General features: G+C 71.9%; 45 protein-coding genes and 1 pseudogene. 23 read left to right on the top strand and 23 right to left on the bottom strand.

From position 1 onward, the window contains the following. The first annotated feature begins 99 nt into the window (after window positions 1–99). Window positions 100–1,509 (top strand): type I glutamate--ammonia ligase, encoded by a 1,410-nt coding sequence (glnA, locus tag ABD329_RS37980; RefSeq protein WP_198277671.1) that lies wholly within the window; start codon window positions 100–102, stop codon window positions 1,507–1,509. 93 nt (window positions 1,510–1,602) lie between these two features. Here the strand turns inward: glnA and ABD329_RS37975 are convergent, their stop codons facing one another. The 4 genes from ABD329_RS37975 to ABD329_RS37960 all read right to left on the bottom strand — a co-directional run bounded on the left by ABD329_RS37975 (window position 1,603) and on the right by ABD329_RS37960 (window position 6,461). Beyond that, window positions 1,603–2,193: an Ig-like domain-containing protein gene (locus ABD329_RS37975; protein ID WP_198277672.1), complete on the bottom strand. Its 591-nt coding sequence runs from the start codon at window positions 2,191–2,193 to the stop codon at window positions 1,603–1,605. A gap of 366 nt (window positions 2,194–2,559) precedes the next feature. Continuing rightward, on the bottom strand, window positions 2,560–3,945 hold the full coding sequence (locus ABD329_RS37970; RefSeq protein WP_198277673.1) for a hypothetical protein: 1,386 nt from the start codon (window positions 3,943–3,945) through the stop codon (window positions 2,560–2,562). A 114-nt stretch (window positions 3,946–4,059) separates the two neighbouring features. After that, window positions 4,060–5,271, bottom strand: coding sequence for an Ig-like domain-containing protein (locus ABD329_RS37965; protein WP_198277674.1), 1,212 nt, complete (start codon window positions 5,269–5,271; stop codon window positions 4,060–4,062). 551 nt (window positions 5,272–5,822) lie between these two features. Then, entirely contained in the window at window positions 5,823–6,461 is a 639-nt protein-coding gene (locus ABD329_RS37960; protein WP_198277675.1) for a LysE family translocator, read from the bottom strand. Window positions 6,462–6,726: 265 nt separating this feature from the next. Between ABD329_RS37960 and ABD329_RS37955 the strand changes: the two genes are divergently transcribed. After that, entirely contained in the window at window positions 6,727–8,577 is a 1,851-nt protein-coding gene (locus ABD329_RS37955; protein ID WP_246618526.1) for an ABC transporter ATP-binding protein, read from the top strand. Between the two features lie 37 nt (window positions 8,578–8,614). Here ABD329_RS37955 and ABD329_RS37950 read toward each other — a convergent pair whose 3' ends face one another. Together ABD329_RS37950 and ABD329_RS37945 are read right to left on the bottom strand one after the other, a co-directional pair. Continuing rightward, window positions 8,615–9,124 carry an inorganic diphosphatase gene (locus ABD329_RS37950; RefSeq protein ID WP_198277677.1) on the bottom strand — a complete coding sequence of 170 codons (510 nt, stop codon included), beginning with the start codon at window positions 9,122–9,124 and terminating at the stop codon, window positions 8,615–8,617. Window positions 9,125–9,207: 83 nt separating this feature from the next. Beyond that, window positions 9,208–9,930, bottom strand: a complete 723-nt coding sequence (locus ABD329_RS37945; RefSeq protein WP_198277678.1) for a TetR/AcrR family transcriptional regulator — start codon at window positions 9,928–9,930, stop codon at window positions 9,208–9,210. Window positions 9,931–10,049: 119 nt separating this feature from the next. On the opposite strand from ABD329_RS37945, the gene ABD329_RS37940 reads away from it, so the two are divergent. Both ABD329_RS37940 and ABD329_RS37935 read left to right on the top strand, forming a co-directional pair. Further along, on the top strand, window positions 10,050–11,105 hold the full coding sequence (locus ABD329_RS37940) for a medium chain dehydrogenase/reductase family protein (protein ID WP_198277679.1): 1,056 nt from the start codon (window positions 10,050–10,052) through the stop codon (window positions 11,103–11,105). A gap of 60 nt (window positions 11,106–11,165) precedes the next feature. Continuing rightward, a complete protein-coding gene (locus tag ABD329_RS37935) occupies window positions 11,166–11,798 on the top strand; it encodes a GntR family transcriptional regulator (protein WP_198277680.1) in 633 nt (210 codons plus the stop codon). Between the two features lie 84 nt (window positions 11,799–11,882). Here ABD329_RS37935 and ABD329_RS37930 read toward each other — a convergent pair whose 3' ends face one another. The 3 genes from ABD329_RS37930 to ABD329_RS37920 form a co-directional block, all read right to left on the bottom strand. After that, window positions 11,883–12,278: a cupin domain-containing protein gene (locus ABD329_RS37930; protein WP_246618525.1), complete on the bottom strand. Its 396-nt coding sequence runs from the start codon at window positions 12,276–12,278 to the stop codon at window positions 11,883–11,885. Next, window positions 12,275–13,084: a carbon-nitrogen hydrolase family protein gene (locus ABD329_RS37925; protein WP_198277681.1), complete on the bottom strand. Its 810-nt coding sequence runs from the start codon at window positions 13,082–13,084 to the stop codon at window positions 12,275–12,277. The genes ABD329_RS37930 and ABD329_RS37925 overlap by 4 nt, the downstream gene beginning before the upstream one ends. A gap of 247 nt (window positions 13,085–13,331) precedes the next feature. Beyond that, window positions 13,332–14,687, bottom strand: coding sequence for an MFS transporter (locus tag ABD329_RS37920; protein WP_198278575.1), 1,356 nt, complete (start codon window positions 14,685–14,687; stop codon window positions 13,332–13,334). Window positions 14,688–14,982: 295 nt separating this feature from the next. Between ABD329_RS37920 and ABD329_RS37915 the strand changes: the two genes are divergently transcribed. Beyond that, window positions 14,983–15,720, top strand: a complete 738-nt coding sequence (locus tag ABD329_RS37915) for a DUF2848 domain-containing protein (RefSeq protein WP_198278576.1) — start codon at window positions 14,983–14,985, stop codon at window positions 15,718–15,720. A 108-nt stretch (window positions 15,721–15,828) separates the two neighbouring features. On the opposite strand, the gene ABD329_RS37910 is transcribed toward ABD329_RS37915, so the two are convergent. Continuing rightward, window positions 15,829–16,272: an SPW repeat protein gene (locus tag ABD329_RS37910; protein ID WP_138911020.1), complete on the bottom strand. Its 444-nt coding sequence runs from the start codon at window positions 16,270–16,272 to the stop codon at window positions 15,829–15,831. Window positions 16,273–16,405: 133 nt separating this feature from the next. Next, window positions 16,406–16,777 carry a 5-carboxymethyl-2-hydroxymuconate Delta-isomerase gene (locus ABD329_RS37905; protein WP_198278577.1) on the bottom strand — a complete coding sequence of 124 codons (372 nt, stop codon included), beginning with the start codon at window positions 16,775–16,777 and terminating at the stop codon, window positions 16,406–16,408. Window positions 16,778–16,910: 133 nt separating this feature from the next. Between ABD329_RS37905 and ABD329_RS37900 the strand changes: the two genes are divergently transcribed. After that, a complete protein-coding gene (locus tag ABD329_RS37900) occupies window positions 16,911–17,042 on the top strand; it encodes a hypothetical protein (RefSeq protein WP_256649896.1) in 132 nt (43 codons plus the stop codon). Window positions 17,043–17,114: 72 nt separating this feature from the next. Beyond that, window positions 17,115–17,687 (top strand): winged helix-turn-helix domain-containing protein, encoded by a 573-nt coding sequence (locus ABD329_RS37895; protein ID WP_198278578.1) that lies wholly within the window; start codon window positions 17,115–17,117, stop codon window positions 17,685–17,687. Between the two features lie 91 nt (window positions 17,688–17,778). Here the strand turns inward: ABD329_RS37895 and ABD329_RS37890 are convergent, their stop codons facing one another. Next, on the bottom strand, window positions 17,779–19,986 hold the full coding sequence (locus ABD329_RS37890; protein WP_198278579.1) for an MMPL family transporter: 2,208 nt from the start codon (window positions 19,984–19,986) through the stop codon (window positions 17,779–17,781). Between the two features lie 261 nt (window positions 19,987–20,247). On the opposite strand from ABD329_RS37890, the gene ABD329_RS37885 reads away from it, so the two are divergent. After that, window positions 20,248–21,522, top strand: coding sequence for a sensor histidine kinase (locus ABD329_RS37885; protein ID WP_198278580.1), 1,275 nt, complete (start codon window positions 20,248–20,250; stop codon window positions 21,520–21,522). 54 nt (window positions 21,523–21,576) lie between these two features. Here ABD329_RS37885 and ABD329_RS37880 read toward each other — a convergent pair whose 3' ends face one another. Further along, a complete protein-coding gene (locus ABD329_RS37880) occupies window positions 21,577–22,980 on the bottom strand; it encodes a PT domain-containing protein (RefSeq protein ID WP_309142788.1) in 1,404 nt (467 codons plus the stop codon). Window positions 22,981–23,181: 201 nt separating this feature from the next. Between ABD329_RS37880 and ABD329_RS37875 the strand changes: the two genes are divergently transcribed. From ABD329_RS37875 to ABD329_RS37865, 3 genes are all read left to right on the top strand, one after another. Further along, window positions 23,182–23,829 carry a LuxR C-terminal-related transcriptional regulator gene (locus ABD329_RS37875; RefSeq protein ID WP_086880440.1) on the top strand — a complete coding sequence of 216 codons (648 nt, stop codon included), beginning with the start codon at window positions 23,182–23,184 and terminating at the stop codon, window positions 23,827–23,829. Window positions 23,830–23,947: 118 nt separating this feature from the next. Next, window positions 23,948–27,082 (top strand): alpha-N-acetylglucosaminidase, encoded by a 3,135-nt coding sequence (locus ABD329_RS37870; protein WP_198278581.1) that lies wholly within the window; start codon window positions 23,948–23,950, stop codon window positions 27,080–27,082. Between the two features lie 889 nt (window positions 27,083–27,971). Beyond that, window positions 27,972–29,912, top strand: coding sequence for a hypothetical protein (locus tag ABD329_RS37865; protein ID WP_198282254.1), 1,941 nt, complete (start codon window positions 27,972–27,974; stop codon window positions 29,910–29,912). Window positions 29,913–30,637: 725 nt separating this feature from the next. Here ABD329_RS37865 and pulA read toward each other — a convergent pair. From pulA to ABD329_RS37845, 4 genes and pseudogenes are all read right to left on the bottom strand, one after another. After that, a pseudogene (gene pulA, locus ABD329_RS37860) lies at window positions 30,638–33,178 on the bottom strand (pullulanase-type alpha-1,6-glucosidase); the annotation flags it as partial. A 491-nt stretch (window positions 33,179–33,669) separates the two neighbouring features. Next, window positions 33,670–35,058, bottom strand: coding sequence for an alpha-amylase (locus tag ABD329_RS37855; protein ID WP_344317572.1), 1,389 nt, complete (start codon window positions 35,056–35,058; stop codon window positions 33,670–33,672). Between the two features lie 268 nt (window positions 35,059–35,326). Next, on the bottom strand, window positions 35,327–35,659 hold the full coding sequence (locus ABD329_RS37850) for a putative quinol monooxygenase (protein ID WP_198280993.1): 333 nt from the start codon (window positions 35,657–35,659) through the stop codon (window positions 35,327–35,329). Window positions 35,660–35,730: 71 nt separating this feature from the next. Further along, on the bottom strand, window positions 35,731–36,756 hold the full coding sequence (locus ABD329_RS37845; protein WP_198280992.1) for an NAD(P)-dependent alcohol dehydrogenase: 1,026 nt from the start codon (window positions 36,754–36,756) through the stop codon (window positions 35,731–35,733). Window positions 36,757–36,992: 236 nt separating this feature from the next. On the opposite strand from ABD329_RS37845, the gene ABD329_RS37840 reads away from it, so the two are divergent. Next, window positions 36,993–38,456 (top strand): AAA-type ATPase lid domain-containing protein, encoded by a 1,464-nt coding sequence (locus tag ABD329_RS37840; RefSeq protein WP_309142906.1) that lies wholly within the window; start codon window positions 36,993–36,995, stop codon window positions 38,454–38,456. On the opposite strand, the gene ABD329_RS37835 is transcribed toward ABD329_RS37840, so the two are convergent. The 4 genes from ABD329_RS37835 to ABD329_RS37820 form a co-directional block, all read right to left on the bottom strand. Then, window positions 38,432–39,526 (bottom strand): LacI family DNA-binding transcriptional regulator, encoded by a 1,095-nt coding sequence (locus ABD329_RS37835; RefSeq protein ID WP_198280991.1) that lies wholly within the window; start codon window positions 39,524–39,526, stop codon window positions 38,432–38,434. The genes ABD329_RS37840 and ABD329_RS37835 overlap by 25 nt on opposite strands. A gap of 116 nt (window positions 39,527–39,642) precedes the next feature. Continuing rightward, window positions 39,643–40,473 carry a sugar ABC transporter permease gene (locus tag ABD329_RS37830; RefSeq protein WP_198280847.1) on the bottom strand — a complete coding sequence of 277 codons (831 nt, stop codon included), beginning with the start codon at window positions 40,471–40,473 and terminating at the stop codon, window positions 39,643–39,645. A gap of 2 nt (window positions 40,474–40,475) precedes the next feature. Next, the gene (locus tag ABD329_RS37825; RefSeq protein WP_198280848.1) at window positions 40,476–41,498 is read right to left on the bottom strand and encodes a carbohydrate ABC transporter permease; all 1,023 of its coding nucleotides are present in this window, start codon (window positions 41,496–41,498) and stop codon (window positions 40,476–40,478) included. Between the two features lie 11 nt (window positions 41,499–41,509). Then, window positions 41,510–42,787: an extracellular solute-binding protein gene (locus ABD329_RS37820; protein ID WP_198280849.1), complete on the bottom strand. Its 1,278-nt coding sequence runs from the start codon at window positions 42,785–42,787 to the stop codon at window positions 41,510–41,512. A gap of 263 nt (window positions 42,788–43,050) precedes the next feature. Between ABD329_RS37820 and ABD329_RS37815 the strand changes: the two genes are divergently transcribed. From ABD329_RS37815 to ABD329_RS37780, 8 genes are all read left to right on the top strand, one after another. Next, window positions 43,051–44,721 (top strand): glycoside hydrolase family 13 protein, encoded by a 1,671-nt coding sequence (locus tag ABD329_RS37815; protein ID WP_198280850.1) that lies wholly within the window; start codon window positions 43,051–43,053, stop codon window positions 44,719–44,721. Window positions 44,722–44,746: 25 nt separating this feature from the next. Continuing rightward, complete coding sequence (locus ABD329_RS37810) at window positions 44,747–45,799, top strand: LacI family DNA-binding transcriptional regulator (protein WP_198280851.1); 1,053 nt, start codon at window positions 44,747–44,749, stop codon at window positions 45,797–45,799. Window positions 45,800–46,260: 461 nt separating this feature from the next. After that, the gene (locus tag ABD329_RS37805) at window positions 46,261–47,109 is read left to right on the top strand and encodes a phosphatase PAP2 family protein (protein ID WP_198282004.1); all 849 of its coding nucleotides are present in this window, start codon (window positions 46,261–46,263) and stop codon (window positions 47,107–47,109) included. Between the two features lie 141 nt (window positions 47,110–47,250). Continuing rightward, window positions 47,251–48,165, top strand: a complete 915-nt coding sequence (locus tag ABD329_RS37800; RefSeq protein ID WP_198282005.1) for an HAD family hydrolase — start codon at window positions 47,251–47,253, stop codon at window positions 48,163–48,165. 85 nt (window positions 48,166–48,250) lie between these two features. Further along, window positions 48,251–49,393: a threonine synthase gene (locus tag ABD329_RS37795; protein WP_344317571.1), complete on the top strand. Its 1,143-nt coding sequence runs from the start codon at window positions 48,251–48,253 to the stop codon at window positions 49,391–49,393. Further along, window positions 49,390–50,067: a helix-turn-helix transcriptional regulator gene (locus ABD329_RS37790; RefSeq protein ID WP_198281790.1), complete on the top strand. Its 678-nt coding sequence runs from the start codon at window positions 49,390–49,392 to the stop codon at window positions 50,065–50,067. The genes ABD329_RS37795 and ABD329_RS37790 overlap by 4 nt, the downstream gene beginning before the upstream one ends. Further along, window positions 50,067–50,993 carry an aminoglycoside phosphotransferase family protein gene (locus ABD329_RS37785; protein WP_198281791.1) on the top strand — a complete coding sequence of 309 codons (927 nt, stop codon included), beginning with the start codon at window positions 50,067–50,069 and terminating at the stop codon, window positions 50,991–50,993. Before ABD329_RS37790 ends, ABD329_RS37785 begins: the two co-directional genes overlap by 1 nt. Before the next feature lie 67 nt (window positions 50,994–51,060). Continuing rightward, a complete protein-coding gene (locus ABD329_RS37780; protein ID WP_198281792.1) occupies window positions 51,061–51,765 on the top strand; it encodes an MBL fold metallo-hydrolase in 705 nt (234 codons plus the stop codon). A 22-nt stretch (window positions 51,766–51,787) separates the two neighbouring features. Here ABD329_RS37780 and ABD329_RS37775 read toward each other — a convergent pair whose 3' ends face one another. Continuing rightward, the gene (locus tag ABD329_RS37775) at window positions 51,788–52,333 is read right to left on the bottom strand and encodes a DinB family protein (protein ID WP_198281793.1); all 546 of its coding nucleotides are present in this window, start codon (window positions 52,331–52,333) and stop codon (window positions 51,788–51,790) included. A 964-nt stretch (window positions 52,334–53,297) separates the two neighbouring features. Between ABD329_RS37775 and ABD329_RS37770 the strand changes: the two genes are divergently transcribed. From ABD329_RS37770 to ABD329_RS37760, 3 genes are all read left to right on the top strand, one after another. After that, window positions 53,298–53,618: a PNPOx family protein gene (locus tag ABD329_RS37770; protein ID WP_214665728.1), complete on the top strand. Its 321-nt coding sequence runs from the start codon at window positions 53,298–53,300 to the stop codon at window positions 53,616–53,618. Window positions 53,619–53,701: 83 nt separating this feature from the next. Continuing rightward, the gene (locus ABD329_RS37765; RefSeq protein WP_198281755.1) at window positions 53,702–54,808 is read left to right on the top strand and encodes a hypothetical protein; all 1,107 of its coding nucleotides are present in this window, start codon (window positions 53,702–53,704) and stop codon (window positions 54,806–54,808) included. After that, entirely contained in the window at window positions 54,805–56,022 is a 1,218-nt protein-coding gene (locus ABD329_RS37760; RefSeq protein WP_198281756.1) for a hypothetical protein, read from the top strand. The genes ABD329_RS37765 and ABD329_RS37760 overlap by 4 nt, the downstream gene beginning before the upstream one ends. A 36-nt stretch (window positions 56,023–56,058) precedes the next feature. Here the strand turns inward: ABD329_RS37760 and ABD329_RS37755 are convergent. Further along, window positions 56,059–57,459: [protein-PII] uridylyltransferase family protein (locus tag ABD329_RS37755; RefSeq protein ID WP_486388707.1), on the bottom strand; the 1,401-nt coding region annotated here is incomplete at its 5' end.

Genomic DNA, 57,459 nt, shown 5'->3' with positions numbered 1-57,459 from the left:
GCCTATGGTCGGCGGAAGCGCGCCACCGCAGATGGAGCAGATGGAATCGCGCCACCGGACATATCCCCGTCCCACCGCGGCCGGGCTAGGAGGAGTTGGATGTTCCAGAACGCCGACGACGCTCGGAAGTACATCTCGGACGAGGACGTGAAGTTCGTCGACGTCCGTTTCTGTGACCTTCCCGGCGTCATGCAGCACTTCACCGTACCGGCGGAGGCGTTCGACCCGAACGAGGAGCTGGCCTTCGACGGCTCGTCGATCCGCGGCTTCCAGGCGATCCACGAGTCGGACATGGCCCTGCGTGCCGATCTCTCCACGGCGCGTGTCGACCCGTTCCGCCGGGACAAGACCCTCAACATCAACTTCTTCATCCACGACCCGATCACGGGCGAGCAGTACAGCCGTGACCCGCGGAACATCGCCCGTAAGGCCGAGGCGTACCTCGCCTCCACCGGCATCGCGGACACCGCGTACTTCGGTCCGGAGGCGGAGTTCTACGTCTTCGACAGCGTCCGCTTCGAGACCAAGGCGAACGAGGCCTTCTACCACATCGACTCCGAGGCCGGCGCCTGGAACACCGGTGCGCTCCAGGACAACCGCGGCTACAAGGTCCGCTACAAGGGCGGCTACTTCCCGACCCCGCCGGTCGACCACTTCGCCGACCTGCGCGCCGAGATCAGCCTCGAGCTGAACAAGGCCGGTCTCCAGGTCGAGCGCCAGCACCACGAGGTGGGCACCGCCGGCCAGGCCGAGATCAACTACAAGTTCAACACGCTGCTGGCCGCGGCCGACGATCTGATGCTGTTCAAGTACATCGTCAAGAACGTGGCGTGGCAGAACGGCAAGACCGCGACCTTCATGCCGAAGCCGATCTTCGGTGACAACGGCTCGGGCATGCACGTCCACCAGTCGCTGTGGCAGGGCGGCTCCCCGCTCTTCTACGACGAGCAGGGCTACGCGGGCCTGTCGGACACCGCCCGCTACTACATCGGCGGCATCCTCAAGCACGCCCCGTCGCTGCTGGCCTTCACCAACCCGACGGTGAACTCCTACCACCGTCTGGTCCCGGGCTTCGAGGCCCCGGTCAACCTGGTGTACTCGCAGCGCAACCGCTCCGCCGCGATGCGTATCCCGATCACCGGCTCCAACCCGAAGGCCAAGCGCGTCGAGTTCCGCGCCCCGGACTCCTCCGGCAACCCGTACCTGGCCTTCTCCGCCCTGCTCCTCGCGGGTCTGGACGGCATCAAGAACAAGATCGAGCCGGCCGAGCCGATCGATAAGGACCTCTACGAGCTCGCCCCCGAGGAGCACGCGGGCGTCCCGCAGGTCCCGACCTCCCTCCCGGCCGTCCTCGACTCCCTCGAGTCCGACCACGAGTTCCTCCTCCAGGGCGGTGTCTTCACCTCCGACCTGATCGAGACCTGGATCGACTACAAGCGCACCAACGAGATCGCCCCGCTCCAGCTGCGTCCGCACCCGCACGAGTTCGAGCTCTACTTCGACGTGTGAGCCGTGCGCGCTCCGTGAGCCCTCCGGCTCCGTCCGAGCCCCCGCCACCGCCCCGATGGGCGGGGGCGGGGGCTCGGTGGTTGTGGAGAGGGGTCATGCCGCCGGGTTGACGGTCTGGGTGTCGGTGCCGGAGGACGGCAGGAAGCTGGTGTCGCCGTTGTAGAGGGCGATCACCGGGTGGGTGCCGACGCCCAGGGTGTTGAGGGACAGCGTCGCGGTGCCCGCCGACAGCGGCTGGACGAAGGCACCGCCGCCGGAGCCGCCGATGATGAAGGTGACCGTCCCGGTCGGGACGCCCGCACCGGGCGCGACCGGGGTGACGTTGGCGGTGAAGGTCACCGACTGTCCCAGCGTCGAGGGGTCCGGCGACGAGGACACCGCTGTGGTGGTGGCCGACTGGACGACGAGGATGACGTTGGCGCCGGTCGACGGGGAGAAGTTGGCGTCACCGTTGTAGTTGCCGAGGACGGCGTGGGCGCCGACGCTCAGGTTGGGGACGGTGACCGAGGTCGTCCCGCCCGACAGGGTCCCGGTCACGGTGGGGCCGCCGGTGATGACGAAGGTGACGGTGCCGGTGGGCGTTCCGGTGCCGAGCGGGATCACGGTGGCGGTGAGCGTGACCGACTGTCCGAAGGTCGCGGGGTTGGGTGAGACCGTGACCAGGGTGATCGTGGGCGTAGCCATGGGTGGCCCTCCAAGTGGTGTGGGGTGGTGGGCCGTTACTCGCCACGCATGTGGGAACAAGGCGCGACGGCGCATCGGCGGTCAGGGGGTGCGACGCATACGGCGATCCACGCGGAGGCATCCCGCGTCGCCGTCCCCCGGCAGATGTGGAACCCACCGGTCTGTAGCACCAGTAGGCGCGCGACTCGCCGTCAACCGCCAGGGATGTGCCGTCGAATTACCCCGGATAGCGCAGCGCTCGGTGGGCTTCCCCGCGCACACCATCCGCCCGGTGCGGCGCGCGTTCCCCGTGGTCAGGGCACCGCGTACGCACCGCGCACAGGGCGGGTGCCGGATTGCCCCGGTGCCGTGTGCCGACGGCGGGGGTCAGCCGTCGCCGAAGCCTCCCCCGAAGCCGCCGTCGAAACCACCGCCGTCGCCGAAACCGCCACCGAAGCCGTCGTCGAAGCCTCCGCCGGAGTCGCCGCCGTTTCCGCCGTCGCCGAAGCCGCCGTTTCCGCCGTCGCCAAAGCCACCGTCGAACGCACCGGTCCCGTAGTCCGGGCCGAGGGACCCGCCGAGCAGCGTGCCGACCAGCAGCCCGGGCAGCATCATCGAGCCGTAGCCGCCGAAGTAGCCGCTCGCCCAGGGCCCGTAGGCCGGACCGGCGTCCCAGTACGGGCGGCGCCGGTCGCCGCCGACCGGGACGGTGCGGGCGTCCGGGTAGCGGCCGTCGTCGATGCGGGTGGCGTCCGCGGCGCAGGCGGGGACGGAGCGCTGGGCGCCGCCCGGCGGCGCCCACGGGACGTCCCGGACCGAGGGGCCGTGGCGCGGGTCGAAGAAGCACGGGGGCCGCCGCTCGGGCAGCGGGCCGCCCTCGCGGCGGGCTTCGAGCACCGCCAGCGCGAAGCGGCCCTCCTCCAGCGCCTCGGTCACCGGCCGTACGTCCTCGGGCCGCCGGGCGGCGGCGGATCTGGCCTTCGCCTCCTCGTAGGCGTCCAGGGCGCGGCCGTAGTCGTCCGCCATCTCGGGGGTGGACGCCGGGTCGGCGGGGTCGAAGCGGGTTCCGCCGAGCTTCTCGCCGTACGCGGTGATGTCCTCCTCGACCGCGCCGCGCACCTGCTCCAGCGCGGCCCGTTCGCGCTCGCGGCGCTGCTTGCGGGTGCGCCGCACCAGGTACAGGCCGCTTCCGCCGACGACGGCCAGGACGATCAGCACCGCCACCGCGTCCCCCGTCGACAGGCTGGTGGAGCCCCGCGCGCCCTGGTCACCGCCGGATCCCTGGCCGGTCCGGTCATGGATCGCGGTGGCCGTGTCGGTCACGAAGCCGTTCAGGACGGCGGCGAGGTCGTGCGGGTGCTGCCGCAGGTTCCGCTCCGCCAGCGCCTGCGAGGTGCGTCCGGGCAGCACCGAGGTGTCGGAGGCCGCGCCGAAGGAGGAGCCGAGCGCCACCGCGTAGACGCCGGGGCGGTCGACGGCGGCTCGCAGCCGCCCGAAGACGCGCTCCCCGCCGTACGCGGGATTGTCCGGCAGAACGGCCACGTAGACCGGCACATCCGCGGTGCGGATGTGTGCCACCAGGCCACGTGCCTGTCCGGCGCTCAGGGCGTCGGACGCGCCGGGATCGACGTATACGGGGCTGCTGCGCAGCGCCTTGCCGATCTTGTTCACATCGGTTTCGGCATGCGCGCCCCCGGCGGTGAGCAGCACCGCCGTCAGGGCGACGAGGACGGCCAGCAGGAGCGTGCCCCATCGTGGCGTCTTGCCGGACACACTTCGCGTTTACCCACATAGCGGGCACCTATGCGCGGGTGTGCCTTTCAGTGCCGCGTGGCTGGGCCCCGCCACCGCCCCTGTCGGGCAGTGGCGGGGCCCAGTGCTGTGCGGTCAGGGCGCGGCCGAGGCTTGGGCGCCGGTGACGATCTGCGTGTACTGGGAGACGCCAGAGGATCCGAAATTGGCGTCGCCCGAGTACACCGCGCTGACGTCCCACTCGCCCGCCGCCAGGTCCACGGTGAGGAAGGCGAATCCAAGGGCGTCCACGGTCGGCTCGGCGGTGATGGTGGTCGCGCCATCGGTGAGAGTGAAGGCGACCGTGCCCGTCGGGATGTCGTCGCCGGGCGGGAAGCCCTCCACGAAGGCGACGAAGTCGATCTCCGAGCCCTCCGGGGCCGGGTTCGGGTTGGAGCTCATCGAGGTCCTCGACACCGCCAGGTTCACCACCTGCGTCAGCGTCGCCGACGACGACGCGGCGAAGTTGGCGTCACCGCTGTAGTTGGCCGTCACGGTGTGCGAACCCACGCCCAGGCCGCTGGTGGTGAACGTCGCCGTGCCGCCCGACAGCGGCTGGGTGAACGAACCGCCCCCGCTGCCGCTGATCACGAAGGTGACCGTGCCGCTCGGGACGCCGGTGGCGGGCGCGTTCGGCGTGACCGTGGCGGTGAAGGTCACCGGCTGCCCGAACACGGACGGGTTCACCGAGGACATCAGCGTCGTGGTCGTGGCCGCGGGCCCGGGGGTCACGGTGTGGGTGTCGGTGCCGGTGGACGGCAGGAAGCCGGCGTCGCCGCTGTAGACGGCGACCACGGTGTGGGCGCCGACGCCGAGGGTGCTGAGGGAGAGCGTCGCCGTGCCGAGCGACGACAGGGGCTGGGTGAACGTACCGCCCCCGCTGCCGCTGATGGTGAAGGTGACCGTGCCGCTCGGGACGCCCGCACCGGGTGCCACCGGGGTGACCGTGGCGGTGAACGTCACCGGCTGCCCCAGTGTCGAGGGGTCCGGCGCCGATGTCACCGATGTGGTCGTGGCCGCCTGGATCACGACGACGGCCGTGGTGCCGGTGGACGAGGCGAAGTTGGCGTCTCCGTTGTAGGTGGCGGTGACGATGTGGGTGCCGACGGTCAGACCGCTCGCGGTGACCGAGGCGGTCCCGCCGGACAGCGTCCCGGTCAGGGTGGGGCCGCCGCTGACCACGAAGGTGACGGTGCCCGTGGGCGTTCCGGCGCCGACCGGTATCACGGTGGCGGTGAGCGTGACGGACTGCCCGTTCACGGCGGGGTTCGGTGCCGCCGTGACCAGGGTGATCGTGGGTGAAGCCATGATGGCCCTCCAAGTGGGGTGGAGTGGTGGGCCGTTGCTCGACACGCGGGTCCGTGACCGCGGCGCGTGGCGGCGCATCAGAGGTTGGGGGTGCGCGCTTACGGCGTTCCGACGCGGGATGCGCGTCTCGCCGTCCCCCGGCAGATGTGAAACCCACCGGTCTATAGCACCAGTAGGCACTCGACACGCCGCCAACACCATGGATACGCACCCGAATTTCCCCATACGGCGCAGCGCCCACCTCCTCCTCCAGCGCACCTCCCGCCGCACGCACGGCGCGTGCGTCCGGCCGTCAACTGCCCGCGCACGCGGGGCGCATGGTGGGGTGTCGTCAGAGGAAGTGACCGCCGGCCGGGCAGAGCGCCGGGGGTGGCAGGGCGCGGACGGAGTCCATATGGGACTAAGCGGATCGGTGGAAGTCGGCCGCGGTTCGGTGGCGCCCCGAAGGGGCGCGGGGCTGTGTCGATGTGCGGCTCCGCCGCGCGGGCACGACCAGCCACGACGGCGCCGCAGACGATCGACGGCAGGTCGGGGCACCTCCAGCGAAGCGGTTAGTCCGCGCGGCCGGTCGCGGCGACGGTGACGCCGAGGCCGATCATGGAGAGTCCGCCGACGCCACCGACCATGGCGAGGCGTCGCGGCGAGCGGGCGAACCAGGTGCGGGCAGTGGCCGCGGCCAGGCCCCAGACGCTGTCGGAGATCAGCGCGATGACGTTGAAGACCAGCCCGAGCAGCAGCATCTGCGGCACGACATGCCCCTGCTCGCGGTCGACGAACTGGGGCAGTACGGCCGCGAAGAACACGATCGTCTTGGGGTTGGCCACACCGACCGCGAACCCCTCCCACAGCGTGCGCAGACCCCCGTGGGCGGGGCCGTCGCCGGTGAAGGCGGCCTGCAACGAGCGGCGCCGCCGCACCGCCTTGACCCCCAGGTACACCAGATACGCGGCGCCCACCAGCTTCAGCGCCGTGAAGACGAGCACCGAGCGCTCCACCACCGATCCGACCCCCAGCGCCACGGCCACGACCAGTGTGTACGCCCCGAGCGTATTGCCGACGACCGTGGTCAGCGCGGCGCGGCGGCCCTGGGCCAGTGCCCGGCCGACCACGAAGAGCACGCTCGGACCGGGGATCACGATCAGCAGGAAGGACATGGCCGCGAAGGCGAGAAGACGGTCGATGGACACCATGGAGCGCATCGAAGCACGCGACGGCGCGCGGCTCCAGCGCTTTTCCCGGCCGCGTGACCCACCGGACGCGCTCCACGATCGGTGGACCTCGCCGTAAACCCCGGGCGCCCGGGTCCCGGTCTGCGGCAGTCTGAGGCATACCGAATGGAAAACACACCCTCAGGGGGGATTTGTGACGTCTCGAACCACGAAACGGGCGGAACAGCCGCCGGAACCGGCGGCCGAGCGGCCCGGCGAGGAGTTACGGTTCCGGCCGCCCACGCTGATGGCCTTGGAGAAGCATCCCGTCACCACCCGGGCCATGGCCCGCCGACTGCCCCAACTGGTGCGCCGCTCCCTGGGGTTGGCCTGGAAGGTGGACCGCAAGGCGGTGGTGGCGCTGCTGGTGTGCCAGGCGCTGTCGGGATTCTTCGAGGCTTTCGGGCTGCTGGCCACCACCGGCACGATCACGGCGCTCATCTCCTCCGGCCACATCACCGACCGGCTCCGGGACGCGCTGCCCTCGATCGCGGTGCTGGCGGGGGCGGCCGGGCTGCGGGCGCTGCTGGGCATCGCGGTCAACAACGTCTCCAGCCGGCTCTCCCCGCGGATCTCCCGGGAGGCCGAGACCCAGATGCTGGACGCGGCGATCAACGCCGAACTGGCGGCGTACGACAACCCCGGGTTCAACGACAAGTGGGACGCGGCGGACCGGGGCGCCGAGGTGGCGCGGGATCTGATCACCGAGTCGCAGCAGCTCATGGCGTGTCTCTCCTCGCTGATCGCGGCGGCGGGCGTGGTCACCGTGCTGCATCCGGCGCTGCTGCCGCTGTTGCTGCTGGCCGCGCTGCCGCAGGGGATCGCGGGGATGAAGGCGGCCCGGGTGCAGTACGAGACCAGCCGGGCGATCAGCGCGGACCGGCGCACCCTCGGGCTGCTGCGCTGGTACATGGTGGACAAGGACATCGCCGATCAGCTCCGTTCCGGCACCATGGCGGAGTTTCTGCTGAAGCGGTACCGGGCCATCGGGGCGCGGGTGGACGCGGCCACCGACAAGGCGGTGCACCGGGGCGCGCGGTACGCGGTGCTGGGGGCGGTGGCCGGAGGGCTGGCGTCCGGGCTGGTCTGGGCGTCGCTCGCGCTGCTGCTGGGCGCGGGGCAGATGTCGGTGGCGTCGGCGGGCACGGCGGTGTTCGCGCTGCGGACGGTCGGCGCCTCGCTCCAGGGGATGGTCGGCTACGGGACACGGCTGTTCCGTACGGGGCTGTATCTGGACGACTGGGCGGAGTTCATCGAGGAGGCGGGCGGCCACCGGATGCGGCGCGGCGCCCTGGTCCCGGTGGCGCCGCGGGTCATCAGGGCCGAGGGGCTGACGTACGCCTATCCGGAGTCCGACGCCCCGGCCCTGGACGAGGTCACGCTGGAGGTGCGGCGGGGCGAGGTGCTCGCGCTGGTCGGGGAGAACGGCTCGGGCAAGACCACCCTGAGCAAGCTGCTGACCGGGCTCTATCTGCCCACCAAGGGCATGGTGACCTGGGACGGCGTGGGCGTGGCGGAGCTGGATCCGCAGGCGATGTGGCGGCATACGGCGGTCGTTCCGCAGGACTACGCGCACTGGCCGCTGTCCGCCCGCGACAACATCACCCTGGGCCAGCCGCACGGCGGGGACGAGCGGGTCCGGGAGGCGGCGGTCCACTCCGGGGCGCATGAGGTGGTGGACGGGCTGCGCAGCGGTCTTGACACCCTGCTCGCCCGGCAGTGGTGGGGCGGGGTGGAGCTGTCCGGCGGGCAGTGGCAGCGCATCGCGCTGGCCCGCGCGTTCCACCGGCCCGCGGGGCTGCTGGTGATGGACGAGCCCACCAGCGCGCTGGACGCCCGCGCCGAGCACCGGATCTTCGCGGGACTGCGGCGGATGGCGGAGGACCGCGCCGTGGTCCTGGTGACGCACCGGCTGGCGAACGTGGCGGTGGCGGACCGGATCGTGGTGCTGGAGCGTGGGCGGGTGATCCAGCAGGGCACCTTCACGGAGCTGACGGGGTCACCCGGGCTGTTCCGGGAGTTGTGGGAGCTACAGAACGACCGCGGAGCGCCGGAGAACGAGCGCGGGGTGCCGGCGCCGCGCGAGGCGTCGCCCTGAGCGTCGGCCGCTCAGCTTCCGGCGCCGCCGGTTCCGCTCAGGGGCCGTGTGACCGGCCGGTTTCGGCCGCGCGGGCGCGGGAGGCGGCTATTTCGGCGTAGGCCCGGTCGCGGCCCTCCCAGTGGGAGCCCTCGACGGACTTGCCGGGCTCGAGGTCCTTGTAGACCTCGAAGAAGTGGGTGATCTCCATGCGGTCGAATTCGGGGACGTCGTCGATGTCCTGCACGCCGACATAGCGCGGGTCATGGGCCGGGACGCAGAGGATCTTCTCGTCCGGGCCCTGCTCGTCGCGCATGCAGTACATGCCGATGGCCCGGCAGAGGATCACACAGCCGGGGAAGGTCGGCTCGGCGACGGTGACCAGGGCGTCCAGCGGATCGCCGTCCCGGCCGAGGGTGTGGTCGACATAGCCGTAGTCGGCCGGGTACTTCGTCGAAGTGAACAGCATCCGGTCCAGCCGGATCCGGCCGGTTTCATGGTCCATCTCGTACTTGTTGCGGGACCCCTCGGGTATCTCCACGACCACATCGAACTCATCCTGCGTCATCGCGGCCTCCGCTCCCCGTCGCGCTCCGGTGTCCTTCCAGTGTGCGCCGGGGCCGCCGGGTGGGCAGCCCGGACCCGGGCGCCTCAGCCGCCCCGCACCAGGGCGTCGATCTCGGCCTCGAAGAGCACCGAGGGATCGAAGCCCATGCCCGTGAACTGGCCTTGCACATCAAGGCTGATCACGCCGTGGAGCCGGGTCCAGGTGCGCAGCGCACGGCCCTTCAGCTCACCGCCGGGCTCCTCGCCGGGCACCCAGGAGCCCACGCCCTCGAGATGGCGCGCCAGCGCGGCCTCGAGCTCGGTGAGGGGCTGCTGCCCGTGGCTCGCGGTGGCGCCGCGCGCGGCGCCGGAATCGGCATCGCCGACGGTGGAATCGGCATCGCCGACGGTGGAGCAGGCGTCGAAGATGGTCCGCATCATCCCGGCCGCGATCTCGGCGGTCTCCGGCGGCGCGTGGTAACCGGGCACCGGGGTCCCGTAGATGAGCAGATAGCGGTCCGGCTGACGCTTCGCCCAGTCGCGCATGGCGCGGGCCATGGCACGGAAGCGATCGGCGGGGGCGGCGTCGGCGACGGCCTGGGCGAGGGTTTCGGCCAGATCGCGGTAGGTGTCGGTGATCAGCTCGGTCAGCAGCTCGTCCCGGCTCGCGAAATAGCGGTAGAGCGCGGGGCCGGTCATCCCCATCGCCTTCGCGATCGCGTTCACCGAGATGCCCGCCGTGCCCGACTCGGCCAGCTGGGCCAGGGCCACGGCCTTGGCCTCCTCCCGGGTCTGTTTGCGGTAGCGCTCTCGCCGTGCCGTCGCCATGGACGCGCCTCCCGTGCGGTTCTCGAATTCGGGCTTGACACCTCGAGAGTAACAGGTTCATTGTTTGGTTAGAAGCTCTCACAACAGCGAGAGCTCCTTATCTCGAAACGAGGTCAGCCATGATCACCGAAGTCGTTCTGCCGGGCCAGGTGGAGCCCGAAGGGCTCGAGCTCCGCACCCGTCCGCGGCCAGAGCCCGGTCCCGGGCAGGCGCTGGTGGCCGTCGAGGCGTCGGGGATCTCCTTCGCGGAGCAGCAGATGCGCCGCGGGAAGTACTACGACCAGCCGCCGTTCCCCTTCGTGCCCGGCTATGACCTGGTGGGCACGGTGGTCTCGACCGGTCCCGGAGTGGATCCGGCCCTGCGGGGGCGCCGGTTCGCGGCGCTCATGAAGATCGGCGGCTGGGCCAGCCACGCCCTCGTCGACGCGGGCGACCTGGTGGAGGTCCCCGAGGGGGTGGACGCGGCGGAGGCCGAGACGGTGGTGGTCAACGGGGTCACGGCCTGGCAGATGCTCCACCGCGTGGCCAAGGTGCGCCCCGGGATGACCGTGCTGGTCCACGGGGCCAACGGCGGGGTGGGCACCACCCTGGTCCAGCTCGCCCGCCACTCGGGCATCAAGGTCATCGGCACCGCCTCACCCCGCCATCACGACGCGGTGCACACCCTCGGCGCCACCCCGCTCGACTACCGCGACCCGGATCTGCCCGCCCAGGTGCGGGCGTTGGCGCCGGGCGGGGTCGACGCGGTCTTCGACCACATCGGCGGCGAGGGCATCGTGGACTCCTTCCGGCTGCTCGCCCGTGGCGGCACGCTGGTCTCCTACGGCACGGCGGCCACCCGGGACGTCCCCGGCTCGTCCCGGGCCCCGGTGCTCAAGCTGTTCGCCCGGCTGGCCCTGTGGAACCTGCTGCCGAACGGACGGCGGGCGCACTTCTACAACCTCTGGGCCGGGCGGCGGCGCCTGGCCGCCTTCCAGGGGCGGGTCCGCGCCGATCTGGGGCAGGTGCTGGCGCTGATGGCGAAGGGCGAGTTCACCGCACTGGTGGCGGCGAGGATTCCGCTTTCCGACGCCGCGCGGGCGATGCGGCTGGCCGAGTCCGGCACCATCGCGGGAAAGGTGGTCCTGGTCCCGGACGAGGACGCCCGCCGGAGGGGTGAGGAGGGCGCGCGATGAACGACCGGGTCCGTGATAATTTTCGTATACGAGTTGTATGCGAAGCAGCATGGGGGCCCAGTGCCAGCGCAGTCCGGACGAGAAAAGGCGTACGCGTTCCTCAAGGAGACCGTGCTGACCGATCCCGACATGCAGGGCAGGTTCCTCACCGAGCAGGAGATCGCCGACCGGATCGGCATCTCCCGGACCCCGATCCGTGAGGCCCTTCTCCTGCTGGCGGCCGAGGATCTGGTCCAGCTGGTCCCCAAGCGGGGTGCGCATATCGCCCCGCTCTCCGGCCGGGAGATCACCGAGCTGATGGAGCTGCGCGGAATCGTCGAGCGCCACGCCGCCGAGCAGACCATCGAGGCGGGCACGGTGCCGGTCGGGAAGCTGACGGAGCTGCTGGAGCGGCAGCGCGAGCTGATGGGCCCGGAGCAGGCCAAGGAGTTCATCGCCGTGGACCACCTCTTCCACGCGACCATGGTCGCCGCGGTGGGCAATGAACTCCTCAACCGGCACTACGACGGGCTGCGCAGCCGCCAGATCCGGGCCGGGGTGGTGGCCCTGTACACCCAGACCGGCCGCCAGGAGGAGGTGCTCGGCGAGCACCGGGCGATCCTGGACGCGGTGGCCTCCGGGGACCCGGAGGCGGCCCGCACGGCGATCAGTGCCCATCTGGGGTCGACGCTGAAGGTGCTGCTCGCCGGATGAGCCACCGCCCGGAGTGAACCACCGCCGGATGAGCCACCGCCGGAGTGAACCACCGCCGGGGCGCGACTCACCGCCAGGGGTGCGTCACCGCCCGGCCGTCGCCTCCGGATAGGTGATCACCAGCATGGTGACGCCCTCCTCGGAGACCCAGGGGCCATGCGGCATCCCCGGCGGCCGACAGGCGTAGAAGCCGCGCGAGAAGGTCTCCCCCAGGGTCAGATCGCGCATGCTGCCCTCGAGGAGATAGACCTCCTCCCAGCCGTCGTGGCGGGCCACGCCGGACGGGGAGGTGTCCGTCCCCGGCTCCCAGCGCACCAGGGCGGTGGTGTGGGTGCCGCTCCCGTCCGCGGCCAGGATCTGTTCGCTGACCCCCGCGGCCGCGCCCGGCGGCCGCTGCCAGGGCCCGCCGGGCAGATGGAACTCGAGCTCCGGTTTGGCCCCCGCGGTGCCGCTCATGGCCGTACGTCCGGCCGCGCTCATGACTGTCCGCCCAGCCTGCGGTTGGCCAGGACGGACACCGTGCGGCGCACCGCGGTGACCTCCTCGGTGTCCACCTCCCCCACCAGCAGCCCGGGCCCCGCGTCCAGCCGCTCCCGCACGGTGCCGTCGGGACCGATCAGGGCGCTGTGCCCGATACCGGTGGGGGCGGAGGTCGCGGCGGTCACACCGGACGCCTCCGGATCGGCCTGGCCCACGGCCGCCAGCCATACGGTGGCGTCCAGCGCCCGCGCCCGGGTCAGCAGCTCCCACTGCTCGCGCTTACCGGGCCCCGCGCCCCAGGAGGCGGGCAGTAGGGAGAGCACCGCGCCCGCGTCGGCGTGCGCCCGGAAGAGCTCGGGGAACCGTACGTCGTAGCAGGTGGCGAGGCCGATCCGGACGCCGTCCAGGTCGAAGGTCACCACCTCGGAGCCCGGGGCCACGGTCTTGGACTCGGCGAAGCCGAAGGCGTCATAGAGATGGATCTTGTCGTAGGAGGTCTCCACTCCCGGGCCGGTGGCCAGCAGGGTGTTGGTCACCCGACCGTCGGGCGCCGGGGTGAACATCCCGGCCACCACCACCAGTCCGGCGTCCTTCGCGATCTGCCGGACCTCGGTGGCCCAGGGGCCGTCCAGCGGTTCGGCGATGGGGCCGAGCCGGGTGCCGAAGCAGGCCATGGCCGCCTCCGGGAAGGCGACCAGACGCGCCCCGGCGGCCGCCGCCCGCTGGGTCTCCTCGCGCAGCAGGGCGAGGTTCGACGCCGGGTCCGGGCCGGTGGTGATCTGGCTCAGTGCGATGCGGAGGGGCATGGCGGGTGCTGCCTCATTTCCTGGTCGGAAGGTCGGAGGGTCGGAGGGTTCGGAGTGCGGTATGTCCCGGTCGGGAGGGGCGGAGTGCGGCCGGAGTTCGTGATCCCGGCAGAGTACGCGGCCCCGTCCCGCCCCTTCCCCGGTACGGCTCGCTTTACAGCTCCGCGCGGCGAGGCGGGGCGGGACCGGACGGGGCAGGCCGGAACGGGGCAGGCCGGGACGGGGCAGGGCCGCGGTCAGGACACGGTCAGGACACGGTCGTGGAGGCGGTGGAGCCGACCGGGAGCGGCTCCGGCTCCTCCTCCTGGGCGGCGGACGGGTTCCGGCCCAGGCAGAGGCCCGCCACCGTGACCGCGGCGGTGATCGCGATGTAGATGGCCAGCGGCACCCAGGCGTGATAGGCCCCGAGCAGCGTGGTGAAGAGCAGCGGCGCGATCGCGCCACCGATGATCCCGGCGAGGGTGTAGGCGAGCGAGGAGCCGGTGTAGCGCAGCCGCGGGGAGAACTGCTCGGCGATGAAGGCCGCCTGTGGCCCGTACATCAGCGAGTGGATCACCAGCGCGCCGACGACCCCGAGGGTGAGCAGCGCCCAACTGCCGTCCGCGACCAGCGGGAAGAACAGGAACGGCCAGACCCCGGCGGCCACGGCGGAGCCCCCGTACAGCAGCCGCCGGTTGACCCGGTCCGAGAGCGCCCCGGCCAGCGGGATGAGCACGATCTGGAGCGAGGAGCCGATCAGCACGGCGGTGAGCGCCGAGCCGCGTGACATGCCGAGTTCCTCGGTGGCGTAGGTGAGCACGAAGACGGTGAACATCGCGTACAGCACATCGGGGGCGACCCGGCTGAGGATCGCGGCGGTCAGCGCCCTCGGCTGGGTGGTGAACACCTCGCGCAGCGGCGCCTCCGGGCGGTCCTGCGCGGCCTCCATCGCCTTGAAGACCGGGGTCTCCTCCAGCTTGGCGCGGATCCACAGACCGAACACCACCAGGAGCCCGGAGAGCAGGAACGCCACCCGCCAGCCCCAGCTGTTGAACTGGTCCTCCGTCAGCGCCGCGCCCAGCGCGGCCAGGACGCCATTGGCCAGCAGATTGCCCGCCGGCGGGCCGACCTGCGCGGCCGAGGCGTAGAAGCCGCGCCGCCGTGGATCGCCGAACTCGCTGGACAGCAGCACCGCGCCGCCCCACTCCCCGCCGACGCCGACGCCCTGCGCGAAGCGCAGCAGCACCAGCGCGGCCGGGGCCGCGACGCCGACCGTGGCGTAGGTGGGCAGCAGCCCGATCAGCAGGGTGGCGCCGCCGATGAGCACGAGCGTCGCGATGAGCACCTTCTTGCGGCCGATGACATCGCCGAGCCGGCCGAAGACGAAGCCACCCAGCGGCCGGGAGACATAGCCGACGGCGTAGGTGGAGAACGCCAGCAGGGTGCCGGTGGTGGGGTCCTTGGAGGGGAAGAAGAGATCGCCGAAGACCAGCGCCGCGGCGGCGGAGTAGACGGCGAAGTCGTACCACTCCAGGGCGGTGCCGGTGAGGCTGGCGACGAAGGCGCGGCGGACCCCGGACCGGTCGGCCCGGGGTGGCGGTGCGCTCGATGCGGTGGGCTGCATATTCCGTCCTCGAGGTGGTGCATGAGGCTTACGGGATGGTACGTGGCGTTTTCGTGGTGGTGCGAGGGGTGGTGCGAGGGGTGGGGGTTGCGCGGATCGGCCTTCCGGCATACTTCTTGTATACCAAGCGTATGCGCAACCCCTCCGGAGGAAGTTAACCGCTTCGAAACCGCGAAAAGGGCGGTCACCCGCGGCAGCGGGTCACCGCTCGGCAAGCGCGGAAACCGCGGATCGCCCGCGCACAACCACAGATCGCCCCCACAAGCCCCATCGCGCCCTGGAGAGCACAGCACCCATGACTACGAAGCCGTCGCAGCCCGCGGAAAAGTCCGCGGCACAGTCCGCCCCGTCCTCGCTCACCTTCGAACTCCCCGATGGCTCCCTGCACCACGTGGAGGTCGTCCAGGTGCTCAACGCGGGCTACGCGGGGCGCAGCCAGGAGGATGTGGCCGCCCATGTGGCCGAGCTCGCCGAGCTGGGCGTGCCCGCGCCCGCCGTGACGCCCGCCCTCTACCCGGTCGCCCCCTACCTGGCCCAGCAGACCGGCCGCGTCCGCGTCCAGCACGCCCGCACCTCGGGCGAGGCCGAGTGGGCGCTGGTCGTGGCCGCGGACGGGGAGCTGCTGCTGACCGCGGCCTGTGACCACACCGACCGGGAGCTGGAGGTCCACGGCGTGGCCTGGAGCAAGAACGCGGCCCCCGATGTGCTGGCCACCCGCGCCTGGCGGCTGTCCGATGTGGCGCCCCGCCTCGACGATCTGACGCTCCGCGCCTGGGTCACTCACGACGGTGAGGAGACCGAGGTGCAGAACGGCACCCTGGCCGAGCTGCTGCCGCCCGCCTACTGGGTCGAGGTGCTGCGCGAACGCGGTGACCTGGTGCCCGGCACCGTGCTGATCTCCGGCACCATCCCGATGGCCGAGGGCGTGGACCAGTTCGCCGGGCGCTGGCGGGTGGAGCTGGGCGACCCGGCCACCGGCCGGACCATCGAATGCTCCTACGACGTGGTCCCGCTGCCCGAGCCGATCGGCTGAGACCCGGCGCACGGGCAACGTGCGAAGGCCGTCCGCCGCACGGCCCCGAGGGGTATGCGGTGGACGGCCTTCGCCGTTGTCCAGACGGTTCGGTGATTCAGCGTCCGGTCAGGTGGTTTCCCTGCCCTTCCGCATCACCATGCCGGCTGCGATCAGGCCGAACAGGCAGGTGATGGCACCCACGACGACATTGTTCGCGATCATCCCGGCATCGGCGCCCCGGGCGACCACCCAGGGGGAAATGATCATCCATACACCGATCGCGGACATGGCCCAGCACAGGCTGTACATCCTCCTCGGCGCCGTGGTGAGGCCGAGCCCCAGCAGGGCGATGGTGATACCGAGGATGAGGTTGTTGACCATGAGATTGGGGCTGGTGCCCGAGAAGTGCACCACCCAGGGAGAGATGGCGAAGTACAGACCGGCGAGAAGCACCGGCCCGTCGAGGAAGACAACGTCCCGCGCATCCATCATGCGGGCGTAGCGCTCCCGCATCTCGGATACGTCGGGGTGGCCCGTTATATCGCCTCTCGCACGTGAGACGTCGGCCATTCGACTCGCCTCCTTCGATCCATGCAAGTCTGACCGCACAGTGCGGTAAAAACACCGCACCCCCATTGTGCGCCTCACCTTGGTATATAGGTAGATGCCGGATTTGCACTTAAAGGTGTATCGTGCGCCTCCGTCAGGCGGGGTGGACCACCTCGTGCTTCTCGTAACAGTCCCGGTCGAGGTCCCGCACGTCGACGGTGGTCTGCACGGTCAGCCCCGGCACCGGCGCCACATGGGCGCGGGCCACCTCCACCACCGCGGCGGACAGCTCCCGTTTGGTCTCCGCGTCGCGCCCGGACAGGATCGACACCTCGATGTGGATCATCGCGAGGTCCTCGGCACCGTCCGCGAGATGGGCCTCCTCCATCCGCCGGAACCGGGTCTTGCAGCCCGCCACCGCCGTGTCGACGGTCTTGGCGACCACCGGGTGCAGGGCGGCACCGAAGCCGGGGCGGTCGAACGCGTCGGTCAGGGAGTCGGAGTATTCGACGACGATGTGCGGCATGGGCTTGCGCTCCTCAAGGGGTACGCGGCGGCCTGCGGAGCATTCCGCGCGGGGCCTCTTACCGGGGCATCGTCGCACCTCTTCCCCGTCAACGGCCGAGCGCCCCGGGCCCGGTATCTGCTTCAATAGGGCCATGGCCAGCCTCCATGACATCGCGACGGGTCGTTACGACCTCGAGCCGTTCTGGCCGTCCCGGCAGGCGCACCACTTCGACCGCGAGTGTTGCCGCGCATCCGATGCGCGGGCCCGCTCGCTCGGCCGCTGATCTCTCCGTCCGGCCGCCCAGCCCGCGCGCACGACGTCCACTGACGCCCTCTCGCGCGAAAGAGCTGACCTCATGACGAACCTCCGTGGCCTGTCATCCGCCTCCGCCTCCGCGGCCCCGACCAGTCCGTCCGTCCCGCCCGGCCGCCAGCGGTTGCGAGCCGTCGCACCGGACGAGGTGCCACCGGTCGCCGACCTGCTGCACCCCGGCGCCACCTGGCTGCCCGCTCCCCCGCACACCGTGCCCGCGCTCCCCGGCCATCCGCCGATGGTCGGCTATCTGGTGCTGGTCCCGGCCGACCGGCAGGGACCGGAGACGGCGGGGCCGCCGCCGGAGACGGTTCCGGCGGTGACGGGTGACGAGCTGATCCGGATCGACCCCGACCAGCGAACCGCCGATATCGCCGGGCGGCCGCTGGACCTGACGTATCTCGAGTTCGAGCTGCTGAGCCATCTCGTCGCCCATCCGCACCGGGTGCACACCCGCGATCAGCTGGTGACCACGGTGTGGGGGTACGGCCATGTCGGCGACGGCCGGACCGTCGATGTCCATGTGGCCCGGCTGCGCCGCAAGATGGGCCCCGAGCACCGGGGGACGATCGTGACGGTGCGGCGGGTCGGGTACAAGTACGTGCCCACCGCCTGACTACTCCCGTCAACCCATGACACGTCCGCCGTGGCGGGCAGGCCGGCAGCCTGTCCGCCACGGTGGGCGCGTGCGGCGCGGGTCCGGGACCTCAGCGGCCCGCCCCGACCAGCGGCGGCCGCGGCCGCTCCACCGGCTCCTCGCCGTGGCTGACGCTCGGCAGCCAGCGCAGGGCGCGCGGCAGATACCAGTTACGCTCCCCCAGCAGCGCCATCACCGAGGGCAGCAGCACCATCCGCACGAGCGTGGCGTCCACCAGCACCGCGACCGCGAGCCCGACGCCCATCTGCTGCATGTCCTGCATCCGCAGCAGCGCGAACACCGCGAACACCGCGACCATGATGGCGGCCGCCCCGGTGACCGAGCCCGCCGTCGTCCGGATGCCCTCGCGGATCGCGTCCCGGGTGGCGAGCCCCCGCGCATGGGCCTCCCGGATCCGCGAGACCACGAACACGTGGTAGTCCATCGACAGCCCGAAGAGGATGACGAGGACGAACAGCGGCATCCACCCCTCGATCGCCCCGGCCGGCTCCATCCCCAGCCACTCCGCGCCCCAGCCGTGCTGGAAGACGGCGGTCATCGTGCCGTACGCGGCGCCCACCGACAGCAGGTTGAGCAGGATCGAGACGACCGCGATCGGCAGCGACCGGAAGCAGAGCAGCATCAGCACGAAGGTCACGGCGGCGATGAAGAGGAAGACCGGTGCGATGTCGGTCTTCAGCTGGTCGTTGAAATCGCGGCTGGAGGCGAGCTCACCGGTGACGTACGCCCGGTCGGAGACCGGTCCGAGGATCCTCGGCACCAGGTCCTCCCTGAGGGTGTCCAGGGCGCGCCGGGAGGTGGCGTCCTGACCGTCCCCGGCCAGCGGCACCTCGATCCGGGCCACCCCCTTCGTACGGTGCGCCTCGACGTCGACCGTCTTCCCGAACCGCCCGGACGCGGCGAGCTCCTTCCTGAAGTCCGCCACGGCCGCGTCGAAGCGGGCGGAGCCGACCTCGTCGGAGCGCAGCACCACCTCGGCCGGGGCGGGGCCGCCGGGGAAGGAGCCGGTGATCTCCTGGTACGCCACGGTGATGGCGGCGTCGGAGCCGAACTGCTTCTCCAGGCCGAGCTGTTCGGTCTTCATCCCGAGGGCGGGGGCGCACAGCACCAGCAGCAGCGCGCCCGATACGGCGGCGAACAGCTTCGGCTTGGCCAGCACGGGCCGCATCAGCCTGCCGGAGAGGCCACCGCCGGCGTGCACGCCCTTCCGCGCACCCTTCTTCCGGCGGCGGTTCAGCAGCGGCACCCGCCCGGCGTCGACCCGGTCGCCCAGCCAGGACAGCATCGCGGGCAGCACGGTCACCGAGCCGAGCATCGCCATCAGCACCACCAGGATGGTGGCGACCGCGAAGCCGTGGAACAGCAGCAGCCCGGACAGGAACATCCCTGCCATCGCCAGCATGACCGTGACCCCGGAGATCAGCACCGCGCGGCCGCTGGTGGCGGCCGCGATCCGCAGCGCGGTCCCGGCGTCCCGGCCCGCGGCCCGCTCATCGCGCTCCCGCCGCAGGTAGAACAGCGAGTAGTCGACGCCGACGGCCAGGCCCACCAGGAACATCACCGAGTTGGTGGAGTCGAACAGGGGCAGCTGATGGCTGACCAGGGCGAGCAGTCCGAAGGTGCCGACGCAGGCGGTCACCGCGAGCAGCACCGGCAGCAGCGCGGCCACCAGCGCCCCGAAGACCACCAGCAGAATGCCCAGCGCCAGCGGTACGGCGGTCAGCTCGGCCTTCTTGAAGTCGTCGGTCAGCATGTCGTCGAGCCGATGCTGGGCGGTGGCGTCGCCGAACTCGTAGGCCACGATGCCCCGATGGGCCGATTCGGTCTTCTCCACCGCCTCGACGACGGGCCCGACCCGCTTCCCGGCCGAGTCCGGGTCGCCCTTCATCTCAAAACTGATCAGCGCCTCCCGCCCGTTCTCCGAGCGCACCGGGGGCTGGACGCGCACCGTCTCACCGGTCCGCTCCAACCGCGCCGAGAGGTCGCGGGCCGCGTCCCGCCAGCCGTCCGGGCGGTCGCTGCGCAGCATCACCATCTCTCCGGCCGGGGTCTGGAGGCCCGCGTCCTCCAGGATCTTCTCGGCGCGCGCTGAATCGCCCGCACTGTTCTCGGAGTTGGTCATCTGCCGGGACCCCGACATCCCCCCGACCACGGCGACGACCACGACGAACAGCAGCCATCCGATGATCGCGGTCTTGCGGTGGCGAGTGCTCCACCCGCCCAGCCGCACGGCCAGGCCCTTCCTCGTTGCGCTCATGGCGTCTCTCCCCGTGCGGTACGGACGGAACAGGTCATGCCAACGACGCTAGAAATCCGCAGGTCCCCGCCCCAGCCGGGCAGCCACCCGGTCGCCGAGCCATAGGGCGAGCCGGGGAGGTGGTGCCAGGTACACCCCGGGACGGTGTCCGGCCCCCGTGTCCGGGCGCCGGGCCGCTGACACACTGAGGTGGCCCGCCGGTGCGGGCACGACGACGTTCCGACCAGCGGACGACGTTCCGACCAGCGAGGGGGAAGCCGGATGAAGGCACGTGGAGCGCTGACGGCCTGCGCACGGGGGTTCGCCGTCTCCTGGCTCGCGCTGGTGTCGATCACCCTGTCCGTGCTGACGATCCTGTCGATCAGCTTCATCCCGCTGGGCATCGGGGTGTTCACCACCCCGCCCCTGATCCGCGCGGTGCGGGCGCACGCCAATCGGCGCCGGCTGCTGGCCGCCGCCTGGGCCGGTGTGCGGATCCAGCTGCCGTACCGCCCGCTGCCGACCGATCGGCGCTCCGGGGTCACCGGGCAGGTGGAGCTGTGCACCTTCCTGCTGAAGGACCCGGCCACCTGGCGCGATCTGCTGTGGCTCCAGGTCGATATGACGGCCGGGTACGCCATCGCGCTGCTGGCCTTCGTCTTCATGCCGTACGGGCTCGAGGGGTTCGTACTGGCCGCCGGGGTGTGGCAGCCGATCGTGGACGCGGGCGGCACCTACTGGTACGCGTTCCTGCCCATCGACTCGCTGGGCACCGCCCTGCTGGCCGTCCCGGTCGGCGTCGGCTTCATCGCCCTCGGCTCGGTGCTCTCCCCGGTCCTGCTGCGCGGCCACTTCCTGCTGGCGCGCTCCTTCCTGGACCCGACCCCGCACATGGCGCTGGAGCAGCGGGTGCTGCGGCTCACCGAGACCCGGCACGACGCCGTGGACACCTCCGCCGCCGAACTGCGCCGCATCGAGCGCGATCTGCACGACGGCGCCCAGGCCCGGCTGGTGGCGATGGGCATGAGCCTGGGCACCGTGGAGGCGCTGATCGAGAAGGACCCGGCGAAGGCCAGGGAGCTGCTCGCCGCGGCCCGTACGAACTCCGCCGAGGCCCTGGCCGAGCTGCGCGACCTGGTCCGCGGCATCCATCCGCCGGTACTGGCCGAGCGAGGCCTGGGGGACGCGGTGCGCGCGCTGGCGCTGCGGATGGCGGTGCCGGTGGAGGTGGACGTGGACCTTGCGGGCCGCCCCGAAGAACCGGTCGAGTCGGCGGCGTACTTCGCGGTCAGCGAGGTGCTGACCAACGCGGCCAAGCACGCGGGCGCCGCGCGGATGTGGCTGGACATCCACCACCAGGACGGCATGCTGCGCATCACCGTGACCGACGACGGCCGCGGCGGCGCGGAGATCACCCCGGACGGCGGGCTGAGCGGGGTCGAGCGGCGGCTGGGCACCTTCGACGGGGTCCTCGCCGTCAGCAGCCCTCCCGGCGGGCCCACCATGGTGACGATGGAGATCCCCTGCGTCCTCTCGGCGACCGACGCCGTCCGTTGACCCGGCGCGGGCAACGCCTGGGCCACCGCTGACACTCCACCGCGCCGCGCGCGCTCAGTCAGTGATGTACCAGTCGTCCTTCATGTACTCCAGGGTGCTGGTCCCGATCTCGTTCTCGGAGAAGGTGACGGAGGCCTTGACCGCGGCGGCCGGGATGTCGAACTTGTCGGGGCTTCGTACGACGACCTTCCGCGGATCGACCGTCGCGGTCTGTAGAGCCTTCTTCTGCGTAGGCGAGATCATCTGGAACGTGACGAGGAACGTGGACGTGCACGGGCCGAACCCCTGGTCCTCCGCCTGCTTCGCCGCGGGCCCGGCCACCTCGCAGACCGTCTTGATGTCCTCCCGGCCCACGGCGTGCAGATACTCCTCGTACCGCCGGATCGCCCCTTCCTTCGTCCTGGGCGCGGCCTGGTCCGTGGGCTGTTCCGTGGGCTGTTCAGTCGGCTGGTCCGTGGGCTGTTCGGTGGGCTGGTCCGTGGGCTGGTCCTTGGGCGGCTTGTCGGCGGGCCCGCAACTGTCGTTGGTGAAGATGCCCGACAGCAGACGCCCCGGGCGCGGGCCCATCGGCCCGTTGAATCCGCTCACATGCTGCTGCGACCCCCACCACCCGGCGTACCCCCACCAGGGCTCGCGGTTGACAGGGCGGGCGTGCTCCCAAGTGCGCCACTCGGCGCCGCCCTTCGAGGGCCGATCGAGCGTGCCGTTCACCCACTGGTTCTTATCGGTCGGATAGGAGCCGTGTGAACCACGCGCCGAGTACACCGTCGGATGTCCGTCCCGCGGATCCAGTTCCGACCACTTCACACGGCACGTATCCTTGCCGTGCTTCGCGAACGTCACCGCCTCCGGCTCGCCGTCGCGCAATTGGACCGCGACGCGCTCCCAGTCGCCCTCGTGCCGATTGCCCGGGGTCAGGTTGTTGTAGGCGTAGAAGAACCAGAAGACGTACGCCGCGCGCTTCGGGTCGGTCTTGTGGTTGTGGTACTCCCAGTAGACCGGCGCGTCAGTGCCCTCACCCTTCCGCACCTCCTTCGGCGGGTCGAGATAGAAACCGCCGTCGGCCTCGGTCGAGGTGTGCCACTTGTCCCCGTGTCCGGGGCAGGACACCGGCTTGGACGAGGACTTCCCCGGCTCCACGTCCGCGTGCTTGTAGGGATTGTCCTTGCTCCCCAACTGCCGCGGGTCGGCCGGGTCGGCCACCGGCCCCTCGTCACGGCAGAAGCCATCGTGGTCGAAGCGCAGCGCGGACCGCCCGATGAACCGCGTCGCGTCCATCGGCAACAGCGACTCCCCCTTGGCGAGCCGCACCAACGGCGCGAACCGCGCGGCCTCGGCCGCGGACCCCTTCGAAGGCTCCGCCCCCGTCCACTCCTTCTCCTTCTCCGGCCCGCACGCCACCAGCGCCACCGAAAGCGACACCGCCACGCCCGCCATCACCCGCATCCGACCCAGCACCGGCTCCCCCTTCGTTCGCCCGCCACCGGCCGGCAGCATGCCAAGAGGACATTACGCGGAATCCGGCAGAACGGTTCCCCGCGCGGAAGCTCCCCAGACCGTCCGGGCCGCCGATCCCCTCCCGCTCACCGCACAGCGGTACATTCGTCGGATTCGGTCACGTCCCCCACCCCAGGGGCCCGACGACGTCTTGGAGCCGCCGTGCGTGTTGTGGTCGCCGAGGATCTGTTCCTGTTGCGGGACGGGCTGGTGCGCATGCTGGAGGCGTACGACTTCGAGGTCGTGGCCGCCGTGGAGAGCGGGCCCGAGCTGAGCAAGGCGCTGGCCGAGCTGGAGCCGGACGTGGCGGTGGTGGATGTGCGGCTGCCGCCGTCGTTCAGCGACGAGGGGCTCCAGTGCGCGCTGGCGGCGCGGCGGGCGCGGCCGGGGCTGCCGGTGCTGGTGCTGTCGCAGCATGTGGAGCAGCTGTACGCGCGGGAGCTGCTCGCGGACGGCAGCGGCGGCATCGGCTATCTGCTCAAGGACCGGGTCTTCGACGCCGATCAGTTCATCGACGCGGTGCGCCGGGTCGCCGCCGGGGGCACCGCGATGGATCCGCAGGTGATCTCGCAGCTGCTGGACCGGCGCGCCCAGGACCGGCCGCTGGGGCGGCTGACGCCGCGCGAACTGGAGGTGATGGAGCTGATGGCGGAGGGGCGGTCGAACACGGCGATCGCGGCGCAGCTGTTCGTCACCGAGCGGGCGGTCGCCAAGCACACCTCCAATATCTTCGGCAAGCTCGGCCTGCCGCCGTCGGACGACAACAACCGGCGGGTGCTGGCGGTGCTGGCCTACCTCGACCGGGGCTGAGCCGCCGGAGCCGGTCGGCCGTGCCCCCGCCTCCCGTGCGCCCCATTGCTCCCACCCCACAACGCTGGTTAAGTGCCTTGTCCATATGACCCATTGGCCGTTGTCCGTTGGGGGGCGCATGAGCGACCTGAGCAGACGCACGCTGATCGGAACCGCCGGAGCACTGGGGGCCGGGGCCACACTGGGGAGCCGGATCCCCGCGATGGCCGACGAACCGCACGACACACAGGACACCGCAGTGACCGCATTCGACACCGCTCCCGCGCGCGCCGCCCTTCGTCGGCTGCTGCCGGAACACGCCGATCAGTTCCGGCTGGTGGCGCTGGAGAAGCGGGGCGACGAGGAGCGGTTCGAGGTCGGCGGGTCCACGGGACGGCTGACGGTCTCCGGGACCAGCCCGGCGGTGCTGCTCACCGGGGTGCACTGGTACCTCAAGTACACCTGCCACGCCCAGATCACCTGGTCCGGCGATCAGCTGAACCTGCCGGGGAAGCTGCCCGCGCCCGCCGAACGCGTCACCCGCTCGACCGCGCTCCCGCACCGCTTCGCCTTCAACGACACCCACGACGGCTACACCGCGCCGTTCGCCGACTGGGACCGCTGGGAGCACCTGATCGACGTCGCGGCCCTGCACGGCTGCAACGAACTGCTGGTCACCGCCGGTCAGGAGGCCGTCTACCACCGGCTGCTCCAGGACTTCGGCTATACGGAGGAAGAGGCGCGGGCCTGGCTCCCCGCCCCCTCCCACCAGCCGTGGTGGCTGCTCCAGAACATGAGCGGTTACGGCGGCCCGGTGTCCACCGCGCTGCTGGCCAAGCGCACCGAGCTGGGGCGGCGGATCGCCGACCGGCTGCGGGAGCTGGGCATGCGACCGGTGTTCCCCGGCTACTTCGGCACCGTCCCGGACGGCTTCGCGGACCGCAACCCGGGGGGCCGTACGGTTCCGCAGGGCGACTGGAACGGGCTCAGGCGGCCCGACTGGCTCGACCCGCGCACCGAGGTGTTCCGGAAGGTGGCCGCCGCCTTCTACCGCCATCAGGACGAACTGTTCGGCGAGGCCGAGCTGTTCAAGATGGATCTGCTGCACGAGGGCGGCGACCCCGGTGACGTCCCCGTGCCGGAGGCCGCCCGCGCCGTGGAGACCTCGCTCCGGACCGCCCGCCCCGGCGCCACCTGGGTGATCCTCGGCTGGCAGGAGAACCCGCGCCGCGATCTGCTGGACGCCGTCGACCACGACCGGATGCTCATCGTGGACGGCCTGTCGGACCTGGACACCGTCACCGACCGGGAGAAGGACTGGGGCGCGGTGCCGTACGCGTTCGGCACCATCCCCAACTTCGGCGGCCGCACCACGATCGGCGCCAAGACCCATATGTGGACCAAGCGGTTCACCGTATGGCGCGACAAACCCGGCAGCAAGCTGGTCGGCACGGCCTATATGCCGGAGGCCGTCGAGCGGGATCCGGCCGCGCTCGAGCTGTTCAGCGAGTTGGCGTGGCGGGATGAGGCGGTGGACCGGGCCGAGTGGTTCCGCACCTACGCCGATGTGCGCTACGGCGGACGGGACACCAGCGCCCGGGAGGCGTTCACCGCGCTGCGCGACACCGCGTACCAGATCAGCAGCAAGGACGGCCGTCCGCATGACTCGGTGTTCGCCGCCCGGCCCTCCCTGACCGCGCGTTCGGGCACCAACTACGCCACCCACACCCCCGCCTTCGACCCGGCCGGATTCGACGTGGCCTTCGCGGCGCTGCTGGGTGTGCGCGCCGGGCTGCGCGACAGCGACGCCTACCGCCACGACCTCACCGACATCGCGCGGCAGGCGCTCGCCAACCGCTCCTGGCAGCTGATCCCGCAGCTCCAGGACGCCTACGACCGCAAGGACCGCACGGCCTTCCGGACGCTGGCCCGGCTGTGGCTCAAACTGATGCGGCTCAGCGACGACATGACCGGCGCCCACCGGCGGTTCCTGCTGGGCCCATGGCTCGAGGACGCCAAGCGGATGGCGTCGGGCGAGGAGGAGTCGGCCCAGCTGGAGCGGGCCGCGCGCACCCTCATCACCACCTGGGCGGACCGTGCCACGGCCGACGGCGGCAAGCTGGCCAACTACGCCAACCGTGACTGGAGCGGCCTCATCGCCGACTTCCACCTCCCCCAGTGGCAGTCCTATCTGGACGAGTTGGAGGACGCGCTGGCGGAGAACCGGGCGCCGCGCGCCTTCGACTGGTTCGCCGTCGAGGAGCCGTGGACGCGCGAGCGCAAGAGCTACCCGGTGCGGCCGACGGCTGACGCCCACCGCACCGCCCAGCGGGTGTACGAGGCGCTGGCCAAGGCCCCGTACCAGGGCACGCTGACCGTCACCGCCGAGCCCGCCACCCTGCCGCCCGGCGGCTCCGCGTCCCTCACCGCCGCCCTGCGCAACGTCAACGGGCTGCGCCCCACCGGCCGCGTCGACTTCGACCTCACCGTGACCGGTCTCGACCCGTCCCCGGACGGGCCGACCCGGCTGCCGGGCGTCCCGGCGGGCGGCACGGGCGAGGCGCACTGGCGGGCGACCGCACCCGACGAGCCGCTGGAGCATCCGCTCAAGCCGCTGCCGTACGAACTGGGCGTGACGTACGGGCCGCGGGGCGAGGAGCGGGTGCGGGCCGTGCGCACCGGGACGCTGTGGATCGCCGGACCGCTGGCGGACGGCCTGAAGACGGTCACCAACAGCGGTGCGGTCTTCGGCCAGTTGGACGAGCGGTTCGCGATCGACGGCGCGGGCCAGGACCTGTGGAAGGGCACCGCCGAATTCGGCTCCGTCTACCGCGATGGCGTCCTTACGGTGGGCACGGCCATGACCGTGAAGGTGGACGCCCAGGCGGTCACCGGGCCCTGGGCGCGAGCCGGGATCATCGTCCGCGACGACCTCGCCACGGCGGGCTCCCCCGGCTTTGTGAACCTCTCCGTCACCCCGGCCAACGGTGTCGTCCTGTCGTACGACTCGGGCGGCGACGGCACGCTGGACACCTACCAGCGGATCACCGGCGTCAAGGCGCCCGTCCTGCTGCGGCTGACCCGCACCGCCGCCACCTCCTACACCGGCGAGCTGTCCACCGACGACGGCGCGAGCTGGCGGAAGGTGGCCACGGTGACGGCACCGGGCGGGGCGGCCGCGCAGGACGCCGGGATCTTCATGAGCGCGGCGAACGGTGGGACGGGGGCCCGGGGGGCGGTCGAGTTCAGCGGCTGGAGGACGAGTACGCCGTAGCGGGTTGGCGTCTGTGGGGGCGGGGTTCAGCGGGTGTCCGGCGGATTGTGACGCCTGCGGCGGGCTGTTCCCCGCCCCGCCCCTTCCCGAAACCGGGGCTCCGCCCCAGCCCCCGGCCACACGACCCCGCCTGGGCACGGGCACCGGCCCGGTCGTCCGCCGCGCCGACACGATCAGCCCGCCGTGCGGGTATTCACTGCGGCGACGGTCGGTTCATCGGCGCCCGAGCTCCAGGGGCTTTGCCGCAGGACAGGGGCGCCGCCCATGGCCCCCGGGGCCTGGGGCGGAGGCCCTGCTGCGAGGTCTGGGGCGGAGCCCCAGTTGCGAGGCCCGGGACGGAGCCCCAGTTGCGAGGCCCGGGGCAGAGCCACCGCTGCGAGGCCCGGGGCGAAGCCCCCACTGCGAGAGCCCGGGGCGAAGCCCCCGCCCCGAGGCCCGGGGCAGAGCCCCCGCTGCGGGGCCTGGGGCGGAGCTCCGGCCCGGGGCCTGGGACAGAGCCCCCACTGCGGGGTCTGGGGCGGAGCCCCCACTGCGAGGCCCCGGGCGAGGCCCCCACTGCGAGGCCCGGGGCGGAGCTCCCGGCCCGAGGCCCGGGGCGAAGCCCCCACTGCGAGGCCCGGGGCGAAGCCCCCGCCCCGAGGCCCGGGGCAGAGCCCCCGCTGCGAGGTCTGGAGCGGAGCTCCCGGCCCGGGGTCTGGAGCGGAGCCCCAGTTGCGAGGCCCGGGGCGAAGCTCCCGGCCCGGGGCCCGGGGCGGAGCCCCGCTGCGGGGTCTGGGGCGGAGCCCCAGTTGTGGGAAGGGGCGGGGAGGGGAGTAGCCCGCCGCAGGCGTCACGTCCCGCCGGAAACCCCCGTAGGTGACCAACCCGGCCCGCCACTCGTTCACGAACCGTGGACCAGCACCAGGCGACAGTCGCCACCGACGACGAAACCACCGGCCTGATCGACGTCGAGCAGGCCGAGGCCGCCATCGTCGAGCACTACCCGCGGCTGGTGCGGCTCGCGTATCTCATCCTGCCGCCGGGCATCGGGCGCACTCGCCGGGTGCTCGCGGCACACGCCCTCGCCCAGCGCGCCCTGCCCCGCAACCGGGGCTACGGCACCGGCCCGGACCCGCACCCCGATGTCGAACTGCCCTGGCAGCGCGGGACGAAGGGCCCCGGGGCCGACACCGGCTACGCCTATGTGCGGCTGCGGGTGCTGCGCCTGGCGCTGCGCGCCGCCCGGCAGCGGCCCTGGTGGCAGCGGCCCCCGGTGCTGCCGCAGGTGTTCGGGCTGCGGCTGTTCCCGCGCTCCGGCGGCGCCGATGAACTCGCCCTGGAGAAGGCGATGTCGGAGCTGTCAGGCCCCGGCCGCGCCGCGTACGTCCTGCTGGAGCTGGAGCAGCTGGACGAGCACGAGACGCGCGCCCTGCTGCGCGCCGCGGGCGTCGCCGACGCCCGGGACGCGGTGGACGAGGCGGAGTCGGTGCCGGATCCGGCGGGCAGCCGGGACGAATCGCTGCTGGAGTCGGCGGAGTTCGACCCGTGTTCGCTCCAGGCGCGGCCCACCGATCTGATGCGCCGCCGTCAGCATCTGCGGGCGGTGCTGGTGGCCGTGGTGGCGCTGGTGGTGTGCGGGACGCTGCTGGGTATGCCGGGGCGGGGCTGGGGGCCGAGCGGCGCCGCCGCGCCCTCGTACGCCCGCAATCCCGCCTCCGAACGTGCCCTGGACCCGGACAGGTTGACCCGCGCCGCGCCCGACGCCTGGCGCACCGCCTCCCGCGCCGACTTCTCCTCCTGGCCCGCGCGCGGCGACCGGGTCCGGGACACCGCGCTGCTGCGCCGCGCGCTGGCCGTATGGGCGCGGCCGGGCGGTTCGGTGCGGGTGTCGGCCACCATGGGCACGCAGTCCGGGCCGCCGTCGGGGCCGCCGCAGCTGCTGTTCGCGGGCGAGGTGGACCAGGCCACCGTGGTGCTGCTGTACGACGGGCTGCGGGTGGCGCGGTACGCGGAGGCGGGTGAGGGCGGCGCGGTCGCGCTGGACTTCGCCCGGCTGGACGCCGCGGACGCGGGCACCTCGACCGCGCTGGTCCTCAGCCGCACGGACGGCAACGTCCGCTATCTGACCGCCCCTTGGGTGCGGCACGCCTGGGTGCGGGACCTGCTGCACCCGGCCATGACACCGCGCGCGCTGCGCCGCACCGGGGACGGGGTGACCGACCCGGTGCGCACCGTTCCGCGGCTGCGCCCCTGCCGTGGCTGGCCCGCGCTCCAGTTCGGCTCGCGGCTGGTGGCCGACCTCGGCGAACTGGCCCCGGCCCGGCTCACCTACGGCACGCCGGGCGCCGGGGTGCGCGATGTGGCGGGGCGGGCGGCCCGGACCAGCTGGGCCAGGACCGGATGCCGGCTGGCGATGATGCGGGCGCGCGGGGTGCGCTCGGTCAACGCCTGGCGGTTCGCCGCCCAGGCCCTGCCGGAGGCGGGCGGCCACGCCGCCTGGCTGTGCACCCGGGCCGACACCTGGCGGGGCACGGGCAGCAAGGTCCTGGCCCAGTTCCAGCCCTGGGACACCCGCCGGGGCAAGGCGGGCGCGGTCGCGGCGGGCGCCGAGAACTCCCCCGCCTGCGGCCCGCGCGAGCCGCGGGTGCTGGCGGGGGTGCTGTGGAAGGCGCGGTCCGGCCACTGGTATCTGCTGGCCGCCGGAAGCCGCCAGGTGACCGGCATCGTCGCCACCGGCGGCGTCCGGGGCCGCTCCTACGGCCGCGGCCTGACCCTCCCCGCGAAGGCAGGCGCCCGCGCCGACCTGAGGGCCCGCCTGGCGAACGGTGACCGAATGGGCTCCTTGCGCTAGGGGGTACGGCGGGTCCTTCCCCTCCCCGCCCCTTCCCGTAACCAGGAGCTCCGCCCCCGGACCCCGGGGTCCGGGGACGGAACCCCGGACGTTCCCCTGACGCCCTGGCACGCAGAACGGCGGTACCTGGCGACTGGGACCAACAGCTGACCGCACCGGGGCGACCGGGCCGGGGGCGTCCCCCTCCCCGCCCCTTCCCGTAACCAGGAGCTCCGCCCCCGGACCCCGGAGTCTGGGGGCGGAACCCCGGTCGATGGTCTGGGGCGGAGCCCCGGACGATGGTCTTGGGCAGAGCCCCGACCCGAGGCCTGAGGCAGAGCCCCAATCCGGCCTGGGGCAGAGCCCCACCCCAAGGCCCGGAGCAAAGCCCCGACCCGAGGCCTGAGGCAGAGCCTCGGCCCAAGGCCCGGAGCACAACCCGACCCAAGGCCCGGAGCGGAGCCCCAATCCGAGGCCTGGGACAGAGCCCCAATCCGGTCTGGGGCAGAGCCCCGACTCAAGGCCCGGAGCAGAACCCGACCCAAGGCCCGGAGCACAACCCGACCCAAGGCCCGGAGCAGAACCCGACCCAAGGCCTGGGGCAGAGCCCCGATCCGAGGTCTGGGGCAGAGCCCCAGTTTCGGGGTCTGGGGCGGAGCCCCAGTTTCGGGAAGGGGCGGGGAGGGGAGCAGCCCGCCGCAGGCGCCACGATCCGCCGGACGTGCCCCGACCTGCCGTCGATCTGTTCAGCGCCCGACGGCCCCGGACGCCCGGAAGACGGCCACCGTGCGGCCGGGCACGGTGAAGGTGCCGGTCGCGCGCTCGTAGCCGGACGTCCGCACCGTGGCGTCGGCGCCCCGCGCCTGGACCGGGTGGAGGGCGTACGGGGCCCCGGCCAGGGTGGGGACGGTCTGCGACTGCCGGGACGGGGTCGCGTTGAAGACCACGACAAGCGGGCCGAGCCGCATGGTGATGACGCCCGGGGTCTCCCCGGTCCCGGACAGCGGGAAGGACAGCGCCCGCTGCACCCCCTCCGCCGTGGTCTGGCCGAACACCTTTTCGGTGGTACGGATCCGCAGCAGATCCCGGTAGGCCGCCGAGGCACCCGTGATCTCGGAACAGCCGGGGCGAGCCAACGCATCGGTCAACAGGGGCTTGGCGTAAGGCCACTTGGACTCGTTGTCCGCCGCTGGGGGCAGCCCCCGGCCGAAGCCGTTTCCGGACGCGCAGTCCCAATGGATGGCGTTGAACCAGTCCCCGCTGTCGAAGGAGTTGCGGTCCAGCGACTTCGAACGCAGCAGATCGCTGCCCGCCTGACTGAGCGCCGGCCCCTGGGAGAGGGTGGCGGTGGCCAGGGCCACCACCTGCGCCCTGGCCCGGTCGGCGGCCGAGGTGGTGGTGGGGAGCTTGTAGGCGAGCGCGTCGTACAGGGTCTCGTTGTCATGGGCGTCGGCGTAGGCGAGCGCGTCGCCGGGGGCGGCGGCGTAACCGGCCGGGGAGCCGTTGTAGTCGACCTCGGACCCCTTGACCCGGCGCCCGCCGGTGTCGGTGAAGGTGTAGTCGGCGAGGTTGCCGGAGAGCCCGACCTTGATCAGGTCCTGGGCGTGCAGTAGTCGGGCCCGCTGCTCGTCCCGGCCGCCGTTGGCCGGTGAGCCGTTGGGGTCGGTGAAGAGCCCGGAGGCGAAGCCCTGGACGCGGGGGTCCTCGTCGAACGGCCCGCCGCCGCGCACCGCGTCCCGCGCCCGGTCGCTGAAGGTGGCGATGCCGGTGCCGGCCATGTTGCGCTGGGTGGCCTGGACGAAGCGGGCGTCGTCGGCCGCCTCGCCGAAGTTCCAGCCCTCGCCGTAGAGGATGATCGACTTCCCGTCCACCCCGTCCTTGGCGGGGGTCAGGGCGTCGAGGGCCTTGCGTACGGCCAGGATGTTGGCCTTGGGGTGGTGGCCCATGAGGTCGAAGCGGAAGCCGTCGACCTTGTACTGCCTGGCCCAGGTGACGATCGAGTCCACCACCAGCTTGCCCATCATCGCGTGCTCGGGCGCGGTGCCGGGGCAGCAGGTGGAGGTGGCCACGCCGCCGTCGTCCAGCAGCCGCTGGTAGTAGCCGGGCACGATGCGGTCGAGCACCGACTCGGAGTCCTGCCCCGCGGCCACGGTGTGGTTGTAGACCACGTCCATGACGGTGCGCAGCCCGGCGTGGGCCAGCCCCTGCACCATCCGCCGGAACTCACGGGTGCGGGCCGGGCCGTCCGGGTCGCTCGCGTAAGACCCCTCCGGCACGGTGTAGTGCAGCGGGTCGTAGCCCCAGTTGTAGCCGTCCCTGTCCGCCGTCCCGGCCACGCACTTCTGCTGCTGGTCGGAGTCGGCGGGCAGGGCGGCCAGATCGCAGCCGGGCCGGGCCTGGTCGGACCGCCGCTCCGGGACGGTGCCGAAGTCGAAGGCGGGCAGGAGGTGGACGTACGAGGTGCCGGAGCGGGCCAGCCGCGTGAGGTGGCGCATCCCGTCCGAGCCGCGGTCGGTGAAGGCGAGGTACTGGCCGGGGTGGGCGCTGGTGCGGTCCGCGATGGAGAAGTCTCGGATCTGGAGCTCCTGGATCCGGGCGTCGCGCAGCGGGACGGCCTTGGGCTTCTTCAGCGACGCCCAGCCGGCGGGGGCGAGCCGGGGATCGGCCAGATCGGTGACCAGGCTGCGGGCGGAGTCGGCGGTCAGGGCGGTGGAGTAGGGGTCGGTGACCTCGTTGGTGACGGTCTTCCCGACGCTCGGCGCCCAGACCCGGACCCGGTAGCGGTACGGCTTGTCCCGCCAGCCGGGGCTCCCGGTCACGCTCCACACCCCGCTGCCGGGGTCCCGCCGCATGGCGACGGTGCGCCCGTCGAGGTCGAGCGAGACGTCTTGGGCGGTCGGCGCCCAGACGGAGAGGGTGGGACGGCCGCCGTGGAAGACCGGGCCGAGACGGGCCCGGCGCGCCCGGCCGGCGTAGAGGTCGTCCAGGACGCCGGGGATCTGCACCCCGGTGCGGTGCAGTACGTGGTCGCGGTCGTCGGCCGCGCGCTGGACGGCGGTGAGCGGGCCGCGCAGCGCCGTGGCGGCCTTGTCGCGGTCGCGCGGGTCGAGCCGATAGGCGGGGCGGTCGGCCAGGTGCGGGTAGGCGGCCTTCTGGGCGTCGGTCAGGGCGGACGGGGCCAGCCGCAGGGTGCCACCGGCCGCGGAGCGCAACTCCTCGGCGGTCGCGGCGGTGTGCTCGACCTTCCAGACGACGGTGGCGCGGTCGATCCACTGCGCCTCGGCGGTGGCGGCGGTCGCTGCCGTGGCCCGGGCGGTCTGCGAGACGGCGGGCACGGCCGCAGCGCCCAGCGCCAGGGTGGCGAGCGCGGCGGCGGTGCGGAAGAGGGTGGCTCTCGGGGGTTTCACGGGGCTGGTGGCTCCTTGAGGTGTGGTGTGGATGTGGGCTCCGCGTCCACGTCCCCGGGCGGGGCGGGGCCACCCGGCCCCGCCCGCGGAGTGGGACGGACGTCGGGACGGTGCCCGAGGCAGGGACGGTGCCCGGGGCGGTACCCCGGTGCCCGGGGCGGTACCCGGTGCCCGGGGCAGAGGCGCAGCCCGGGACGGCGCCCGGTGCGATGCCCGGGCAGGGGCGGAGCCCGAGGGGGAACCCGGGGTCCGGGGCGGGGGCGCAGCCCAGGGTCCAAGCCGGAACCCCTGCCCCTGCCCCTGCCCCGGGGCAGGGGCAGGGGCAGGGGGCGGAGCCCCTTGCCTCCGGGCCCACCGGTGAAGGCGGCGGCCTACCCGCAGCTACCCGCGCCCGAGTGCAGCGCCACCGCCGTGTTCGCGCCCAGCGTGGCCGTGAACTGGCCCGAGGAGTCGACCGTGACGGACTTGCCGCTCTGGACGTCGCAGTAGCCGCCCGCCGGGAGCGAGGTCTGGAAGGTGCGGGTCAGGGAGCCGCTCTCGTGGTTGATGGCCACGTACGCCTTGTCGCCGCGTCCGAACGCGATGGCGTTGTTGCCGTTGTCCCACCAGTTGGTCACCGAGGCGCCCCGGGCCGTGTTGCGGAAGGCGACCATGCTCATGATCTCGGGCCATTTGTGCTGGCACTTCCAGCCGTCCTGGTAGCAGGCGCCCACCGCGCCGCCGTTCGGCGGGCCCGCGTCGTCGTCGCTGAACTCGTAGCCGGAGTGGACGTCCGGGGAGCCGTACGGCCAGGCCAGCATGAAGACGTTGGCCAGGGTGTAGTCGGCGCCGTCTCGGTAGGTGAGGGTCGAGCCGTTGCGCTCGGTGTCCCAGTTGTCGACGAAGACACCGGACTGGCCGCTGGCCATATAGCCCCAGCCCTCGCCGAAGTTCTTCAGATACGCGAGCTTCTCGCCCTGGAACACCCGCTTGAGGTCACGGCCGTAGCGGAATTCCTGCACATCGCCGTTGCGCAGATACTCCGTCGGGGAGACCGCCTCGCCCTCGCCGTAGATGACCTCCTGCTTCCAGTAGACGCCCGGGGCGCTCAACTTGCTCTTTATGGCGGCCAGATCGTCCGCCGGTATGTGCTTGGCGCCGTCGACGCGGAAGCCGTCCACGCCGAGCGAGAGCAGGTCGTCGAGGTACTGCGCGAGCCGGGTCCGGACGTACTCCTCACCGGTGTCCAGGTCGGCGAGGCCCACCAGCTCGCAGTGCTGTACGTTCCAGCGGTCCTGGTAGTTGCTGATCTGCGCGGTGCAGTCGTCCATGTCCTGGGGCTGGTAGATCCCGGGGTAGTCGTACTTGGTGTACGAGGAACCGCCGGTGCCGGTGCCGGATCCGGCGGACATGTGGTTGATGACGGCGTCGGCCACCACCTTCACGCCCGCGGCGTTGCAGGCGTCGACCATGTTCTTGAAGGCGCTGCGGTCACCGAGCCGCCCCGCGATCTTGTAGCTGACGGGCTGGTAGGAGGTCCACCACTGGCCGCCCTGGATGTGCTCGGTGGCCGGGGACACCTCGACATAGCCGTATCCGGCGGGGCCCAGGGTGCTGGTGCACTCCTTGGCGACGGAGTCGTACTTCCACTCGAAGAGTTCGGCGGTGACGTCCTTGGTGCCGGGCGGTGTCGCCCGCGCGGTCTGGGGCAGTGCGACGAGCGTCACCGCGCTCGCCGCGAGGGCGAGCGCGGTGGCGAGGGGGATGCGGCTGCTGGCCATCGTTCCTCCGTGGGGGGAGTTCGGGGTGCCGATCGAGCCTCGTACGGCAACGCGCCATGCCCGTAAGGCCAGTTGAAGGTTCTTGCTGCAAGACGTCAGTGGTGGGGTGGTGACGGGACCGTACTCGCGAGTTTTTGTTGTTGCAAGACCTTTCGCAAGCAATTGCGGCGGTGTTACGTTCAACCACGTTCTCCGATCCGGCCGGCCGGGGGCCCGGTCAACGGGCCCCACGCGCCCGGCCGGTCGGATCGGTTCGGGGGACGGAGCGTCAGTCCCGGGCCGCGACGGACATTTCCCCGAGGAGGGACCAATCTTCCTGGGGCACGTTCATATTGACGATCCGCGGCGTCTCCACCAGGTGCGGCGGCAGTGTCCGCTGCGCGGCCCGGAAGTGCGGCGAGTTGACGTGTGCCGCGCCGGCCTCCTCGTCGCGGAACGCCTCGACCAGAACGTATTCGCCCGGGTCCTCCACGCTGCGGGACCAGTCGAACCACAGGCACCCCGGCTCGGCGCGGGTGTCCCGGGTGAAGTCGGCCGCGATCTCGGGCCAGCGGTCCGCGTCCTCGGGCAGCACATGGAACTTCGCGGTGATGAAGATCATCGATAAGCCTTTCGTCGGTGGCGATCAGCCGGTTCCCCGATGGGCGACCGGCCGGGTTACGGGATCGGCGGTCAGGGGACGAGAACGGCGCGTCCGCGGATCCGGCCGGCATCGAGGTCGTCCAGGGCTTCCTGGAAACGGTCCAGGGGGTACGTGGTGGTGTGCAGGCGCACGCGGTCCTGTGCGGCGAGCACCATCAACTCGCACAGGTCGGTGTAGGAACCGACGAGGTTGCCGATGAAATTGATCTCGGCGGAGATGATGTCGATCGTCGGGATGTCGAGGTTCTCTCCGTACCCCACCACGTGGTAGTCGCCCGCGCGGCGCAGCATGCCGACGCCGTCCCGGGTCGCGCCGCCTTCGCCGACGAAGTCGACGACCGCCTCGGCGCCCTGCCCGCCCGTCAGCTCCAGCACTTCCTCGACCTGGTCCCCGCTTGCCACGACCCCGTGGTCGGCGCCGATGGAGACGGCCAGCTCCACCGCGTCGGGGTTGCGGTCGACCACGATGAGTTCGGCGGCCGTGATGGCCTTCAGCACCTGTACGCCGATGTGTCCGAGCCCTCCCGCGCCGATGATCACGCACCTGGTCCCGGGGCGCAGCCGGCCGGCGGCCTTGGCCGCCGCGTGATAGGCGGTGAGCCCCGCGTCGGCGAGCGCGGCCACGTCGGCGGGCTCGAGGGAGCCGTCGAGCTTCACGACGCTGCGGGCCGAGGTCTTCAGGTACTCGGCGTAGCCGCCGTGGGTGTCGATTCCGGGGAAGAGGCTCTGCCCGCAGTGGACGTCGTCGCCGGCCCGGCAGGCCGGGCACAGACCGCAGGTGATCAGGGGGTGCACGATGACCTTGTCGCCCTCGGCGACGTTGGTGACCGCGCTGCCGACCGCATGGACCCAGCCGGCGTTCTCGTGCCCGATGGTGTAGGGCAGGCTCACCCCGGACTTGTCCGCCCACTGTCCTTCGAGGATGTGGAGATCGGTGCGGCACACGCCCGCCCCGCCGACCTTGACGATCACGTCGTACGGGCCGGTGATCTCCGGATGCGGTACGTCGGCCATGCGCGGGCTCTGGCCGTAGCCCACGACCTGGACTGCCTTCATCGAGTGTTCTCCTTCCTGGGGATGGTGGCGCGTTCCTCCGGGACGGTGGCGCGCGAGTACCCCGCGCGGGGAAACTGACCGGCCCCGGGGCGGCCGCGCCCTTCGAAGAGGCACGCTAGGCAGCGTTGACGCACGTCAGCGAGTGCCGGGTGTCTCACTTCGAGACACTCGCGTCGCTGGGCGGTCCCGGTCGGCAGTACCGTGACCACGGTCGCCGTGTCCTTACGGAGGTCGAAGTGGACAGCCACCGCCTGGCCCCGCGCCTGCTGGCATCGTGGCAGCGCAGCCGGCGCTACGGTCTGTCGCCGGAGGAGATGCGGCCGGTGTTCACCGGTTCGGTGGACACGGCCTCCCTGTTCTACGAGTGCGGCCATGAAGTGCTGCGGGGCCTGCGGGACACGCTCGCCAACGAGGCGGTCAGCATGATGATCGCCGACAGCGACGGCCTGGTGCTGTGCCGGGTGTGCGACGACGCCTCGATCAGCCGGTCCCTAGACCGGGTCCATCTGGCACCCGGTTTCTCCTTCGCCGAACGCGACGTGGGCACCAACGGGCTCGGCCTGGCCCTGACGGACCGGGTTCCCTCACTGGTGAGAGCGGACGAGCACTACTGCGCCGGCCTGCGGGGATACACCTGTGCCGCGGCACCGGTGCTCGACCCGGGGACCGGTGGGCTCGTCGGCAGCGTCAACCTCACCACCTGGTCCGACTCGTCCTCGAAGCTGTTGCTGGCCCTCGCGCAAGCCGCCGCCGGGAACACGGCGGCGCTCATGCTGGCCCGAGGGACCGGCCGGAGGGTCCCGCCGTCCCCCCGGGGCGAGGTGTTCCGCGTGTATGCCGACCGGTACCACCAGCACGACCACACCCACCAGGCGCTCTCCCCCGGCTGGACGGACGCCGTTGCAGCCGCGCGCACGGCCTCGGTCCGCGGACGGATCGTCGCGGTGGTCGGTGAACCGGGAGCGGGGAAGGCCGCACTGGCCGCCACCGCCCGTCGGCAGACCGGGGCGCGGGAACGCCTGCTCAGCGCCCGCGCACCCGCGCCCGGCGACGTCGCCGCGTGGCTGGCTCTGTGGGCCCCCGAGCTGGGCAAGGACAGCACCTGCGTCCTCGTCTCCGGGGTGGACCGGCTGCCGGCGTGGGCGGCCACCGAGCTGGCCCGGCTGTTCGACGAGGCGCGCCGGGTGGCCGGGGAGGGGGCCGGGCGGCTGCCGCCGTTCGCGGTGACGGCCCAACGGTACTCCGCGATCCCGGACGTGCTGAGGCCACTGGTCGACACCGTGGTCGAGGTGCCCGCCCTGCGCTTCCGTCCCGACGACATCCTGCCGCTGGCCCGCCACTTCGCGGGGCGGCACCGCGGGCCCACGGTGACGTTCACGCCCGCGGCGGCCCGCGCGCTGACGTCCTACGACTGGCCCGAGAACGTCGGACAGCTGCGCCGGGTGGTGTGTGAGGCGGCGTCGAGGACGGACGTGATCGACACCCGTCACCTCCCGGCCGAGGTGTTCACCGGCTCGAGCGGCCAGCTGACCCGGCTTCAGCTCCTCGAACGGGACGAGATCGTGCGCTGTCTGACCGAACCGGGCACGACGGTGGCGCAGGCGGCGGCGAAGATGGGCATGGGCCGCGCCACCGTCTACCGCAAGATGGCCCGCTACGGCATCCGGGTGCCCGGTCAGCGAAGGGGCGCCGGCCCCTGACCGGTCGGCGACGCCTGACCGGTCAGCGGCGCCTGACCGGTCGGCGGTGCCTGCGCCGTGGAGCCACGCACGACCAGGTCCGGCTGGAAGACGAACTCCGTGTGCTGGACCGGGTTTCCGGCCATCTCCTCCAGCAGCGCCCCCACCGCCGCCGTCGCCATCGACTGCACCGGCTGGCGGACGGTGGTCAGCGGCGGATCGGTGAAGGCGATCAGCGGGGAGTCGTCGAAGCCGACCACCGACACATCGTGCGGCACCCGCAGCCCGCGCCGGGCCGCCTCCCGGATCACCCCGAGCGCCATCAGATCGCTGCCGCACACGATGCCCGTACAGCCCTGGTCAAGCAGCGTGGCCGCCGCCACCTGCCCGCCCTCGACGCTGAAGAGCGTATGCCGCACCAACTCCCGTGCCTCGTCCGCCGGTCGGCCCAGCAGTTCCGCGCTCGCCGAGAGGAATCCCTCGACCTTGCGCAGCGCGGGGACATAGCGGGCGGGCCCCACCGCGAGGCCGATCCGGTGGTGGCCGAGCGCGGTCAGGTGGCGGACGGCCATCCGCGCCGCCGCCCGGTCGTCGGGCGAGACGAACGTGGCCTGGATCTGCTCGTGGTAGCCGTTGATCAGCACGAACGGCACCTTGCGCCCGGCCAGCCGGGCATAGCGGGCGGGGTCGGCCGTGGTGTCGGCGTGCAGTCCGGACATGAAGACGATGCCCGCCACATCGCGCTCCTCCAACTGCTCCACCAACTCGTCCTCGGTCGCGCCGCCGGGCATCTGGGTGCACAGGATCGGGGTGTAGCCATGACCGGCCAGCACCTGCTCGATGATCTGGGCGAAGGCGGGGAAGACCGGGTTGGTCAGCTCCGGGATGACCAGGCCGACCAGCCCGGCGCTGCGCCGCCGCAGCCGTACCGGCCGTTCGTAGCCGAGGACGTCGAGCGCGGCGAGCACCCGTTGCCGGGTGGTGGCCGCCACGCCCGCCTTGCCGTTGAGCACCCGGCTGACGGTGGCCTCGCTGACCTTGGCCTGGGCGGCGATATCGGCGAGCCGCGGCGGCGCCCCCGGCGGGCCCACCGGGGATGGGCCCGCCGCCGGTGCCACTGGGGATGGGCCCGCCCCGGGTGAACCCACCGGAGATGGGCCCGCCTCCCGTGCGCCCGCCGCCAGCGGACCCCCCGCCACCGAACCCGTCACGACTTGGTCGCCCCGGCCGTGAGCCCCGCCACCAGATGGCGCTGGGCCCAGGAGAACACCAGCGCCGCCGGGATGGCGATCATGACGGCCGCGGCCGTCATGGAACCCCAGTCGGAGGTGTACTGGTTGACGAAGGTCTGGAGCCCCGCCGCGAGCGTGAGGTTCTCCTCCCCCGTCATAAAGGCGGAGGCGTAGGCCACCTCGGCCCAGGCGGTGATGAAGGTGTAGAACGCCGTCACCGCGAGCCCCGGCTTGGCCAGCGGGACGACCAGCCGCCAGAAGGTCCCGAAGGGGTTGAGCCCGTCGACCCGGCCCGATTCGTCGATCTCCACCGGGATGGTGTCGAAGAAGCCCTTCATCATCCAGGCGCAGAACGGCACGGCCACGGTGAGGTAGGTGACGATGAGCGAGATCGGCTGGTTGAGCCAGCCCAGCGTCGACATGATGTTGTACAGCGGCACGATGAGGATGGCCACCGGGAACATCTGGGTGATCAGCAGCAGCCACATCAGCGGGCGCATCCCGGGGAACCGGAAGCGGCTGACGGCGTAGCCGGTGGTGGCCGCGACGAAGACGCCCAGGAGCGTGGTGATGACCACGATGAACAGCGAGTTGCCGAACCAGGTCAGGAACTCGGTGTCGCCCAGGACGTGTTGGTAGTTCCGCAGCGTCGGGTCCTTCACCACATCGGTGCTGAACGCCTCGGTCTTGGGCTTGAACGAGGTCACCACCAGCCACAGCGGCGGGAAGACCGCGACCGCGGAGGCGATGACGAGCGTGGTGTGCAGCCCTACGGAGGCGAGCGGGCCGCGTCGTTGGTCGCGCATGGCTACCACACCTCTCCCTGCTTGCGGAGCGAACGGCGGTAGATCACCGCGAAGAGCATGAGGATGAGCAGGATCAGCACACCCCATGCCGAGGCGCCGGCGAAGTCGCGCGGGCTGTTGACGAAGGAGAGCCGGTAGGCGTACGTCACCAGGATCTCGGTGGAGTCGCCGGGTCCGCCGCGGGTCAGCAGGAAGATCACCGGGAACATGTTGAACGTCCAGATGGTCGACAGCAGGATCACGGTGGAGCTGACCGAGCGCAGCCCGGGCAGGGTGATGTGGCGGAACCGCTGCCAGGGGCTCGCCCCGTCCATCTCGGCGGCCTCGTACAGCTCACCGGGGATGGACTGGAGCCCGCCGAGCAGCGCGACCAGCATGAACGGCACCCCGAGCCAGATGTTCACGGCGATCACCGAGACCTTGGCCATGGTGGGGTCGTTCAGCCAGGGCACCGCGTCGATCCCGCCGCCGTGCAGCACCTTGTTGAGGATGCCGTTCTTCTCGTTGTAGAGCAGCCGCCAGGCGAAGACGGAGACGAAGGCGGGGACGGCCCAGGGCAGGATCAGCAGCGACCGGTAGAGGGTGCGCCCGGCGAACCGCCGGTTGAGCAGCACGGCCAGGCCCAGGCCGATCGCGAAGGTGAGCGCCACACAGCTGACGGTCCAGGTGACGGTCCAGCTCAGCCGGTCCCAGAAGACCTGGTCCTCGAGGATCGCCCGGAAGTTGTCGAGGCCGACGGTCTGGTAGGTGGCGGGGATGTGGTTGATCCCGATGGTGCGCTCGACATTGGCCTCGTTGGCGTCGGTCAGCGACAGATAGACGCCGCGGACCAGCGGATAGCCGATGATCAGCCCGATGACGAGCACGACGGGCGCGACCATGGCCCAGGCGTACCAGTGGCGGGCGAGCGCGTTGCGGATCCGGCGCGGCGGTGGGGTGCCCGCCTTGTGGACCCGGCCGCCCCGGCCGCGGGCGCCCTTCGCGCCCGCGGCCGGGTCCATGGCCGGGCTGGTGTCGACAGCCATCGTCGTCGGCCCTACTTCCAGTCGCCCTTGAGGAGCTTGCGGTACGCGTCACCGACCGACTTCGCGGCCTTCTCAGGCGAGGTCTTGCCGGTGAGGACGCCCGGGAACTGCACCAGGATCGCCTGGAAGAGGCTGTTGCCCTCGGGGATCCAGGGGCGCTCGACGGCCTTGTCGACGGCGGCCTTGAAGAACTTCACATTGGGGTTCGCCGCGACCGTCTTGATGGAGTAGACGGAGGTGCGGGTGGGCAGCAGGGAGAGCTTCTCGGTGGTCTTGGCCTGCACCTGGGCCGAGCTCATGTACTGCGCGAAGGCGTAGGAGGCGTCCAGGTTCTTCGACCCGGCGTAGACGGTGAGGTTCTGGCCGCCCTGCGGGGCGCCCTGGCCCTTGCTGCCGGCCGGGACCGGGACCACCCCGAGGTTGGACTTGTCCTTGAACGCCTTGCCCGCCAGGGTGTCCTCGATCGCCCACGGCCCGTTGATCGTCATCGCGACGTCGCCGTTCTTGATGGCGTTCTGCATGTTGTCCCAGCCGTCGGTGGCGTCGGTCTCCGCCGCCTTGGAGGTGACCAGGTCGCGGGCGGCCGCGAACGCCTTGATGCCGGGCTCGTCGTCGACGGTGACCTTCTTGGCGCCGGTGTCGAGGAGGTCGCCGCCCTCGCCGTAGATGAAGGGCAGGTACCAGTAGGCGTCGTCGCCACGCAGATAGAGGCCGGTCTTGCCGGTCTTCTCCTTGATCTTCTTGGCGGCGGCCTTGAGCTCGGTCCAGTCCTTGGGCGGCTGGACCCCGGCGTCCTTCAGCATCTTCTTGTTGTAGAAGAGGCCGAGGGTGTCGATGACCTGCGGTACGGCGTAGGTCTTGCCCTTGAACTTGGCGCCCGCGAGCGCCTTGGGCAGATAGTCGGACTGGTCGGCGAGCGCGGGGGTGCCGTCCAGCGGGGCGAGATAGCCGATGTTGGCGAGGTCCTGGGTCCAGGCCACCTCGGTGCGCAGCACATCGGGCGCGCCGGAGCCGCCGGAGCCCGCGGCGTTCTTGAACTTGGCCAGCGCCTCACCGAAGGGCACGTTGACGTAGTTGACCTTGACGTCGGGGTGCTTCTTCTCGAAGCCCAGGGCGAGTTCCTTGTACGTGCCCTTCTCCGCGTCGTTCGACGTGTCCCAGTACGTCACGGTGCCGGAGAGATGACCGCCGGACTTCTTGTCGCCGCTGCCGCCGTCGTCACCGCCGCACGCCGTCGCCGCGAGCGCCATGGCCGCGACGAGTGCGGTGGCCGCTATGCCACGTCGCATCTGAACTCCTCCAAGCCGGCCGCTCCCTCGCGGCCCCAAGTTGCGGAGGAACGTAACAGGGCCGCAAGCCCGCCGAAAGACCTTGCGGCAAATTTCTGCAAGGCGCTTGGGCATCGTTACGTCCGCGTGTCCCCGCGGTAGCCGCTCCGCTCCCGTTCCGGCGCTTGACATACGCCCACAGCACGACCGGAGCACCCCCGAAGGGCACCAGCGCACCCTGCAAGCTCTTCCGCAAGGCATTGCAGAGCTGTTACGTTCGCGCCATGACCCAGGAGCTCACGACCTCCCTTGCCACCGAGCCGGCGCGGCCGTCCGAAGGCCACGGATGGTGGCGCGACGCCGTCATCTACCAGGTGTACGTACGGTCCTTCGCCGACAGCGACGGCGACGGGATCGGCGATCTGCGCGGGGCGCGGGAGCGGCTGCCGCACCTCGCCGGGCTGGGTGTGGACGCCGTCTGGCTGACCCCCTTCTACGCCTCCCCGCAGGCCGACGGCGGCTATGACGTGGCGGACTACCGCGCCGTGGACCCGCTCTTCGGCACCCTCGGCGACGCGGACGACCTGGTGCGCACCGCCCATGAGCTGGGGCTGAAGGTGATCGTGGACGTCGTCCCGAACCACAGCTCGGACCAGCACCCGTGGTTCCGCGAGGCGCTGGCCGACCGGCCCGGCGGCGCGGCCCGCGCCCGCTACCACTTCCGCCCCGGCCGCGGCGCCCACGGCGAACTGCCGCCGAACGACTGGGAGTCGGTCTTCGGCGGGCCCGCCTGGACCCGTACCACCGGTCCGGACGGCACCCCCGGCGAGTGGTATCTGCACCTCTTCGCCCCCCAGCAGCCCGACCTCAACTGGGACTCCGCCGAGGTCCGTGCGGAGTTCGACTCGGTGCTGCGCTTCTGGCTGGATCTGGGCGTGGACGGCTTCCGTATCGATGTCGCCCACGGCATGGTCAAGGCCGCCGGGCTGCCCGACATCGGCCGCACCGAACAGGCCAAGCTGATCGGCTCCCAGGTGCTGCCGTTCTTCGACCAGGACGGGGTGCACGAGATCCACCGCTCCTGGCGGCGGCTGCTGGACTCCTACCCCGGTGACCGGATCGGCGTCGCCGAGGCGTGGGCGCCCACCTCCGAGCGGCTGGCCCTCTACGTACGCCCCGACGAGCTGCACCAGGCGTTCAACTTCCAGTTCCTGAAGTGCCCGTGGGACGCGGCCGCGATGCGCGAGGTGATCGACGACTCGCTCGCCGCCACCGCCTCCGTCGGCGCCCCCACCACCTGGGTGCTCTCCAACCACGACGTGGTCCGGCACACCACCCGCTACGCCGACGGACCCGGTGGCGGCCCGGCGCGGGGGCTCGCCCGCGCCCGTGCCGCGGCCCTGCTCATCCTGGCGCTGCCCGGCTCGGCCTATCTCTACCAGGGCGAGGAGCTGGGCCTGCCCGAGGTGACCGAGCTGCCGGACGAGCTGCGCCAGGACCCGGCCTTCTTCCGTACCTCCGCCGACGGGCAGGAGGGCCAGGACGGTCAGGACGGCTTCCGCGACGGCTGCCGGGTGCCGCTGCCCTGGACCCGCTCCGGCGACTCCTACGGCTTCGGCCCCGGCGGCAGCTGGCTGCCCCAGCCGGAGACCTGGTCCGAGCTGTCCGTCGAGGCGCAGACCGGCGACCCCGGCTCCACACTGGAGCTGTACCGGGACGCGCTCGCGCTCCGCCGTGAGCTGCCGGGCCTCGGGGACACTCCGATGAGCTGGCTGGACGCCCCGGCGGGGGTGCTCGCGCTGTCCCGGCCCGGCCTGGTGTGCACGCTCAACACGCTCGGCAAGGAGGTCGAACTGCCGGTTCCGGGGCGTGCGCTGCTGTCGTCGGCGCCGCTGACGTACAGGGCCGGAACCGTGTGCATTCCGCCTGATTCGTGCGCGTGGTGGGCAATCTGACACGCGACCGGTACAGTCCCACTCCATGACCGCACGGCTTGCTGACATCGCAGCCCAGGCGGGGGTCAGCGAAGCCACCGTCAGCCGCGTCCTCAATGGCAGGCCGGGGGTGGCCGCGGCCACCCGCGAGTCCGTCCTCGCCGCTCTGGACGTCCTCGGCTATGAGCGGCCGGTACGGCTGCGGCAGCGCAGCGCCGGACTGGTGGGACTGATCACGCCCGAGCTGGAGAACCCGATCTTCCCCGCGCTCGCCCAGGTCATCGGGCAGGCGCTCACCCGGCAGGGCTACACCCCGGTGCTGGCCACCCAGACCCCCGGCGGCTCGACCGAGGACGAGCTGACCGAGATGCTGGTGGACCGGGGGGTGGCCGGGATCATCTTCGTCTCCGGGCTGCACGCGGACACCTCGGCCGATATGCAGCGCTATGACCAGCTGCGCGGCCAGGGTGTGCCGTTCGTGCTGGTGGACGGCTTCGCGCCGCAGGTGCGGGCGCCGTTCATCTCCCCGGACGACCGAGCGGCGATGGGGCTGGCGGTCACCCATCTGGTCTCGCTCGGACACACCCGGATCGGTCTCGCCCTCGGGCCGAAGCGATTCGTGCCCGTACTGCGCAAGATCGAAGGCTTTCAGCAGGCGATGCGGGACCGGCTGGGGCTCTCCCCGGCCGAGTCCGAGGAGCTGATCCAGCATTCGCTCTACACCCTGGAGGGCGGCCAGGCGGCGGCGACCGCGCTGATCGAGCGGGGCTGTACGGCGGTGGTCTGCGCGAGCGACATGATGGCGCTGGGTGCCATCCGGGCGGCCCGGCAGAAGGGTCTTGCGGTCCCACAGGACATCTCGGTGGTCGGCTTCGACGACTCCCCGCTGATCGCCTTCACCGATCCGCCGCTGACCACGATCCGTAAACCGGTGCAGTCGATGGGGCAGGCGGCGGTGCGGGCGCTGCTGGAGGAAATCGGCGGCACCCCGGCTCCGCCCAGCGAGTTCGTCTTCCTGCCCGAACTGGTGGTGCGTGGCTCCACGGCCTCGGCGCACGGCGTGGAGGCGCGGAGCCGGTCGGCCGGGGGTGCGGCCTAGGGGTGTCCGGCGGGTGTTGACGCCTGCGGCGGGCTGTTCCCCTACCCGCCCCTTCCCGGCACCTGACGATATGCGGCTCCGCCGGTGGGGGGCTCCGCCCCAGACCCCCGGGCCCAGGGGCGAAGCCCCACCTTCCAGCCCCTCCGGCGCCTGAGAACCCGGACCCGGGACGAAGCCCCACCATCCAGCCCCTCCGGCGCCTGAGAACCCGGACCCGGGACGAAGCCCCACCATCCAGCCCCTCCGGCGCTTGAGGAGCGGGGTCTGGGGCGGAGCCCCAGTTGTGGGAAGGGGCGGGTAGGGGAAAGCCCCCGTCCGGGGTCCTCGTCCAGTGGCCCGGCACCCGGTGGACGTATAGGGCATACGCCCCTTGGAGGACCCCCCGGACCAGGACATAAGCAACGAAGACCCGATGCCGTGGATGATCTGCGGGTGGACGTCGTCTGGCAGACTGTTGCCCTATGGGTGGAGCGACGATCAGGACCTCGGCAGGCCGAACAGCCACCCCGGCACCCATCGCGGACACCGACGCGGAGCGGGCGCCGGGCCTCACCCTGATGGACCGGTTGCGTACCCCCAGAAGGCCCCGGCTCTGGTTCGAGATCGTCCTCATCGCCGTCAGTTACTGGACTTATTCGCTGATCCGCAACGCCGTCCCGGAGCAGCGGCCGGAGGCGCTGCGCAACGCGAGCTCGATCTGGGACTGGGAGCACCGGCTCGGAATGGCCTTCGAGCGGGGCGTCAACCATGCGATCGACTCGGTCAGCTGGCTGATCGTGGGCATGAACTACTACTACGCCACGCTCCACTTCATCGTGACGCTCGGCGTGCTGGTGTGGCTTTACCACTGGCATCCGGGCCGTTACGCCGCCACCCGGCTGGCGCTCTTCGCGACCACGGGTGTGGCCCTGCTCGGCTACTACTTCTTCCCGCTGGCCCCGCCCCGGCTGATGAGCGGCGGCCGCTTCATCGACACCGTGGTGGTGCACAACACCTGGGGCTCGATGGCCTCGGGCAACCTCGCCGACATGTCGAACCAGTACGCGGCGATGCCCTCGATGCACATCGGCTGGTCGCTGTGGTGCGGTCTGACCATCGCGACACTGGCCCGTCCGATGTGGGTGAAGGCGCTGGGGCTGCTCTACCCCTCGGCCACGCTGCTGGTGATCGTCGCCACCGCCAACCACTTCTGGATGGACGCGGTCGGCGGGATCATCTGTCTCTCCTTCGGCTTCGCGCTGTCATGCGCGTGGTACGGCTCGCTGCCGTACCGGCTGCCGAAGCAGGTGGCCGTGATCTGCACGGTTTGATCGTCCCCGGCGGAGCCGCCATTCTCTGTTCCGCAAGGTCGACATGAGTTCACACGTCGACATGGTTCAGGGGCTCCATGTGTCGCGCTGATCGACGCGGAATGAGCACGATGAGCGTGACGAAAGGGACCACCGGCCACCGTGCACACCGCCGACGCCGCCACCGCTGCCGCTGCCGCTACTTCTGTATCCACGTCCGTATCCGCCTCCGGGTCCCCGGGCGTACCGCTCCCCCGGCCCCGTACCGCCGGGCGGCCCCGCTTCCCGCTGGTGGCCACCGACCTCGACGGCACCCTGCTGCGCGGGGATCTGACGGTCTCACCGCGCAACTGTGCGGCGCTGACCCTGGTCCGGGCCGCCGGGGCGCGGCATCTGGTGGTCACCGGGCGCCCGGCCGCGTCCTGCCGGGAGTTCCTGGTGGCGATCGGTTACCGGGGGCTCGCGGTGTGCGGACAGGGCGCGCAGCTGTACGACGCCTCCGCGGACCGGCTGCTGGTCTCGGCATCGCTGGACCGGGAGCTGGCCCGGTCGGTGGTGGAGCGCACCGAGGAGGCACTGGGCGCGGGGCCGCTGGAGCTCGCCGTGGTGACCGCGGCGCCCGAGAACCGCTTCGTCGTGACCGCCGGCTTCACCGACCGGAGGCGCCCGGAGTGGGGGCTGGCCGAGCGGGCGGAGCTGTGGGCGGCACCGATCGAGAAGGTGCTGATGTGCCACCGGACGGTGCCGGACGGGCTGGTGGCGGCGACCGCGGAGCGGGTGGGCGCGGGCGAGGTGGCGGTGACCCACTCCGAGAAGGGCATGATCGAGGTGCTCCCGGCCGGGACGGACAAGTCGGTGGGGCTCCAACTGGCCGCCGACCGTATGGGGTTCACCCCCGCCGAGACGATCGCGTTCGGCGACATGCCCAATGACATCCCGCTGCTGGGCTGGGCCGGGTACGGGGTCGCGATGGGCAACGCCCACCCGGATCTGAAGGCGGTGGCCGACGAGGTGGCACCGGCCAACGAGGACGACGGGGTCGCGGTGGTGCTGGAACGGCTGTTCGCCCACCCTTGAGCCGCTCTCGCACGGCACTCGCGGTGAGCTCGAGCAGCCCACTTCTCCCTTGACGGGATATACACAACTAAACAAAATATCCAACGTGCGAGCCGAACCACGATCCGAACCCCGCTACGTCGACGAGCGCTCCGGCGCCACGTACCCGATCGACGACCCTCGCTGGTGCGGCGATGACGGGGCTCCCCTCACCGTCTCCGCACTGCCCGGCATCACTCGCGAGCAGGTGGACACCGGGGCCCGGTCACTGTGGCGCTACCGAGCGGCCCTCCCGGTGCGCATCGACGCCCCGGTGTCACTGGGAGAAGGGTGCACCCCGCTGGTCGAGAAGAGCTGGGGGGAGGATCGGATCCTCTTCAAGCTGGAGTGGTTCAGCCCCACCGGCAGCTTCAAGGACCGCGGCACCAGCGTGATGATCTCGCTCCTCGCCCAGCGGGGCGTACCGGAGGTCATCGAGGACAGCTCCGGCAACGGCGGGGCCTCCGTCTCGGCGTACTGCGCCGCCGCCGGCATCCGGGCCCGGATCCTCGCCCCCGCCACCACCTCCCCCGCGAAGGTCCTCCAGAGCCGGGCCTACGGCGCCGAGGTCCAGCTGGTCCCGGGCGACCGGGACGCCGCGGCGGCGGAGGCGCTGCGCCAGTCGGCCCATACGTACTACGCCAGCCACAACTGGCACCCCTTCTTCCTCCAGGGCACCAAGACCCTGGCGTACGAGCTGTGGGAGGACCTGGGCTTCACCGCGCCGGACGCCGTGGTGACCGTGGCGGGCGCGGGCAGCACCGTGCTCGGCTGCGACCTCGGCTTCTCCGAGCTGCTCGCCGCGGGTCAGATCGCCCGCCGCCCCCGGCTGCTGGTGGCCCAGCCCGCCCACTGCGCCCCGCTGCACGCCGCGTTCCGCGCGGGCACCGAGACGCCCGTGCCGTCTCTCCACGCCCCGACCATCGCCGAGGGCACGGCCATCCGCGAGCCCGTCCGCTTCCCCGAGGTGCTGCGCGCCATCCGCCGCTCGGACGGCGACATGGCGGCCATCCCCGAGGACGCGATCGCCACGGCGGTCCGCCGGCTGGCCGCGATGGGGCTGTACGCGGAGCCGACCAGCGCGACGGCGGCCGCGGCGATCGAGGTCTTCCGCGACCGGGGCGCGATCCGCCCCGGCGAGACCACGGTGGTGCTGCTGACCGGCTCGGGCCTCAAGGCGACGCCGACGATGACGGAGCTCTTCGGATGACAGAGGAGAGCGTTCAGGAGACGACGGGGACCCCCGAGGACGAGCTGCTGCTCCGCGAGGCCGAGAAGATCGTGGTCGCCATCGGCCGGATGTTCCCCGGGCTGTGCGAGGTGGTCCTCCACGATCTGCGCAACCCCGACCAGTCCATCCGCGCCATCGAGAGCAATCTCTCCGGCCGCGAGGTGGGCCAGCCCGCCACCGAGCTGGGCCTGGCCCGGATGCGGGACCCCGGCTTCCCCGACATCGTCCAGAACTACGCCAACCGCTTCCCGGACGGCCGCCCGGCCAAGAGCACCTCGATCGGCATCAAGAACAGCGCGGGCCAGTACGTCGCCGCCATCTGCCTCAACCTGGACGTCTCCCTCTTCGCGAGCGTCGCCCGCAGCCTCACCAACCTCGTACGGACCGATGAGCAGGAGCAGCCGCTCACCGAGACCCTCCGCGCCCGCACCGCCGCGGAGCTGCGCACCGTCATCGAGGAATTCGCCGCCGCCCGCGGCCAGACCCCGCGCAGCCTGGGCACCCCGGCCAAGAAGGAACTCGTCCGCACCCTCAAGACCAGCGGCTACCTCCAGGTGAAGCACTCGGTCCAGGTGGTCACGGAGCTGCTGGGGGTCTCCCGCGCCACGGTCTACAACTACCTGCGCTCGCCCGACGCCGGAGACCGCCCCTGATGACCCCGCCGATCCGCCGCATCGACGTCCCCGAAGCCTTCTCCGCGTCGTTCGCCGAACACGACGCCGCCGGCCGCGCCTGGCTCGCCGAGCTGCCCCGGCTGGCCGCGGACTTCCTCGACCGCTGGGATCTACGCCCGGCCGGTGCCGCCGCCCATGGCATGGCATCGCTCGTCCTCCCGGTGACCGGCGCGGACGGAACACCCTCGGTCCTGAAGCTCCAGCAGGTCAGGGAGGAGTCCGAGGGCGCCCCGCTGGGCCTGCGGACCTGGAACGGCAACGGCGTGGTGCTCCTGCTCGACCACGACCCGGACACGGGCACCATGCTGCTGGAGCGGCTGGACGCGTCCCGTCCGCTCTCCTCGCTGCCCGACGACACCGCCGCGATGCGCGTCCTGGCCGACCTGCTGGCCCGGCTGACCTCGGTACCCGCCCCCGGCGGCCTGCGCCGGCTGTCCGACATCGCCGCCGCCATGCTCGAGCAGACGCCCGGCGCCGTACCGGCCCTGCGCGACCCGGCCGAACGGCGGCTGGTCCGCGTCTGCGCCTCCGCCGTGGCCGAACTCCTCGACGAGCCCGGAGACCGGCTGCTGCACTGGGATCTGCACTACGACAACATCCTCGCCGGCCAGCGCGAGCCCTGGCTGGCCATCGACCCCGAACCGCTCACCGGCGACCCCGGCTTCGAACTCCTCCCGGCGCTGGACAACCGCTGGGACGAGGTCCTGGCCTCCGGCGACCCCACCCGCGCGGTGCTCCGCCGCTTCGACCTGCTGACCGAGGCCCTCGACCTGGACCGGCGCCGGGCCACCGGCTGGACCCTCGGCCGCGTCCTCCAGAACGCCCTCTGGGACATCGAAGACGGCAAGGCCACCCTGGAACCGGCCCAGGTCACCATCGCCACGGCCCTGCTGAACCACCGTTAGGCGGGTTCCGGTCTGCTCTCGGCAAACCGCCGGGCGGGCGCGCCGCGCGCCGCGCCACCATGGCGGGATGGCCAACGACACCTCCGTGCGCCGCCTCGACCTCGGCTACTTCGTCCGCCCCGCCGTCGAAACCGGCGGACCGGAGCCACGGGTCGAACCCGTACTCGCCTACCTCGTACGCCACGACCGTGGGCTGGTCCTCTTCGACACCGGTATCGGCGCCGCCGACCCCGAGACCGAGGCGCACTACCGCCCCCGCCGCCGCGCCCTGCCGGAGGCGCTGGCAGCGGCCGGGGTCGCTCTCGCGGACGTCTCCCTCGTCGTGAACTGCCACCTCCACTTCGACCACTGCGGCGGCAACCCCCTGCTGGGCGGCAGGCCGATCCTGGTCCAGGACGTGGAGTTGGCCACCGCACGCGGAGGCGGCTATACGTTCGACGAGCTGCTGGACTTCCCCGGCGCCACGTACGAGGAACTCGCCGGGGAGGCCGAGATCTGGCCGGGTGTCCACATCATCCCGACCCCCGGACACACCGACGGCCATCAATCACTGGTCGTCCGCCAGCCCGACGGCACGGTGATCCTCGCCGGTCAGGCGCATGACTTCGGCTCCGAGTTCGCCTCGGACCACCTGGCCCGCAGGGCGGCCCTCGATGGCGTGACGCAGCCCCTTCCGCCGTACCGGCCCTGGCTGGACCGCCTTACCGACTTCGACCCCCGCCGCGTCCTCTTCGCCCACGACTGCGCTGTCTGGGAGCCGTCGGACGGCTGACGGTCTCGTCCCAACTTCCCGTTCACCCCATGGTCTTGGCGCCGTCCAGGGACTCGCGAATGATGTCGGCGTGCCCGGCGTGCTGCGCGGTCTCGGCGATGATGTGCAGCAGCACCTGACGGGCCGACCAGCGTGCGCCGGACTCGAACCACGGCGCCTCCGGCAGCGGCTGGGTCGCGTCCAGGTCGGGCAGGGCGGCGATCAGCTCGTCGGTCCGGTGGGCCACCGCCGCGTACTCGGCCAGTACGCCAGCCAGCGTCTCGCCGGGCAGCAGCCGGAACTCGTCAGCCCGCTTGGCGAAGTCGGCCTCGGTCATGGCGGTGAAGTCGGGCATGGCCGACGGGCCGTCCAGGATGAAGTCCACCCAGCCCCGCTCCACCGCGGCGACGTGCTTCACCAGGCCGCCCAGGCACAGTGCGCTGACGGTGGTGCGCAGCCCGGCCTGCTCGTCGGTGAGATCGCGGGTGGTGAAGCGCAGGAAGTGCCGCTGCTTGTTCAGCGTCCGCAGCAGGTCGGCACGCTCGCCGGTGAGGGTCGCCGACTCGCTCAGGCTCGGGGTCTCGGTCATGATCTCCGCCTTCGGTTGGTCCGTGTTCCTCGGTCAAGAACGACAGTAGGAGTCACTGCGGACAACTACTGTCCTCAATTCCGCGAGAATCGGAAACACGGCGAACACCAGCGCGTGGGCTTTTCGCCCAGGGCTGGGCGGTCTGGGAGCCGTCGGGCGACTGACGGTTTCGTCTCGCGCCTTCGGCGCCTTTGGGCATGAGGCCGAGGGTGCCGGGCTCGCGCTTTCGTCGCCGGGCGGCGGGCCGTGGGTGGCGGGGCCGGTGGCGGCTCCCGTGTTCAGGGGCTTGTGCCGATGCCGGACCGCCGGGGGTGGGGTACCCCCTGGAAAACCTTTGACAAATTAGTTGCTTCAGATCAAGCGTTTTTGAGAGGGGTACCCGGAGGGGCCGTCAGTCCGGCCGGGTCCCGGCCCAGGACCGCAGAAGCCGTCACCGGGGCCCACCCCCACCGGCCCGTCACCCGGCGGCGAGGCCCGCGCCCCCATCCCCCGCCCCCCATGCTCAATGGCGCCGAAGGCGCGAGACGAAACCCGCACCGCACCACCGGCCCCAGCACAGGCACGCGGCCACGACGGTCACACGCTCCCCGACAGATGGTCGAAATCGCCCCGCAAACTCGACTTGCGCCAACAGGACATGCCCAGGGGCCGAGAGCGGCCGAGGGCTGCTCATCATCGGCAGCTCGGCCACCGACTGGGGTGTCTGCCACCACGGACCGGGTCCCGGGAAGGCGGTGTGGTTCCAGGTCAGCGGGGCCAGTTCATGAGCGGTCAATACGCTGGAGCGCCACGTACACGAGAGAGCCCGGGGTCCTTCTCTCTCACTTCGGAGCCGCGGGACCAGTGGGTGCTTCCCACGGAGCTACCGTGACGTCACAGCTCCCCTGTCCCTCGGCGTCTGGAGGATGGTGTGCGGTACAAAGGGCCGCTTCCGAAGCGAGTCACCGGCCGGTTCAATGCCTGGATGGTCGGGCTGCGCGCCTCTCCCCGGTGGGGGCGGTGGGTGAGCGGGCGGCTCACGGTCGTCACGTACACGGGACGGCGCTCTGGGCGCACCTTCAGTACGCCGGTCGGCTATCGGCGCGTCGCCGACGGCGTCACGATCGCCGTCGCCCTGCCCGAACGCAAGCTCTGGTGGCGGAACTTCACCGGTGAGGGCTGGCCGATATCGCTGGATCTGGACGGGAGCGAGCGGACCGGGCACGCGGTGGCCCGGGTGGACGGCAAGGGACGCGTCACCATCAGCGTGCGGCTCGACCACCCGCCCGCCGCGAACAGCCGCTGACGTCCGCAGATTTGCCATGCCCCCTTCACATCATGCGCGGAGCCGCTGAGTAGGATCGACGGCCACACGGGGGAAGGTCATCAATGAAACAGCTGATGGGCGGCGCGCGCCGCCGTGCCGTTCTGGTCGGTGGCGCCATGGTGGTGCTGGTGACGGCCGGGGTCGGGACCTGGGCCACGGACACCTGGCCGTTCGACGGGAAAGACACCTACTGCTGGGGCGCGTGGAAAGAGGAGAGCGGGCCGGACTTCCTGAGCGGCGACGCGCTGGACGAGGACAACGCCAGCCGTACGTCCAAGGAGACCGTGCCGACACCGGGGCGGCAGCGCGGGCGGTGCACCGTGGCGCTCCACTCCGAGCGCGCGGACAGCAGCGACGGCGGCAAGGTCGTGGAGGAGACCGAGATCACGGTCACCTACGGCCCCGCGCCCGAGGACGCCGCGAAGCGCATGGAGTGGATCGGCGGCTACCTCGGCGACCGGGCGATGCCGCTGCCCGACGGGCTGCCGGGCGCGACCGACGGCCGTCACGCCCTGTTGGTGCTGCCCAAGGGATGCGACACCGAGGACGGGCGGCCGACCGCGGTCACGCTCGACTCGACGGCGCGGTCCGTCTACAGCGACTCCACCGTGCCGGGCGACGCGGGGCTCGGCGGCTCCCAGTCCGTGGCCCGGTTGCTCGTCGCGGCGGCCAACCACGCGATGGAGAAGGCGGGTTGCGCCCCGGCCAAGCCGCTCGAGGCGGTCTCGCCGATGCCCACACTGCCCGAGGAGGACGAGGACTTCTTCACCCGGGCCTGCCGGATCAGGGGCCTGGAGTTCGGCAAGAAGGAGGCCCGCGATCTGGAGTACCAGGTCGGAGCGGTCACCGATGATCTCCAGTCCTGTTCGGTGCGGACGCAGCACGGCGAGGGCCGGTACTTCGACGCCCTGATGGTGGCCCAGCCACGGCTCTCCGCGCTGTTCGACGGGGCCACGGGCAGCAAGGCACCGGCGCGCGGCTGGCGCGGTACGGGGGTCTTCGCCAACGACTACAAGGTCGTACGGGCCGGCTGCGCGGGGCGCCCGCTCACCGTGCTGATGCTCGCCCCCTCCCTGCACGAGACGACTCCGTACTTCGCCGCCTTCGCCAACGCCGTGGCGCGACGCGTCGGTTGCGCGCCCGTCGCACCTGGGGGTTCCAGCCGATGAACGACTCCGAGAACAAAGAGAACGAAGAGAACAACAAGAGCAACGAGAGCAACAACACACCCAACGAGAACGGCACCCGCGTGCCGCTGCACGAGCGGCGCCGCCCCATGTGGCACTGGCAGCGCCTGGCCCGCAGCCGGCCCCGGCTGGGCGTGATCACGGCCGTGGTCGGAGCCGTCGTGGGAGCGCTGCTCGGTGGCGCCGGGGTGGCCTGGCGGGCCGAGGCGGGTCCGTTCGCGGACGACCGGGCCTGCTGGGGGGCGTTCAGCCGGGACGACGTCGCGGCGCTGTTCGACGGCAAGCGGGACATCGAGAGCTCCGAGGTGCCCATCTCCACCGATCGCATCGGCACCGAGGGCCCCTCGGGCGAGTGCCGTCTGACGTCGCCGCGCGGGCGGCGGATCACGGTCGAGGCGCACCGGCTGGACTCCGGGTTCGGCGGCGCGGGCGACCGGTGGGCCGATGAGTTCCTGTCCGCGCGGCTCACCCCGCTGGGCGACGGACTGCTGGGCATGGCCTCCGACACCCGGGCCTGGCTGGCGGTGCCCGACGGCTGCATCGGCAGGCCGAGCCGGCTGGACGCCACCGGCGGCCCCACCGTGATCGACATGGAGACCGGCTGGACCGTCTACGACGACGAGGTGGACACCGAGGCCCGCGACGCGCTCGCCCGCGCCGTGGTCAAGCTGGTCAACCACTACATGGCCGACAAGGGATGCACGAGCGAGATCGCCGACCCGGTGCGCCGGATGTCCGGGCCGCCGCGGTTCCTGGACGAGAAGAAGGACGCGATGTGCGACGTCAAGGGGGTGCCGCTCCCGGCCGCGTACAAGCACGAGGCGATGGGCGGCACCGTGGTGACCCGGGGCGAAGGGCCGGTGCGCACCTGCGACCGCGATGTGCTCTTCGGCCACCCCCAGCTGCGGCTGATGACGATCGAGGACCCCCGGCTCGCGATGCTCTACGACAGGCTCTCCCGGGACGGCGCCAAGGGCCGGGTAAGCGCCGGTGAGCAGGACGGATACGGTTTCGTCCGCGACGACATGGGGCTGTTCCAGGCCGAGTGCCAGACCGGCCAGGTCACCTTCCTGGTCCGGGCGGAGAACGGCGACCACCCCGGCGACATCCGTACGATCCTCCCCCGCTATGTGGCCGCGGAGGCCGACCGGATCGGCTGCGGCCCACTGCGCGTCACCCTGCCCGCGGCCGGCTGACCTGGGTCGCGCGCGGGGCCGCGGCACCGCGCGCGGTCAGCTCTCGTAGTCGTAGAAGAGCCGCTCCACCACCGCCCGCGCCCGGCGGGTGGTGCGGCGGTAGTCCTCCAGCATCTCGCCGACGTGGCCGGGGCCGTAACCCAAGTAGCGGCCCACGGCGGCCAGTTCGCGGACGTCCGACGGGAAGGTGTCGCCGGGGCGGCCGCGGACGAGCATGACGGCGTTGCGGACGCGGCTGGCGAGGATCCACGCCTCGTCGAGGGTCTGGGCGTCCTCGGTGGAGATCAGCTCGGCGGCGTGGGCGGCGGCCAGGGCCTCACGGGTGCGGGTGGTGCGCAGCCCGGGCTCGGCCCAGCCGTGGCGCATCTGGAGCAGCTGGACGGTCCACTCGACGTCACTGAGCCCGCCACGGCCCAGCTTGGCGTGGGTGGTGGGGTCGGCCCCGCGCGGCAGCCGCTCGGACTCCATCCGGGCCTTGAGCCGCCGGATCTCGCGGATCGCGTCCTCGCCCAGCCCCTCGGCCGGATACCGCAACGGGTCGATCAGTTCGATGAAGCGTGCGCCGAGGTCGGGGTCGCCCGCGACCGGCTCGGCGCGCAGCAGCGCCTGGCTCTCCCAGACCAGCGACCAGCGGCGGTAGTAGGCGGCGTACGAGGCGAGGGAGCGCACCAGTGGCCCGGACTTGCCCTCGGGGCGCAGATCGGCGTCGATGAGCAGGGGCGGGTCCACGGTGGGGAGCTGGAGCAGCCGTCGCATCTCGTTGGCCACGGCGAAGGCGGCGCGGGCGGCCTCCTGGTCGTCGGCGCCCTCGCGCGGCTCGTGGACGAAGAGCACATCGGCGTCCGAGCCGTAGCTGAGCTCATGGCCGCCGAAGCGGCCGAGGCCGATGACGGCGAAACGGGTGGGCAGCTCATCGCCCCACGTGTCGCGGACGGCGGCGCGCAGGGCCCCGGCGAGGGTCGCGGCGTTCAGATCGGAGAGGGCGTCGCCGACCATGTCGATCAGCATCGCGTCGTTCACGGGCGGTTCGGCGGCGGGGGCGGCGGGCCGGGCCGGCACATGGGGTTCGGAGTCCCGCAGGGCGCTGGGGACCTCGGGCGCCTTGGCCGGTACGGGGGCGGCCGCCCCGGTGGCCCGGCCCGGCGTCTGATCGCCCGACGGCGGCCAGCTCACGGTCGGACGCACCTCGCCGTTGGCCAGCCGGGCGCTCTCGATGATGTCCGCGGCCGCCGTACGGAACATCTCGCGCCGCCGCACTCCGCGCGCCGCCGCGACCGCCTGCTCGGCGCCGGCCGCGCGGCCGACCGCGGCCAGCACCTCCTGCTCCAGATGGGCCCGGCCGCGCGGGCGCAGCCCCTCCGGGTCGCCGAGCAGGGCGACCGCCTCGGGGGCGCGCAGCAGCAGATCGGGGGCGAGCCGCCCGGCGGAGAGCACCCG

This window comes from Streptomyces javensis (assembly GCF_039525925.1).
Taxonomy (GTDB): Bacteria; Actinomycetota; Actinomycetes; order Streptomycetales; family Streptomycetaceae; genus Streptomyces; species Streptomyces asiaticus.
This window is presented reverse-complemented; position numbering and strand designations above follow the sequence as displayed.

Bases quoted from the DNA above. Each gene is read 5' to 3' on its own strand.
- glnA (WP_198277671.1), top strand. From the start codon at position 100: ATGTTCCAGAACGCCGACGACGCTCGGAAGTACATCTCGGACGAGGAC.
- ABD329_RS37975 (WP_198277672.1), bottom strand. From the start codon at position 2,193: ATGGCTACGCCCACGATCACCCTGGTCACGGTCTCACCCAACCCCGCG.
- ABD329_RS37965 (WP_198277674.1), bottom strand. From the start codon at position 5,271: ATGGCTTCACCCACGATCACCCTGGTCACGGCGGCACCGAACCCCGCC.
- ABD329_RS37960 (WP_198277675.1), bottom strand. From the start codon at position 6,461: ATGGTGTCCATCGACCGTCTTCTCGCCTTCGCGGCCATGTCCTTCCTG.
- ABD329_RS37955 (WP_246618526.1), top strand. From the start codon at position 6,727: ATGGCCTTGGAGAAGCATCCCGTCACCACCCGGGCCATGGCCCGCCGA.
- ABD329_RS37950 (WP_198277677.1), bottom strand. From the start codon at position 9,124: ATGACGCAGGATGAGTTCGATGTGGTCGTGGAGATACCCGAGGGGTCC.
- ABD329_RS37945 (WP_198277678.1), bottom strand. From the start codon at position 9,930: ATGGCGACGGCACGGCGAGAGCGCTACCGCAAACAGACCCGGGAGGAG.
- ABD329_RS37940 (WP_198277679.1), top strand. From the start codon at position 10,050: ATGATCACCGAAGTCGTTCTGCCGGGCCAGGTGGAGCCCGAAGGGCTC.
- ABD329_RS37930 (WP_246618525.1), bottom strand. From the start codon at position 12,278: ATGAGCGCGGCCGGACGTACGGCCATGAGCGGCACCGCGGGGGCCAAA.
- ABD329_RS37925 (WP_198277681.1), bottom strand. From the start codon at position 13,084: ATGCCCCTCCGCATCGCACTGAGCCAGATCACCACCGGCCCGGACCCG.
- ABD329_RS37920 (WP_198278575.1), bottom strand. From the start codon at position 14,687: ATGCAGCCCACCGCATCGAGCGCACCGCCACCCCGGGCCGACCGGTCC.
- ABD329_RS37915 (WP_198278576.1), top strand. From the start codon at position 14,983: ATGACTACGAAGCCGTCGCAGCCCGCGGAAAAGTCCGCGGCACAGTCC.
- ABD329_RS37910 (WP_138911020.1), bottom strand. From the start codon at position 16,272: ATGGCCGACGTCTCACGTGCGAGAGGCGATATAACGGGCCACCCCGAC.
- ABD329_RS37905 (WP_198278577.1), bottom strand. From the start codon at position 16,777: ATGCCGCACATCGTCGTCGAATACTCCGACTCCCTGACCGACGCGTTC.
- ABD329_RS37900 (WP_256649896.1), top strand. From the start codon at position 16,911: ATGGCCAGCCTCCATGACATCGCGACGGGTCGTTACGACCTCGAGCCG.
- ABD329_RS37895 (WP_198278578.1), top strand. From the start codon at position 17,115: ATGACGAACCTCCGTGGCCTGTCATCCGCCTCCGCCTCCGCGGCCCCG.
- ABD329_RS37890 (WP_198278579.1), bottom strand. From the start codon at position 19,986: ATGAGCGCAACGAGGAAGGGCCTGGCCGTGCGGCTGGGCGGGTGGAGC.
- ABD329_RS37885 (WP_198278580.1), top strand. From the start codon at position 20,248: ATGAAGGCACGTGGAGCGCTGACGGCCTGCGCACGGGGGTTCGCCGTC.
- ABD329_RS37870 (WP_198278581.1), top strand. From the start codon at position 23,948: ATGAGCGACCTGAGCAGACGCACGCTGATCGGAACCGCCGGAGCACTG.
- ABD329_RS37855 (WP_344317572.1), bottom strand. From the start codon at position 35,058: ATGGCCAGCAGCCGCATCCCCCTCGCCACCGCGCTCGCCCTCGCGGCG.
- ABD329_RS37850 (WP_198280993.1), bottom strand. From the start codon at position 35,659: ATGATCTTCATCACCGCGAAGTTCCATGTGCTGCCCGAGGACGCGGAC.
- ABD329_RS37845 (WP_198280992.1), bottom strand. From the start codon at position 36,756: ATGAAGGCAGTCCAGGTCGTGGGCTACGGCCAGAGCCCGCGCATGGCC.
- ABD329_RS37830 (WP_198280847.1), bottom strand. From the start codon at position 40,473: ATGCGCGACCAACGACGCGGCCCGCTCGCCTCCGTAGGGCTGCACACC.
- ABD329_RS37825 (WP_198280848.1), bottom strand. From the start codon at position 41,498: ATGGCTGTCGACACCAGCCCGGCCATGGACCCGGCCGCGGGCGCGAAG.
- ABD329_RS37820 (WP_198280849.1), bottom strand. From the start codon at position 42,787: ATGCGACGTGGCATAGCGGCCACCGCACTCGTCGCGGCCATGGCGCTC.
- ABD329_RS37815 (WP_198280850.1), top strand. From the start codon at position 43,051: ATGACCCAGGAGCTCACGACCTCCCTTGCCACCGAGCCGGCGCGGCCG.
- ABD329_RS37810 (WP_198280851.1), top strand. From the start codon at position 44,747: ATGACCGCACGGCTTGCTGACATCGCAGCCCAGGCGGGGGTCAGCGAA.
- ABD329_RS37805 (WP_198282004.1), top strand. From the start codon at position 46,261: ATGGGTGGAGCGACGATCAGGACCTCGGCAGGCCGAACAGCCACCCCG.
- ABD329_RS37790 (WP_198281790.1), top strand. From the start codon at position 49,390: ATGACAGAGGAGAGCGTTCAGGAGACGACGGGGACCCCCGAGGACGAG.
- ABD329_RS37785 (WP_198281791.1), top strand. From the start codon at position 50,067: ATGACCCCGCCGATCCGCCGCATCGACGTCCCCGAAGCCTTCTCCGCG.
- ABD329_RS37780 (WP_198281792.1), top strand. From the start codon at position 51,061: ATGGCCAACGACACCTCCGTGCGCCGCCTCGACCTCGGCTACTTCGTC.
- ABD329_RS37775 (WP_198281793.1), bottom strand. From the start codon at position 52,333: ATGACCGAGACCCCGAGCCTGAGCGAGTCGGCGACCCTCACCGGCGAG.
- ABD329_RS37770 (WP_214665728.1), top strand. From the start codon at position 53,298: ATGGTCGGGCTGCGCGCCTCTCCCCGGTGGGGGCGGTGGGTGAGCGGG.
- ABD329_RS37765 (WP_198281755.1), top strand. From the start codon at position 53,702: ATGAAACAGCTGATGGGCGGCGCGCGCCGCCGTGCCGTTCTGGTCGGT.
- ABD329_RS37760 (WP_198281756.1), top strand. From the start codon at position 54,805: ATGAACGACTCCGAGAACAAAGAGAACGAAGAGAACAACAAGAGCAAC.